Annotated in this window: 57 protein-coding genes and 1 pseudogene (1 of these 58 cut by a window edge); 23 read left to right on the forward strand and 35 right to left on the reverse strand. The window is 68.0% G+C overall.

Annotated features, from left to right (window positions below):
* A partial coding sequence (locus QZ951_RS13365) for a DUF1800 family protein (RefSeq protein WP_293001512.1) occupies positions 1 to 881 on the reverse strand: 881 nt, incomplete at its 3' end.
* On the opposite strand from QZ951_RS13365, the gene QZ951_RS13370 reads away from it, so the two are divergent.
* Positions 778 to 1,404, forward strand: coding sequence for a hypothetical protein (locus QZ951_RS13370; RefSeq protein WP_293001518.1), 627 nt, complete (start codon positions 778 to 780; stop codon positions 1,402 to 1,404). The genes QZ951_RS13365 and QZ951_RS13370 overlap by 104 nt on opposite strands.
* A 721-nt stretch (positions 1,405 to 2,125) precedes the next feature.
* On the opposite strand, the gene QZ951_RS13375 is transcribed toward QZ951_RS13370, so the two are convergent.
* A complete protein-coding gene (locus tag QZ951_RS13375; RefSeq protein WP_293001265.1) occupies positions 2,126 to 2,443 on the reverse strand; it encodes a hypothetical protein in 318 nt (105 codons plus the stop codon).
* A 122-nt stretch (positions 2,444 to 2,565) separates the two neighbouring features.
* Here QZ951_RS13375 and QZ951_RS13380 point away from each other — a divergent pair, with 122 nt between their 5' ends.
* Entirely contained in the window at positions 2,566 to 3,051 is a 486-nt protein-coding gene (locus tag QZ951_RS13380) for a tRNA (cytidine(34)-2'-O)-methyltransferase (RefSeq protein ID WP_293001267.1), read from the forward strand.
* Positions 3,052 to 3,112: 61 nt separating this feature from the next.
* Here the strand turns inward: QZ951_RS13380 and QZ951_RS13385 are convergent.
* From QZ951_RS13385 to QZ951_RS13400, 4 genes and pseudogenes are all read right to left on the reverse strand, one after another.
* Positions 3,113 to 3,532: pseudogene (locus QZ951_RS13385) on the reverse strand (methyltransferase domain-containing protein); the annotation flags it as partial.
* 30 nt (positions 3,533 to 3,562) lie between these two features.
* Positions 3,563 to 3,718, reverse strand: a complete 156-nt coding sequence (locus tag QZ951_RS13390) for a hypothetical protein (protein WP_293001269.1) — start codon at positions 3,716 to 3,718, stop codon at positions 3,563 to 3,565.
* Between the two features lie 43 nt (positions 3,719 to 3,761).
* Entirely contained in the window at positions 3,762 to 4,889 is a 1,128-nt protein-coding gene (locus QZ951_RS13395; RefSeq protein WP_293001271.1) for a glycoside hydrolase family 99-like domain-containing protein, read from the reverse strand.
* A gap of 90 nt (positions 4,890 to 4,979) precedes the next feature.
* The gene (locus QZ951_RS13400) at positions 4,980 to 6,113 is read right to left on the reverse strand and encodes a glycosyltransferase family 9 protein (RefSeq protein ID WP_293001273.1); all 1,134 of its coding nucleotides are present in this window, start codon (positions 6,111 to 6,113) and stop codon (positions 4,980 to 4,982) included.
* A 52-nt stretch (positions 6,114 to 6,165) separates the two neighbouring features.
* On the opposite strand from QZ951_RS13400, the gene QZ951_RS13405 reads away from it, so the two are divergent.
* Entirely contained in the window at positions 6,166 to 7,101 is a 936-nt protein-coding gene (locus tag QZ951_RS13405; RefSeq protein ID WP_293001275.1) for a glycosyltransferase family 2 protein, read from the forward strand.
* Entirely contained in the window at positions 7,098 to 8,162 is a 1,065-nt protein-coding gene (locus QZ951_RS13410) for a glycosyltransferase family 4 protein (protein ID WP_293001277.1), read from the forward strand. The genes QZ951_RS13405 and QZ951_RS13410 overlap by 4 nt, the downstream gene beginning before the upstream one ends.
* On the opposite strand, the gene QZ951_RS13415 is transcribed toward QZ951_RS13410, so the two are convergent.
* Complete coding sequence (locus tag QZ951_RS13415; RefSeq protein ID WP_293001279.1) at positions 8,131 to 9,156, reverse strand: glycosyltransferase family 9 protein; 1,026 nt, start codon at positions 9,154 to 9,156, stop codon at positions 8,131 to 8,133. The two genes, QZ951_RS13410 and QZ951_RS13415, sit on opposite strands and share 32 nt — an antisense overlap.
* A 196-nt stretch (positions 9,157 to 9,352) precedes the next feature.
* Between QZ951_RS13415 and QZ951_RS13420 the strand changes: the two genes are divergently transcribed.
* Positions 9,353 to 10,438 carry a glycosyltransferase family 9 protein gene (locus QZ951_RS13420; RefSeq protein ID WP_293001281.1) on the forward strand — a complete coding sequence of 362 codons (1,086 nt, stop codon included), beginning with the start codon at positions 9,353 to 9,355 and terminating at the stop codon, positions 10,436 to 10,438.
* Between the two features lie 7 nt (positions 10,439 to 10,445).
* On the opposite strand, the gene QZ951_RS13425 is transcribed toward QZ951_RS13420, so the two are convergent.
* From QZ951_RS13425 to QZ951_RS13445, 5 genes are all read right to left on the reverse strand, one after another.
* Entirely contained in the window at positions 10,446 to 10,955 is a 510-nt protein-coding gene (locus QZ951_RS13425) for a DUF3291 domain-containing protein (protein ID WP_293001283.1), read from the reverse strand.
* Positions 10,956 to 11,016: 61 nt separating this feature from the next.
* Positions 11,017 to 12,024, reverse strand: coding sequence for an NAD(P)H-dependent glycerol-3-phosphate dehydrogenase (locus tag QZ951_RS13430; protein ID WP_293001286.1), 1,008 nt, complete (start codon positions 12,022 to 12,024; stop codon positions 11,017 to 11,019).
* A gap of 295 nt (positions 12,025 to 12,319) precedes the next feature.
* Positions 12,320 to 12,826 (reverse strand): protein-export chaperone SecB, encoded by a 507-nt coding sequence (secB, locus tag QZ951_RS13435; RefSeq protein WP_293001288.1) that lies wholly within the window; start codon positions 12,824 to 12,826, stop codon positions 12,320 to 12,322.
* 50 nt (positions 12,827 to 12,876) lie between these two features.
* Complete coding sequence (gene grxC, locus QZ951_RS13440) at positions 12,877 to 13,134, reverse strand: glutaredoxin 3 (RefSeq protein WP_293001290.1); 258 nt, start codon at positions 13,132 to 13,134, stop codon at positions 12,877 to 12,879.
* A gap of 32 nt (positions 13,135 to 13,166) precedes the next feature.
* Positions 13,167 to 13,595: a rhodanese-like domain-containing protein gene (locus QZ951_RS13445; RefSeq protein WP_293001292.1), complete on the reverse strand. Its 429-nt coding sequence runs from the start codon at positions 13,593 to 13,595 to the stop codon at positions 13,167 to 13,169.
* 117 nt (positions 13,596 to 13,712) lie between these two features.
* Here QZ951_RS13445 and QZ951_RS13450 point away from each other — a divergent pair, with 117 nt between their 5' ends.
* The gene (locus QZ951_RS13450) at positions 13,713 to 14,885 is read left to right on the forward strand and encodes a peptidoglycan DD-metalloendopeptidase family protein (protein ID WP_293001294.1); all 1,173 of its coding nucleotides are present in this window, start codon (positions 13,713 to 13,715) and stop codon (positions 14,883 to 14,885) included.
* Between the two features lie 173 nt (positions 14,886 to 15,058).
* Entirely contained in the window at positions 15,059 to 16,417 is a 1,359-nt protein-coding gene (locus QZ951_RS13455; protein ID WP_293001296.1) for a S41 family peptidase, read from the forward strand.
* A 151-nt stretch (positions 16,418 to 16,568) separates the two neighbouring features.
* Here the strand turns inward: QZ951_RS13455 and QZ951_RS13460 are convergent, their stop codons facing one another.
* The 12 genes from QZ951_RS13460 to QZ951_RS13515 all read right to left on the reverse strand — a co-directional run bounded on the left by QZ951_RS13460 (position 16,569) and on the right by QZ951_RS13515 (position 28,049).
* Positions 16,569 to 17,063, reverse strand: a complete 495-nt coding sequence (locus tag QZ951_RS13460) for a DUF4112 domain-containing protein (RefSeq protein ID WP_293001298.1) — start codon at positions 17,061 to 17,063, stop codon at positions 16,569 to 16,571.
* Positions 17,064 to 17,075: 12 nt separating this feature from the next.
* Positions 17,076 to 18,695 carry a ubiquinone biosynthesis regulatory protein kinase UbiB gene (gene ubiB, locus QZ951_RS13465; protein ID WP_293001300.1) on the reverse strand — a complete coding sequence of 540 codons (1,620 nt, stop codon included), beginning with the start codon at positions 18,693 to 18,695 and terminating at the stop codon, positions 17,076 to 17,078.
* Positions 18,692 to 19,306, reverse strand: coding sequence for a hypothetical protein (locus QZ951_RS13470; RefSeq protein ID WP_293001302.1), 615 nt, complete (start codon positions 19,304 to 19,306; stop codon positions 18,692 to 18,694). Before QZ951_RS13470 ends, ubiB begins: the two co-directional genes overlap by 4 nt.
* A gap of 1 nt (position 19,307) precedes the next feature.
* The gene (ubiE, locus tag QZ951_RS13475; RefSeq protein WP_293001304.1) at positions 19,308 to 20,126 is read right to left on the reverse strand and encodes a bifunctional demethylmenaquinone methyltransferase/2-methoxy-6-polyprenyl-1,4-benzoquinol methylase UbiE; all 819 of its coding nucleotides are present in this window, start codon (positions 20,124 to 20,126) and stop codon (positions 19,308 to 19,310) included.
* A gap of 56 nt (positions 20,127 to 20,182) precedes the next feature.
* Complete coding sequence (locus QZ951_RS13480) at positions 20,183 to 20,587, reverse strand: DUF971 domain-containing protein (protein ID WP_293001306.1); 405 nt, start codon at positions 20,585 to 20,587, stop codon at positions 20,183 to 20,185.
* 15 nt (positions 20,588 to 20,602) lie between these two features.
* Entirely contained in the window at positions 20,603 to 21,985 is a 1,383-nt protein-coding gene (gene hslU / locus QZ951_RS13485) for an ATP-dependent protease ATPase subunit HslU (RefSeq protein WP_293001308.1), read from the reverse strand.
* 7 nt (positions 21,986 to 21,992) lie between these two features.
* Positions 21,993 to 22,577, reverse strand: a complete 585-nt coding sequence (gene hslV, locus QZ951_RS13490) for an ATP-dependent protease subunit HslV (RefSeq protein ID WP_293001310.1) — start codon at positions 22,575 to 22,577, stop codon at positions 21,993 to 21,995.
* 155 nt (positions 22,578 to 22,732) lie between these two features.
* On the reverse strand, positions 22,733 to 24,238 hold the full coding sequence (gene ntrC / locus QZ951_RS13495) for a nitrogen regulation protein NR(I) (RefSeq protein ID WP_293001312.1): 1,506 nt from the start codon (positions 24,236 to 24,238) through the stop codon (positions 22,733 to 22,735).
* A 61-nt stretch (positions 24,239 to 24,299) separates the two neighbouring features.
* On the reverse strand, positions 24,300 to 25,394 hold the full coding sequence (gene glnL / locus QZ951_RS13500) for a nitrogen regulation protein NR(II) (protein ID WP_293001314.1): 1,095 nt from the start codon (positions 25,392 to 25,394) through the stop codon (positions 24,300 to 24,302).
* Between the two features lie 67 nt (positions 25,395 to 25,461).
* The gene (locus tag QZ951_RS13505; RefSeq protein ID WP_293001316.1) at positions 25,462 to 26,007 is read right to left on the reverse strand and encodes a DUF4124 domain-containing protein; all 546 of its coding nucleotides are present in this window, start codon (positions 26,005 to 26,007) and stop codon (positions 25,462 to 25,464) included.
* A gap of 198 nt (positions 26,008 to 26,205) precedes the next feature.
* Complete coding sequence (gene glnA, locus QZ951_RS13510) at positions 26,206 to 27,615, reverse strand: glutamate--ammonia ligase (protein ID WP_293001318.1); 1,410 nt, start codon at positions 27,613 to 27,615, stop codon at positions 26,206 to 26,208.
* A 113-nt stretch (positions 27,616 to 27,728) separates the two neighbouring features.
* The gene (locus QZ951_RS13515; protein WP_293001320.1) at positions 27,729 to 28,049 is read right to left on the reverse strand and encodes a hypothetical protein; all 321 of its coding nucleotides are present in this window, start codon (positions 28,047 to 28,049) and stop codon (positions 27,729 to 27,731) included.
* 299 nt (positions 28,050 to 28,348) lie between these two features.
* Here QZ951_RS13515 and glyQ point away from each other — a divergent pair, with 299 nt between their 5' ends.
* The 4 genes from glyQ (at position 28,349) to gmhB (ending at position 32,755) form a co-directional block, all read left to right on the forward strand.
* The gene (gene glyQ / locus QZ951_RS13520; RefSeq protein WP_293001322.1) at positions 28,349 to 29,260 is read left to right on the forward strand and encodes a glycine--tRNA ligase subunit alpha; all 912 of its coding nucleotides are present in this window, start codon (positions 28,349 to 28,351) and stop codon (positions 29,258 to 29,260) included.
* 58 nt (positions 29,261 to 29,318) lie between these two features.
* The gene (locus tag QZ951_RS13525; protein WP_293001324.1) at positions 29,319 to 29,966 is read left to right on the forward strand and encodes a glutathione S-transferase family protein; all 648 of its coding nucleotides are present in this window, start codon (positions 29,319 to 29,321) and stop codon (positions 29,964 to 29,966) included.
* Entirely contained in the window at positions 29,966 to 32,056 is a 2,091-nt protein-coding gene (glyS, locus tag QZ951_RS13530; protein WP_293001326.1) for a glycine--tRNA ligase subunit beta, read from the forward strand. The genes QZ951_RS13525 and glyS overlap by 1 nt, the downstream gene beginning before the upstream one ends.
* Positions 32,057 to 32,209: 153 nt before the next feature.
* Entirely contained in the window at positions 32,210 to 32,755 is a 546-nt protein-coding gene (gene gmhB / locus QZ951_RS13535) for a D-glycero-beta-D-manno-heptose 1,7-bisphosphate 7-phosphatase (protein WP_293001328.1), read from the forward strand.
* Positions 32,756 to 32,761: 6 nt separating this feature from the next.
* Here gmhB and QZ951_RS13540 read toward each other — a convergent pair whose 3' ends face one another.
* The 7 genes from QZ951_RS13540 to QZ951_RS13570 all read right to left on the reverse strand — a co-directional run bounded on the left by QZ951_RS13540 (position 32,762) and on the right by QZ951_RS13570 (position 40,328).
* Positions 32,762 to 33,688, reverse strand: coding sequence for a hypothetical protein (locus QZ951_RS13540; RefSeq protein WP_293001330.1), 927 nt, complete (start codon positions 33,686 to 33,688; stop codon positions 32,762 to 32,764).
* Positions 33,689 to 33,726: 38 nt separating this feature from the next.
* Positions 33,727 to 34,311, reverse strand: coding sequence for a hypothetical protein (locus QZ951_RS13545; protein WP_293001332.1), 585 nt, complete (start codon positions 34,309 to 34,311; stop codon positions 33,727 to 33,729).
* Positions 34,308 to 35,342, reverse strand: a complete 1,035-nt coding sequence (locus tag QZ951_RS13550) for a vWA domain-containing protein (RefSeq protein ID WP_293001334.1) — start codon at positions 35,340 to 35,342, stop codon at positions 34,308 to 34,310. The genes QZ951_RS13545 and QZ951_RS13550 overlap by 4 nt, the downstream gene beginning before the upstream one ends.
* Positions 35,339 to 36,607, reverse strand: coding sequence for a hypothetical protein (locus QZ951_RS13555; protein ID WP_293001336.1), 1,269 nt, complete (start codon positions 36,605 to 36,607; stop codon positions 35,339 to 35,341). Before QZ951_RS13555 ends, QZ951_RS13550 begins: the two co-directional genes overlap by 4 nt.
* On the reverse strand, positions 36,604 to 37,491 hold the full coding sequence (locus QZ951_RS13560; protein WP_293001338.1) for a hypothetical protein: 888 nt from the start codon (positions 37,489 to 37,491) through the stop codon (positions 36,604 to 36,606). The genes QZ951_RS13555 and QZ951_RS13560 overlap by 4 nt, the downstream gene beginning before the upstream one ends.
* Before the next feature lies 1 nt (position 37,492).
* The gene (locus tag QZ951_RS13565) at positions 37,493 to 38,512 is read right to left on the reverse strand and encodes a MoxR family ATPase (RefSeq protein WP_293001340.1); all 1,020 of its coding nucleotides are present in this window, start codon (positions 38,510 to 38,512) and stop codon (positions 37,493 to 37,495) included.
* Between the two features lie 346 nt (positions 38,513 to 38,858).
* A complete protein-coding gene (locus QZ951_RS13570) occupies positions 38,859 to 40,328 on the reverse strand; it encodes a deoxyribodipyrimidine photo-lyase (protein ID WP_293001342.1) in 1,470 nt (489 codons plus the stop codon).
* Between the two features lie 116 nt (positions 40,329 to 40,444).
* Between QZ951_RS13570 and QZ951_RS13575 the strand changes: the two genes are divergently transcribed.
* From QZ951_RS13575 to QZ951_RS13605, 7 genes are all read left to right on the forward strand, one after another.
* Complete coding sequence (locus tag QZ951_RS13575; RefSeq protein ID WP_293001344.1) at positions 40,445 to 41,395, forward strand: ABC transporter ATP-binding protein; 951 nt, start codon at positions 40,445 to 40,447, stop codon at positions 41,393 to 41,395.
* Entirely contained in the window at positions 41,392 to 41,559 is a 168-nt protein-coding gene (locus tag QZ951_RS13580) for a hypothetical protein (RefSeq protein ID WP_293001346.1), read from the forward strand. The genes QZ951_RS13575 and QZ951_RS13580 overlap by 4 nt, the downstream gene beginning before the upstream one ends.
* Positions 41,556 to 42,326, forward strand: a complete 771-nt coding sequence (locus tag QZ951_RS13585) for an ABC transporter permease (RefSeq protein WP_293001349.1) — start codon at positions 41,556 to 41,558, stop codon at positions 42,324 to 42,326. The genes QZ951_RS13580 and QZ951_RS13585 overlap by 4 nt, the downstream gene beginning before the upstream one ends.
* A gap of 19 nt (positions 42,327 to 42,345) precedes the next feature.
* Positions 42,346 to 42,564, forward strand: a complete 219-nt coding sequence (locus tag QZ951_RS13590; protein WP_366943923.1) for a BolA/IbaG family iron-sulfur metabolism protein — start codon at positions 42,346 to 42,348, stop codon at positions 42,562 to 42,564.
* 44 nt (positions 42,565 to 42,608) lie between these two features.
* Complete coding sequence (gene murA, locus QZ951_RS13595) at positions 42,609 to 43,868, forward strand: UDP-N-acetylglucosamine 1-carboxyvinyltransferase (protein ID WP_293001353.1); 1,260 nt, start codon at positions 42,609 to 42,611, stop codon at positions 43,866 to 43,868.
* Between the two features lie 144 nt (positions 43,869 to 44,012).
* Complete coding sequence (locus QZ951_RS13600) at positions 44,013 to 45,608, forward strand: NYN domain-containing protein (RefSeq protein ID WP_293001355.1); 1,596 nt, start codon at positions 44,013 to 44,015, stop codon at positions 45,606 to 45,608.
* Positions 45,609 to 45,873: 265 nt separating this feature from the next.
* Complete coding sequence (locus tag QZ951_RS13605; RefSeq protein ID WP_293001357.1) at positions 45,874 to 46,716, forward strand: lysozyme; 843 nt, start codon at positions 45,874 to 45,876, stop codon at positions 46,714 to 46,716.
* A gap of 60 nt (positions 46,717 to 46,776) precedes the next feature.
* Here the strand turns inward: QZ951_RS13605 and eutC are convergent, their stop codons facing one another.
* From eutC to QZ951_RS13620, 3 genes are read right to left on the reverse strand one after another with little or no spacing between them, the layout of a single operon-like run.
* A complete protein-coding gene (gene eutC / locus QZ951_RS13610) occupies positions 46,777 to 47,568 on the reverse strand; it encodes an ethanolamine ammonia-lyase subunit EutC (RefSeq protein WP_293001359.1) in 792 nt (263 codons plus the stop codon).
* Entirely contained in the window at positions 47,565 to 48,959 is a 1,395-nt protein-coding gene (locus QZ951_RS13615; protein WP_293001361.1) for an ethanolamine ammonia-lyase subunit EutB, read from the reverse strand. Before QZ951_RS13615 ends, eutC begins: the two co-directional genes overlap by 4 nt.
* A 4-nt stretch (positions 48,960 to 48,963) precedes the next feature.
* Positions 48,964 to 49,638, reverse strand: a complete 675-nt coding sequence (locus tag QZ951_RS13620) for a glutathione S-transferase family protein (RefSeq protein ID WP_293001363.1) — start codon at positions 49,636 to 49,638, stop codon at positions 48,964 to 48,966.
* Between the two features lie 361 nt (positions 49,639 to 49,999).
* Between QZ951_RS13620 and hisG the strand changes: the two genes are divergently transcribed.
* The 5 genes from hisG (at position 50,000) to QZ951_RS13645 (ending at position 54,258) form a co-directional block, all read left to right on the forward strand.
* Complete coding sequence (gene hisG / locus QZ951_RS13625) at positions 50,000 to 50,647, forward strand: ATP phosphoribosyltransferase (protein ID WP_293001365.1); 648 nt, start codon at positions 50,000 to 50,002, stop codon at positions 50,645 to 50,647.
* A complete protein-coding gene (gene hisD / locus QZ951_RS13630; RefSeq protein WP_366943907.1) occupies positions 50,640 to 51,941 on the forward strand; it encodes a histidinol dehydrogenase in 1,302 nt (433 codons plus the stop codon). Before hisG ends, hisD begins: the two co-directional genes overlap by 8 nt.
* A gap of 322 nt (positions 51,942 to 52,263) precedes the next feature.
* Entirely contained in the window at positions 52,264 to 52,866 is a 603-nt protein-coding gene (locus QZ951_RS13635; RefSeq protein ID WP_293001367.1) for a hypothetical protein, read from the forward strand.
* Positions 52,867 to 53,056: 190 nt separating this feature from the next.
* The gene (locus tag QZ951_RS13640; RefSeq protein ID WP_293001369.1) at positions 53,057 to 53,383 is read left to right on the forward strand and encodes a ComEA family DNA-binding protein; all 327 of its coding nucleotides are present in this window, start codon (positions 53,057 to 53,059) and stop codon (positions 53,381 to 53,383) included.
* Between the two features lie 101 nt (positions 53,384 to 53,484).
* Positions 53,485 to 54,258 carry a cyclic nucleotide-binding domain-containing protein gene (locus tag QZ951_RS13645; protein ID WP_293001371.1) on the forward strand — a complete coding sequence of 258 codons (774 nt, stop codon included), beginning with the start codon at positions 53,485 to 53,487 and terminating at the stop codon, positions 54,256 to 54,258.
* A 42-nt stretch (positions 54,259 to 54,300) separates the two neighbouring features.
* Here the strand turns inward: QZ951_RS13645 and rlmH are convergent, their stop codons facing one another.
* Positions 54,301 to 54,711 carry the 3' portion of a 23S rRNA (pseudouridine(1915)-N(3))-methyltransferase RlmH gene (rlmH, locus tag QZ951_RS13650; RefSeq protein WP_293001373.1) on the reverse strand. Its footprint extends 57 nt past the window's final position, so the window shows 411 of its 468 coding nt (coding positions 58-468); the start codon falls outside the window, past its right edge — the gene reads right to left on this strand; the stop codon is at positions 54,301 to 54,303.

The raw sequence follows: 54,711 nt of genomic DNA on the forward strand, positions 1-54,711 counted from the left end.
AACACCGTCGCCACCCGCTGCACGTACGCCGGGCTCGGATTCGCCGTCACCAGCTTGCGGATCAGCTGCTGCGACACGAACGGGCCCACGTTCGGGTGGTTGAACAGCACGTCCAGCGCCTGACGCAGCTCCGGCAACGCCTGCTGCCCCGCTGCAATCGTCGTGTTCCCGATGATCGTCTTCGCGTTCGTGTCGTGATACTGCTGGTACGGCGCCATCGGCGTGATGCGGTCCGGATCGAGCACCGTGAACGAGAACGAATCGGTGCCGCCGCCGCCCGGGCCGAAGCCGGTGAAGACGCGCGCCAGGTTCTCCACATCGGCCTGGTTGTAGGTCGGGATCGTCGCGCCCTGCGGCGTCAGCTGCGGCGTGCCATCGAGGTTCAGCCGAACCAGACCGACGGTGAACAGCTGCATGATCTCGCGGGCATAGTTCTCGTCGGATCGGATGCCGTTCGCCGGATCCGGCCGCTGGTTGCGGATCATCGACAGGTACAGCCCCATCTGCGGGGTCAGCGTCACCTGTTCCAGCAGGGTGCGGTAACTGCCGAAGGCGTTGCGGGCGAGGATGTCGTAATAGTTCGCGAGACCCTTGACGTCGAAATTCAGCGCGCCGAAGTTTTCCGAGACCACGAACAGTTCCGACAGCGCGAACGCCACGCGCTGGCGAAGCTGGTCAGGACCGGTGATCGACGACCGGAACCAGGCATCCATGCGGTCGGCCTGAACCAGCGCCGCCCCCCCTGCCTCCCGCTGCTGCAGGTAGGGCAGTTGCAGCGTGATCGGAGCGTTGCGCTGCTGCGTCAGCCAGGGGTCGAAGCTGGTGGCGGTCGCCAGACTGTTGATCTCCGAGAGCTTCGGTCCGAACGTCGCCTGCGTCAGGAAGCGCGCCGCTTCCGCGGTGCCGATCGGTCCCGCTCCGCCTCCGGTGGTTCCGCCGGTGGTTCCGCCCGTGGTCCCGCCGCCGGTCGTGCCCCCGGTGGTCGATCCCCCGGTCGTCGTGCCGCCCGTGGTCGTGCCACCCGTCGTCGTGCCGCCGGTGGTGGAGCCGCCGGTGGTGGAACCGCCGGTCGTGCTGCCGCCCGTCGTCGACCCGCCGGTGGTCGTGCCGCCGCTCGTCGAGCCGCCCGTCGATCCGCCCGTGGTCGAGCTTCCCGTCGTCGTGCCGCCGCCGGTGGATCCGCCCGACGTCGTGCCGCCCGTCGTGCCGCCCGTCGTGCCGCCACCGGTGGTCGATCCGGTCGTGCCGCCGCCGGTCGTGGTGCCGGTGGTGGAACCGCTGCCGCCGCCGATGTTCGATGTCGGGCCGCCCCCGCCGCCACACGCGGCAAGTACCGTGACCGACAACGCGACGATCCATGTCGTCCTGAGATTCATGTACTTGGCCTCTGATGGTTGCTGGTGACGTAAGGCCAATTAGTACCGGCCGTGAGTCGCTCTCGACTTGACGAGCAGTTCAACGAGCGTTCTGGACCGACAAAGCGCCAAGCAACAGTTTTGCCAATGATTGTTAACAACCATTGACAGCAGCGCCGCAGAGGTGGCCGAAAAAACCGCATTTGCTACATTTAACTTTTCAAATTCAGGGGTTTGCAGATCGCTTGGCGCCTGAATCAGGCTCGCGCTCCTTTCGTCGGCCGGCTTCCTGGCCGCTGGGGAAACGGGGTCCGGTAGGACCCCTCCACGTCGATCCGTGACGCCTCGTGCGGGATTGTTCAACGATAACAACAACATCTGACCGACAGCTTACACAGGACCGAGCCCGCAAATCGACCTAAATTTGACCTCGCCGGCCGCGACGCGACAAACGGCAGGCTTTTCGCGCGCGGCGCTCTTCCGTCGGCGCGCGAGACGACATGGCCCGTCCGCCTCGTCAGGAAATTTTGAACTTTCGTTATGAATCGCCGGGGATGCGGGATTCGCTTGGCGTTTGCGAATATTTTCGCGCAGCGCGTCTCGGCGGCGTCCAACGGCGGTCGAGGCGCACCGAATGGGTGCATTCAACCCTGGTATTTCCGCTCCGGATCTGGGCCGGCATCGCAATTGATGGCTGCGGCTGACCACGAGCCGCCGCGCGCCCACAAAAAAAGGCACCCGAAGGTGCCTTCCTGCCCGCCCCAACCCGATCAGTTGACGTCTTCGCCCAGCGGCCGGGTGAAGGTGTACGCCGCCGGTTCCACGACCAGCTTGCGTGCCGGATCGGCAACATTGCCGGCCAGCAGCTCGAACGGCAGGGCGGCGACGAACACGACGGTGCCGAGCACGGTCGCGACCAGGCCCAGCGGCCGCGCGACCACCAGATCGACCGCCATCGCAGCACCGGATGGCGCACCATTGCTGCCGTTCTCGTAGCCCGGCGAGGCCGTTTCGGCGACCGCAGTGGCCGAGGCCAGCGACAATGCGACGCCGGCGAGCAGCGACAGCGTGCGGGATTGAATCGACATGGCACCCTCGAAATGATTGAAAACGCGACGTTTTGCAGACTAGGCGGGGGCTACTGCCCTGTCAACCGAGCCGCGCTCGCGGACACTGGCGCCGCGCATCGCCCCGGGCGAGGGCGTCATCGATGATCCAGGTGGCGCTGTATCAGCCGGAGATTCCGCCGAACACCGGCAACGCCATTCGCCTGTGCGCGAACACCGGCGCCGCCTTGCATCTGGTCAGGCCGCTGGGCTTCGCACTCGATGACGCCAAGCTCCGCCGCGCCGGGCTCGACTATCACGAGTACACGCGTCTGACCGTGCATGACGATCTCGCCGCCCTGCGCGCGGCGACCGGCAACGCCCGCTGGTTCGCGTTCACCACCCGCGCCACGCGGCGCTTCGATGCCGTGGCCTACCAGCCGGGCGACGTGCTGCTGTTCGGCCCGGAAACCCGCGGCTTGCCCGCCGACGTGCTTGACACGCTGCCGCCGGAGCAGCGGCTGTATCTGCCGCAGCAGCCCGCCGCGCGCAGCCTGAATCTGTCGAACGCGGTGGCCGTGGCGGTCTACGAGGCATGGCGGCAACTGGGCTACGCCGGTGCCCGCGAGCAGGGGCCGGTCGCTTCCTGAGGCAGTGCCGAATTCGGGTCCGAATTCAGAGCCGTGCGACACAGGCGAACTGCAGATAGCGCTAGTCCTCGCGACGCCCGAACGACAGCGCGTTCAGCACGCGGAAATGGCGGTTGAACGTCGGGTTGATGCCTTCGATGCGCGCGAGCCGGTAGCCGGTCTCGGCGAACAGTCGCTCGATGCTCTTCTTGGTGAAGAAGCGCAGGTGGGTGCGATCGAAGATGCCGTCGTCCAGCGCCGGAAAATCGCGATCGCGCAGGATCGTCCGCACCGCCGGGTAATAGCGGATGTTCGGGATCGATGCGACCACCGTCGCAGCCGGTGCGAGCTTCGCTTTCAGTCGACGCAGGAAGGTCCACGGATCGACCAGATGTTCGAGCACGTCGTTGCAGGTGACGAGATCGAAGTAGTTGTCCGGCACCGTCAGGATCAGCTCGGTGGCGTCGCCGACCAGCACCTTGTCCAGCACCCGCGCGGCCCTGGCCGCGGTCTCGACGTTGTATTCGAGGCCTCAGACCTCGGCCCTGAACTGCTGCTTCATCGCGTGACCGAAGGCACCGCCGGCACAGCCGCCCTCCAGCACGCGGGACGCCGCTTTCGGCAGGAACGGCATCATGTCCGAGCGCGGATTGCGGTCGTACCACTTCAGGTCGGCAAGGTCGTTCATCGGCGACAGGACTCCGGTGGCGACCGTGGCCGGAACGGCACGGTCAGGGCTGCAACGCCCGCTGCGTGGCCTCGAGAAAGCCATGGCCGAACTTGCGGCACGGCTCCAGATGCGCGCCTTCCGCCCATTCGTTCCAGGCGTTGATGAAGACCAGGCGCTCGCCCGGCGGCTGCTCGCGGCGCGCCTGTTCGACGATCCGGCGCAGCCAGTCCTCGTAGGCGGCCGGCGTGTTGTTGATGAAGATCTTGGCGCGACCCTGCGGCCGGCGCGAGCTGTTGTCCCAGCCCGGCACCACGCCGCGATAGCGTCGATACGCGACCGACGGCCGCTTCATCGCCGCATCGACGAGCGCCGAGTACTCGAACACCGAGTTCTCGGCCTTGCCGCGCGCCAGCAGCCCGAGCCGCGACATCAGCCGGCGCACGGTGTGGCTGCGCAGCGGGCTGCCCTGCCACCAGGCATCGATCTTCAGATCGCCGCCCGGTGGAAATTCGATCGCGGCATCGCAGCCGTAATCGGCCGGCACCAGATCGTCCCTGAAGCTCTGCACGCAGGCGAGGTACAGGCCATCGAGCCCGTTGGCCTTCGCCACCTCGCGCCAGCGCTGCGTCGCGGCGCGGGCATCCGGCAGATGCTCGATGCGGTAGACGAGGAACAGCGGCCGGTTGTCGATGCGGATGTAGCGCGGATCGTGAAACGCCGGCAGCAGTTCCTCGAGCATGCGCTGCGGGTCTTCCGGCGCGTACTTCTGCTCCATCAGCAGATCGTGATGCTTGCCGTCCCAATTGCGGCCCCAGCTTTCATTGGCCCAGGCGAGGCAGAACGGGAAGTCCGGCTTGCCGCTGGCCAGCACTTCGTTGAACGGCCGTTCGAGGATGCGGCGGCCGGAAAACCAGTAGTGGTAGTAGCAGAAGCCGTGAATGCCGTAGCGCCGCGCGAGTGCGGCCTGTTCCTCGCGCACCTCCGGCAGCCGCAGATCGTAGAAGCCGAGGTCGGTCGGCAGCTGCGGCTGGTAATGGCCGGGAAACTGCGACCGCGCCTTGGTGACGTTGGTCCACTCGGTGAAACCCTTGCCCCACCAGGCATCGTTCTCCGGCACCGGATGGAACTGCGGCAGATAGAACGCGATGGCGCGCACGGCGTCGGCAGCATCGGACGGCAAGGACGACATGGGTGCAGGCGACTCCGGTACGAACCGCAGGCTCAGGCGGCAGGCATCAGAGTGTCACGCGGCACCGAGCAGCGGCAACGCGCCGTCGGGTCATCCGTGCGCGTGCACCGCCGCCAGCACCCGCGCCGGCGGCAGCGCATCGAGGCAGTCCGAGCCGCTGTCCAGCCGCCGCTCGCAGCCTTCCTGCAAGCACGGAATGCAGTCCGGGTAGCGCCCCGCCGTGCCCTGCAGCAGCGTGACATTGCCGAGCGACTGCCGTGCCGCCGTGCGCTGCCACGGGCTGGCGGCATCGCTGGCACAACCCTGCGGCCACGGCCCCCAGACCACCGGATCGGATGGCCCGAACAGTGCCACGGTCGGCGTGCCGCAGGCGGCGGCGAGATGCGTCACCGAGGTATCCGGTCCGATGAACACCTGTGCGGCTTCGAGCAGCGGCGTCAGTTCGGCCAGGCTCAGACGGCCGGCCAGATCGATCACGTCCGCATCGGCCGCAAACGGCGACAGCAGCTCCGCGACGAAGGCGCGTTCCGCCGCCGCCGGACCGCCGGTGACGCAGACACGCAGGTCGCGCGCGCGCAAGCCGGCGATCAGCGCGCGCCAGCCGGCCTGCGTCCAGCCCTTGTAGCGGAACATCGCCATCGGATGCACCACGGCATAGCGACGCGCGTCCCAGCCACTGCCGAGCGCGGCATCGAGGCGATCCAGCAGCGCCGGACGCGGCGGCACCAGCACCGGCACCCGCGGTATGCCGAGCGCATCGGCCAGCGCCAGATAGCGCACCACCGCATGCTGCGCGGCCTCGGGCGTCGCGGTGCGGCCGATCAGCAGCCGCTTCCACGTACGGCCGGGCTCGTTCGACGGCGGCAGCAGGCCGGCCGTACGACGCCCGCACCAGCGCGCGACGCCATGTGCGCGGTCGCTGGTCTGGGTCGCGATCGCGAGGTCGTAGGCACGAAACAGCGGCAGCAGCGTGCGCCGCCATTCCGGGCCGCGTGCCGGCAAGGCCATGACCCGGGCCAGATCGGGATTGCCAGCGAGCACGGCGGCGGTCTCGGCAAACACCAGCGCCTCGATCTGGGCCTGCGGCCACGCAGTCTTCAGGCTGCGGATCAAGGCCGTTGCCAGCAGCACGTCGCCGATGCGGCGCAGGCAGACCACGAGCACGCGCCGCGGCGGGGCGACGGCAGGGCGGGCGGCGGGACGGACAGCAGCAGGCAGGGACATCGCGAAGGGGCACGTTATGATCGCGACCAGAATAACGTCCTCCCGAGCAGCGATGGCCAGCCCCGCTTCGAACGTCCCGTCGAAGGTCTCGTCGACTGACCCGACGTCGTGCGCGCCGCGCTTCGAGACGCTGACCGTGATCCTGGTCAGCTACAACAGCCGCGACATCCTCAGGCAGACGGCGCCGCCGCTGCGCGACCTCGCGCACGTCGTCATCGTCGACAACGCCAGTGACGATGACACCGTGGCGGTGGCGCAAGCGCTGCTGCCGAATTCGACGGTCCATGCCTCGCCGGTCAATCTCGGCTTCGGCCGCGCCAACAATGTCGCGCTCGAACAGGCAACCACGCCGTTCGCGCTGCTGCTGAATCCCGATTGCCGCTTCGACCCGGCCATGGTCCAGCGCCTGCTCGATGCCGCCGCGCGCTACCCGAACGCCGCGATCCTGGCCCCATGCCTGCACGATGCCCGCGGCAAGGCGCAGGTCGCGTACGACGGGCCGTTCTGGCAGCGCGGCGGGCCGCCGTACCTCGAGCCAAGCGGTGACCTGTGCGCCGATTTCCTGCCCGGTGCGGCCCTGCTGCTGCGGCTGGAACGGTTCCGCGACGTCGGCTACTTCGATCCGGCGATCTTCATGTACTACGAGGACGACGACCTGTGCCTGCGCCTGCGCCGCGCGGGCCACGCACTGGTGCTGGTGCAAGACGCCACCCTCGAGCACCTCGTCGGCCAGTCGTCGCGCCGCACCCTGCGCCTGCTGCACCGCAAGTACTTCCACGAGATGGCGTCGCGCCTGTATGTCTGGAGCAAGTACCGTGGCCGGGCGCCGGCGCTGAAACTGGCGGCGAAGCTCGCGCTGACCAACCTGCTCAAGCTGCCGCTGTTCGCGCTGACCTTCAACGGCCACATGACCGTGCGCTCGCTCGGCCGCGTGCAGGCGGCACTCAAGGCATTCGTACAGATCAAGCCGCGGGGCGATGCGGCATGAAGGTCGCCATCGTCCACTACCAGTTCAAGCGCGGTGGCGGCATGGAGTCCTACCTCGCCGATCTGGTTCGCGGCTTTCGCGCGGCGGGCGATGCGGTGGATGTCTGGGCGCGCGAGGTCGATGCCGATTTCGCGCGCGAACTCGGCGCCAGCGCTTTCCGCCTGCTGCCGATCCCGCTGCCGCGCGCATTCCGCAACCGCGTGTTCGCGTCGCGCATCGAGAAACTCGAACTGACCGATCGCTATGATCTGGTGATTGCCCTGTCGCGCACGCGCGGCCACCACGTGGCGATCAACGGCGGCACGCATCCGGGTTTTGCCGAAGCGACGAACCGGCCGGACAGCGCCCATGACCGGCGCGAGACCCGGCTGGAACGCAGCATGCTCGGCTGCGCGCAGGCGGTCGTCGCCCATTCCGGCACCCTCGCCGCGCAGATCCGCCGTTTCTATCCGGACGCGGCGGCGCGCGTGAACGTGCTGTATCCGCCGATCGACACCACCCGCTTCCATCCGCTGGATGAAGCTGCCCGCAGCCGCGCGCGGCAGGCGCTCGGACTGGCGCGCGACGACCTCGCGTTCGTGTTTCCATCGATGGATCACGCGCGCAAGGGGCTTTCGCCGCTGCTGGAAGCATTTCGCGAACTGGACGACCCCCGCGCCCGCCTGCTGGTGGCCGGACGCAGCGCCCGCGCCGCGTTGCCGCCGCGGGTCACCGTGCTCGGCTACGTGCAGGACATGCCGGCGCTGTATGCCGCGGCAGACTGGACGGTGCTGCCGTCGCGCTACGAGCCGTTCGGCCTGGTCATCGCCGAATCGCTGGCCTGCGGCACGCCGGCGATCATCAGCCGCGAGGCTGGCGTGGCCGAGCTGATGGCGCCCGACGACGGCCTGCTGCTTGATGCGATCACGCCGGACGCGATCCTCGCCGCGCTGCGCCAGGCCTGCGCCGCGCCGCGCCAGCCCGTGGCGGATTTCGCCGAGCGTCACGGGCTGACGCTGGCTGCGCACATCGATGGCTTGAAGCGCTGCGTCAGTGCGGTGCGGCGAGCAGTTTCAGGCTGAGCGCCGCCACTTCCGCGACATCGATGTTGGCCATGCCGGATTCCGGCGGCGTGGCGTAGACCGGCTTCAGATGCTCGCAGAACGCCGACAGGCTGCGGAAGCCGAACAGCCCGATCGTCGGGATGCCGATCGCCGCCGCGAGATTCATTCCCGAACTGTCATTGCCGACATACAGGCTCGATTCCGCAAGCAGCGCGAGGCTCAGCCGCAGGTCCGGGCCGATCGCCGGCAGGTTGACGACGACCGTGTCCGCCGGCATCTGCGACAGGAATTCGGTGGCCACCGCGGCCACGTCGCGATGGCCGAACAGGATGAAGCCGATGTCCGGGTGATGGCTCTGAATCGCTCGCGCCACGGTCGCGAACCGCGTGCCGCCCCACTGCCGCACGGCGACCGACGAACTCATGCCGAGCGTCACCCAGCGCGGGCGCCCGGCGGTCAAGGCGCGGGCGTCGGCGACGAAGGCCGGGCTCGGTTCGAGATTCGGCCAGACCGGCGCGTAGTCGAAGCCGTGGCGTTCCAGCACCGTCTGCATCCAGTACAGGCTGCGCGGATGCGGCGTGCGGTCCGGCACGAAGGCGTGATGCGAAAACATCGGCAGCCGGATGAACGCGCGCCGCGGCAGATAGGCGTAGCGGTTCGGGATGCCGGCGCGCCACGCGGCCAGCGCGAAGAAGGTCTCGAAATTGACGTGGTAGACGTGCTGCAGCGCGAGGCTTTCGAGCAGTTCCCGCGTCAGTGCGGTGCGCCGCGGCCGGTCCGGTCCCAGTGTCGAGCGAATGCTGATGACCCGCGCCAGGCACGGCTGTTCGGCAAACATCGCGTTAACATCGTCGGCGAGATAATTGATCAGCACCAGCGGCCCGTGGCGCAGTGCCAGCCGCTTGATCAGGCCCATGTGCACCGCGTTGTCGCCGATGGCGCCGCTGATGAAGACGGCCGCCGTGGCCGCGGACACGGGCGCCGCCGTCGAGGCGGCTGCCGTCGTCGTCATCGAAATGCGAAGCGAAGCCTCGGCCGCCTGGCCGCTGCCTCACCCGCGTCGCGCAAATCCAGATTCGTGATCAGCATGTCGAGATGAACGTACCGGTTTCGGATACAGCCACGGCTGCACAGCGTCCCGCCGCCGGAAGGCTGCGCTGCGCGCCGATCGTACGCTGCCCTACCATCAGCGTCGACGGCGCGTGCCGATGAGCCGGCCGACGCTGCCACAGGCTGCCGATCGACACGCGGCCCGTTCCGGATCGTCGGACCTTGCCCGCCGCCTGCAGAGCGCGCGCAAGCTGCTGGTGATCGACTCCGGCGGGCTCGGCGATCACATCCACAGCCTGCCGGCGCTGTGGCTGCTGCGGCAGAACAATGCCGACGCCGCGCTGCACGTCTTGGGCGGTCACGGCCTGTTCGGCGCGATGACGCCGTGGATCGATCATGTCTGGCCGTACGCCCGGCGCGGGCTGCAGGCGGACCTGCGCTGGATCGCGCGTCTGCGCGCCGAGCGCTACGACGCCGCCCTCGTGCTGACCAGCAGCAATCACGCGGCGGCGATCGGCGGCCTGTGCGGCGCGCCGCTGCGGCTTGCGCGCCGGGCCGATGCCAACAAGCGCTGGTGGTGGCAGCCGTGGCTGCACACGCGGATCGTCGAGCAGCCGTTCCACCGGATGCCGATGTATCGGCAGCGCTGGCAGATGCTGAAGGACCTCGGCCTGCAGGGCAGCGCACCGGAATTCCGGGTCGAGATCGCTGCCACCGCGCGCCGCGCGGCCGGCATCGATGCCGACGACGACGGACGCTATCTGCACCTCAGCGCCAACGCCACCGACGACCGCCGCGACCTGCCCATCGCCCAGCAGGCCGGGCTGTGGAACGCGCTGCATGCCCGCTTTCCGACGTATCGCATCGCGGTGTCGGCCGACGCCACGGCGCGTGGCCGCAGCAAGCTGCAGGCGCTGCTGCAGCAGATCGAGTTCGTGCCGTGGCGGGTGTTCGACGGCACGCTCGACATCGCCGGCTTCGCCTCGGTGGTGCAAGGTGCGGCGGCCCATGTCGGGCCGGATTCCGGCGGGCTGCACATCGCCCGCGTCGCCGGCACGCGGTCGGTGTCGTGGTTCCGGCAGAACCATCATCTGCCGAACTGGTTTCCGGATGATCCCGAGCGCCATCAGGCGTTCATCGCGCCGGAATCGCGCGATGACGGCCTTCACGGGCTGGACAACGAGACGCTGATCGAGGCCGTCGCACGGGCACTGGCGTCACGCGCATCGGCAAGCGAGGCGTGAGCGGCGTCTAGCCAGCCGGGCACTCGTCGACGAAGCGCTCGGCGGTTTGCCCAGCGGCGTGCCCGGCCCCGGCATCGGGCGGCGGGAACGCTGCGCGGAAGGTGAAGGCGCGCGGCGTCGGGCCATGGGCCCGCAGATGGTCGAGCGCGGCCTTCGCATCCTCGACCGTCGGCGCCACGCCCGCCGGCACCCACCACAACACCATGTAGGCCTGCGGCATCTTCTCGAACCACTGGCGGCGCTGCTGCATGATCGCCAGATGCTCCGGGCCGAAAACGAAGTCGCGCAGCGCCTGCACATCGCGCCAGACCGACAGGTTCACCAGCATCTCGTCGCCGAACGGCCGCAGCGCGGTGGCATTGCCGTCATCGGTCTTGAGCCGCCAGCGATAGCCTGCGCTGGCCTCGGCCAGGGCGTTGATCCGGTCGAGATTGGCGACGAAATCCGCCATCAGCGCCGAGTCGATCGGCCCCTTCATCAGCGCGATATTGAGCTGGGCCAGTTCGTACTGCGCCATCGAAAGTCTCCGCGAATGCCTTTGCGACCAGCGTGCCGCAGTTCGCGCGTCGGCCGCTACCTCAGCCGGCTTCCGCGCGCAGCGGCCGCTCGGCCAGCCGCTTGACCGCCTCGACCGCCGTCACCTGCCCGGCGATCACCGCACCGGCCATCTCGTGCAGCGGCATGTCCACACCCAGCCGATGCGCCAGCCGCAGCACTTCCGGTGCCGCGCGCACACCTTCGACCACGCCTTCGAGCGAGGCCTTGGCCTGCTCCGGCGTCTTGCCCTCGCCGAGCTGGATGCCGTAACGGCGATTGCGCGACTGGTTGTCGGTGCAGGTCAGCACCAGATCGCCGAGGCCGGCCATGCCCATCAGCGTTTCCGGCTGCGCGCCGAGCGCCGTGGCCAGCCGCGTGATCTCGTTCAGACCGCGCGTGATCATCGCTGCGCGGGTGTTGGCGCCCAGGCCCAGACCATCGGCGATGCCGACGGCGATCGCCAGCACGTTCTTGGCCGCACCGCCGATCTCGACCCCGATCAGGTCTTCCGAGGTGTAGGCGCGGAAGCCATCGCCATGCAGCCGCGCCGCCATCCGCTCGGCGAACGCCGGATCGTTCGCGGCCACCGTCACCGCCGTCGGCAGGCCGATGCCGAGTTCCTTGGCGAACGTCGGCCCGGAAATCACCGCGATGCTGCGCGACTCGCCGAGCAACTCGGCAATCACCTCGTGCGCCAGCCGCCCGCTGCCCGGCTCCAGCCCCTTCGAGGCACAGGCAATGCCCTGCTCCGGCCGCAGCAGCGGCAGCAGCCGCTCGCAGGTCTCGCGCAGGGTCGGGCTCGGCGTCGAAATCAGGATGTCGCCGGATTCCGCGACCACCCGCGCCAGATCGCTCGTCGCCGTTAGCTGCGCCGGCAGCGCGCAACCCTTCAGGTAGCGCGTGTTCTCCCGGCTTTCCTCCATCGTCGCCATCACTGTGGCATCGCGTCCCCACAGGAACGCCGGCGCGCCACGGCGGGACAGCTGGATGGCCAGCGCCGTCCCAAACGCGCCGGCACCCAGAACACCGATCGGACGCCCGTCAGACATGCCGTTCCCCTGCGCTGGCCCGAACGCCACTCGCCTTGGCGGCTGGCTGCGCCGGCCGCAGGGCTCGGACGTTCCTCGCCGTCCCAAACGCGCCGGCACCCAGAACACCGATCGGACGCCCGTCAGACATGCCGTTCCCCTGCGCTGGCCCGAACGCCACTCGCCTTGGCGGCTGGCTGCGCCGGCCGCAGGGCTCGGACGTTCCTCGCCGCCCCAAACGCGCCGGCACCCAGAACACCGATCGGACGCCCGTCAGACATTCGGATTTCCGGCCGACGACCGACCGAAGAACGATTTACTGAACCGTGGCCGGCGCTGCCGCCGCCTGCGCCTGCGCCTGCGCGAGGTGCTGGGCGTACAGGGCGTCGAAGTTGATCGGCTGCAGCATGACCGGCGGGTAGCCGGTGCGGCCGACGATGTTGGCGATGGCTTCGCGGGCGAACGGCAGGATCACGCCCGGGCAGTACGCGGCGAGCACGTGCTGCACTTCCGCGTTGTCCGGGAAGTTGGCGAGCTGGAAGATGCCGGCCTGATGCACTTCGCACAGGAACGCGACTTCTTCCTTGATCTTCGCGGTGACCGTGACCTGCAGGGTGACCTGGAACACGCCGACGTCGAGCATGTCGATGCCGGTGCCGACCTGCACGTCGATCTGCGGCGCGCCTTCGACGATGAGGATGCGCGGGGCGTTCGGCATTTCCAGCGACGCGTCCTTCAGGAACAGGCGCTGCAGGTAGACCTGACGCTCCGGGGCGTTCTCGATGGTCGGGACGTTCGGCGTAACGGGATTCGGGGTGCTCATGATCGGTTCGTGGTCTTGGGTCGATGCTGCGGGGTGTTGAAGCTGCGCGCTCAGGCGTCGCGCAGCAAGGGATCCAGCTTGCCGGCGCGGTCGAGCGCGGCGAGGTCGTCGAAGCCGCCGACGTGCGTGTCGCCGACGAAGATCTGCGGTACGGTGCGGCGGCCGGAGCGCTCCATCATCTCGGCGCGCAGGTTGTCGTCGCGGTCGACCATGACTTCATCAAAGGCCACGCCCTTGCCGGTCAGCAGGCGCTTGGCGAGCATGCAGTACGGGCAGATGCGGGTCGAATAGACGAGTACCGGTTTCATCGGGTTTCCTCGCAAAGCGTGACGCGCCGAGATTACTTGGCGGTGACGGGAAGGTTGGCGCCGAGCCAGCCGTTGAGGCCGCCGCGCAGGGCGTAGACCTCGGTATGGCCCAGCTTGCGCAGGCGAATCGCGGCTTCGACGGCCGTCGGGCCGATCGCGCAGTAGACGATGACCGGACGCGACTTGTCCTTGCCGATCTCGCTGGCACGGTCGGTCAGTTTCGGCAGCGGCAGGTTGACGGCGTTGAGCAGGTGGCCCTTCTTGAAGTCGGCGGCCGGGCGCACGTCCAGCACCAGCGCATCGCGATCGTTGATCAGGCGAACGGCTTCCGACGGGGCCAGCCGCTTGCCGCCCTGCACGGAACCGTGGACTTCGTTGGCAATCAACGCGACCGTGACGACGATCAGCGCAGCGAACAGGACGAGATGGGCCTGGACAAAGGTCAGCAGTTGGTCGGTCAAGGGGAGGTCAGCGTTGAACAAGGCGATAATGCTCGTGGATTATCGCATTCGTCGCCACCCCCGGAAAGAAACCGCGCTTTGAAGGCTCAGAACCGCACGAATCGACTCGCCGCTGCCGTGCTGGCCGCTTGCGTCTGCCTGACGGTTTCCGTGGCGGCATCGTGGCTGCCGGTGCACGCGGCAAGCACCGCCGACAAGCTGAAAGCCGGTACCGAGGACCTCGGCCGGGTGCGGGCGAAGATCGAGGCGGCGAATCAGAGGATCGACCGCGCCCGCGAAGCGCAGAACGCGCAGCGGGCTGCGGTGGAAGCGGCCGAGCGCAGGATCGCCGAATCGCAGAAGGCGCTGCGCCGGATCGAGGCGGACGCCGACGCGCAGGACGCGAAGGTCAAGGCGGCGATGGCCAGCCGCGCCGCGGCCGAAGCCCGTCTGGTCAAGAGCCGCGAGCAGCTGGCGACCCAGGTGCGCTCGGCCTACGTCGCCGGTCAGGGCGGGCAGACGGCGCTGCTCTTGAGTCAGGACGAGCCGGACCGGATCGGTCGCCTGCTGACCTACTTCGATTACCTGAACCGCGCCAGCGCCCGGCAACTCGATGAAATCAACGCTGAAATCGCAGCCGTGGCGGCCGAGCAGCAGAAGGTCGAGGCGGAACTGGCGGCGCTGAAGCAACTCGAAGCGAGCCAGAAGCGCGCGCTGGCGGCACTGGAGGCCGACCGCCTGAGCCGGCGCAAGGCCGTGGCCGAACTCGATGCGAAGATCGCCAGCGACGCCGAACAGGTGAAGACGCTGAAGTCGAGCGAGCAGGAAATCCAGGCGCTGCTCAAGCAGTTGAAGGAGGCGCTGGCCGAGGTGCCGGCCGTGCGCCCGCCGACGCGCGGCAATGCGCCGTCGAAGCCGTTCGCGAAATCGCGCGGCACCCTCGCCTGGCCGCTGCGCGGCAACATTCTGGCGAACTATGGCGACGCGAAGAACGATAGCCGTCTGCAATGGAAAGGCCTGTGGATCGCCGGGGCCGAAGGCACGCCGGTGCGGGCCGCGGCACCGGGGCGCGTGGCCTATGTCGGCTGGTTGTCGAGCTTCGGGCTGATCGTCGTCGTCGAGCACGACAAGGGCTTCTTCACCCTGTATGGCCACAACGCCAGCGTCGCGAAGGCGGCAGGCGACGAAGTCGATACCGGCGATGTGCTGGCCAGCGTCGGCAATACCGGCGGCTACGAGCGCAGCGGCCTGTATTTCGAGGTGCGGCGTGGCACCGATCCGCTCGACCCGCGCGAGTGGCTGGTGCCCTGACCGTCTTCCGCAGCCGCCCGCCGCTACCGCGCAACGACACCTCCGGTCGCACCGGCGCGGGCCCTGCATGAACGTTGCCGCCATGCTGCGGTCTGCACAATGCGCTGTGCTACATTCAAATCAGCCTTCGATGCCGTCCGGCAACGCTCTCCCACTCATCTAAAAGCACGTCCATGTCCTCATCGACTCGCGTTTCCCTGGCCCTGCTGGCCGGCGTCGTTTTCGGGGTCAGCGCCACGCTGACGCACAGTGTCTTCGCCGAAAAGCAGCCACCGGTCGAAACCCTGCCGCTGAAGGACCTGCAGACCTTCGTCGAAATCCTCAATCGCGTGAAAAGCGATTATGTCGAGCCGGTGAAGGATGAAACCCTGCTCGAAAATGCCGTGCGCGGCATGCTGTCCGGCCTCGACCCGCATTCCTCGTATCTCGACAAGGCCGAGTACAAGGATCTGAATGCCTCGACCACCGGCAAGTTCGGCGGTCTGGGCATCGAAGTGCAGCTGAAGGACGGCCTGGTCAAGGTGGTGTCGCCGATCGACGACACGCCGGCCTCGAAGGCGGGTGTGAAGGCCGGCGACCTGATCGTGAAGATCGACGAAACGCCGGTGAAGGGCCTGACCCTGCAGGATGCCGTCAACAAGATGCGCGGCGATCCGGGCACCAAGATCGTGCTGACCCTGGTTCGCGAAAACGCGCCGGCACCGCTGGTGCTGGAACTGAAGCGTGATTTCATCAAGGTGGCCTCGGTCCGCGGCCGCTCGATCGAGCCGGGCTTCGGCTACATCCGCATCTCGCAGTTCACGTCGACCACGAGCAAGGGCCTGTCGGACGAGCTGGCGAAGCTGAAGAAGGAAGGCCCGATCAAGGGCCTCGTGCTGGACCTCCGCAACAACCCGGGCGGCCTGCTGACGGCGGCCGTCGATGTTTCGGACGAATTCCTGAACAAGGGCGGCATCGTCAGCATCAAGGGCCGTGACGCCGATTCGACCCGTGCCTTCGATGCCTCGGTCGGCGATGCGCTCGACGGCAAGCCGCTGGTCGTGCTGGTCAACGGCGGCTCGGCCTCGGCGGCGGAAATCGTCGCCGGCGCGCTGCAGGATCAGCATCGCGCGGTGCTGGTCGGCAGCAAAACCTTCGGCAAGGGTTCGGTGCAGACCATCCTGCCGCTGAACAACGACTCCGCGATCAAGATCACCACGGCGCGCTACTACACCCCGAGCGGCCGCTCGATCCAGGCCGAAGGCATCGTGCCGGACGTGACGATCCAGCCGGTCAAGGTGTCGAAGCTCGATCCGTCGGAAATCGGCGAAGGCGTGCACGAGGCCGACCTCAAGGGCCGTCTCGACAATCCGAACGCCAAGCCGGCCGACGACAAGGCGAAGGACGCCAAGCCGGCGGACGACAAGGACAAGGACGCGAAGAAGGACGGCGCACAGGAGCCGATCAACATCGCCGACCTCGCGGTCAACGACTACGAGCTGTACGAAGCGCTGAACCTGCTGAAGGGCCTGACGATCGCGCAGGCACGATAAGCGGCTTGTTGATTGCGCCGATGCCGCGCTGATCGTTCAGCGCAGCACCGAAACGCCGGCCTCGCGCCGGCGTTTTTGTTGGTGCCAGCCGTCGTTGCCGATGCGCTTCAGCCCGGCAAGCGCATGGTGTCGCTTCAGCCGGACAACCCGCTCACGCCCCGAGCCAGCGCCACAAGCCGTAACCGAGCGCCACGATCGCCACCGCGCCAAGCACCCGCACCAGCAGCGGTGCACGCTTGCGCGCCGGGTATTGCGGCAGCATCGGCGCGTACTCCTTGCGCAGCAGTTCGAAGTTGCGGCGATGCGACTTGAACACCGCATCGAAGACATCGCCGATGCCGGGAATCAGGCCGCCGGCGAAATCGACCGCGATGTTGCGGCCCATCTTCGCCAGCACCGGCTTCGGCACGCCGACCTTCACCGCACGGCCGAACGTCAGCACCGACACGCCAAGGGCCAGCACGTCACCGGCGACCGGAATCAGGCCGGCGATGGCATCAAGGCCGAAGCGGAAGCGCGTGCCGGGGATCGTCAGACAGTCGTCGAGCCACCACGCGGCCTTGTCGCAGAATGCGACCAGCTCGCGCACCTGCTCGGGCGACGGCGCGCCGCCGCGGCGATCAGGCGAGGGATTGGGGGCGTCCATGCCGGGCTCCGGTCAGCGAAAGGCCTTGAACCAGCCCCAGCAGCCGACCAGCACGAACACCGACGACAGCGCGACCACCGCGGTCGACGGGGCGGCGCCGTTCAGCGAGGCCAGCCCGTACAGCAGCGCGCCGACGACCCAGGCCGTGCCGCCGATCGCGGCATGCAGGCTCTTGCGCGTGGCACTGCGCAGTTCCCCGCGCAGCGCTTCCACGCCGCCGGAGTCCATCGAATTGCTGGGCAGCGCGCCGCCCTTGGCGAGGAACTTCATCGCGTTCTGCGCCAGCTCCGGCAGCGCCTCGGCGATCTGCGGGCCCTGCTTGCGCAGCCGCGCGAACGTGGCCGACGGATTGATCCGGTTCCACATCCACTGCTCCATGATCGGCTTGGCGGTCTTCCAGAGATCCAGATCGGGATACAGCTGACGGCCAAGCCCTTCGGTGGTCAGCAGCGTCTTCTGCAGCAAGACCAGTTGCGGCTGCACCTGATAGTTGAAGCGCCGGGCGATCTCGAACAGGCGCAGCAGGAACACGCCGAACGAGATGTCCTTGATCGGTTTGCCGAAAATCGGCTCCGACACCGTCCGGATTGCGCTTTCGAAGTCTTCGGCCCGGACATCGGCCGGAATCCAGCCGGATTCCAGATGCAGCTCGGCGATGCGCCGGTAGTCGCGGTTGAAGAAGGCGAGGAAGTTTTCGGCCAGGTAGCGCAGATCGGCCGGCGTCAGCTGCCCGACGATGCCGAAATCCACCGCCAGATAGCTCGGCTTCTTGACGTCGGACACGTCGACGAAGATGTTGCCGGGGTGCATGTCGGCATGAAAGAAATTGTCGCGGAACACCTGCTTGAAGAAGATCTCCACGCCGCGCTCGGCAAGCACCTGGAAGTTCACGCCCATCTCGCGCAGGCGATCGATCTCGCGCAAGCTCACACCGTGGATGCGCTCCATCACCAGCACGTCGGCGCGCGTGTAATCCCAGAACACGATCGGGTGATAGATCAGCTCCGAGCCGAGCCAGTTGCGGCGCAGCAGCGAGCAGTTGGCCCCTTCGCGCATCAGGTCCAGCTCGTCGAAGATCACCCGCTCGTATTCGGCAACCACTTCGCGCGGGCGCAGCCGCTTGCCGAGCGGATGCCAGCGCTCGGCGAATTCGGCCAGCGCGCGCAGCAACGCCACGTCCTTCTCGACCCGCTCGTGCACGCCCGGCCGCAACACCTTGATCACGACCTCGAAGCCGGGGTCGCCATCGTCCTGCGGCTTCAGCCGCGCCGTGTGCACCTGCGCCACCGAGGCCGCGGCCAGCGGCTTTTCATCGAACTCGATGAACATCTCCTCGATGCTGCGACCGAGGGATTTCTCAATGATCGCGCGCGCTTCGGCGCCGCCGAACGGCTCGACCTTGTCCTGCAACTGCGCCAGCTCGGCGGCGACGTCATGCGGCAGGATGTCCGGCCGGGTCGACAGCGCCTGCCCGAACTTGATGAACACCGGCCCCAGTTCCTGCAGCGCCAGCCGCAGCCGCTCGCCGCGCGAACGCGGGTCGTTGGCCGGTTTGCCGCCCCAGAATTCCGACAGGCCATAGCGCCGCGTGACCTGCCAGATCGCCCACAGCCGTGGCGTGGCGCGGATCATGGCCGCTCCAGCCGCGCAAGCCGCGCAAGCCGCGCTTCGAGCCGGTCCACGCCTTCCCGCAATCGATCGACGCCGTCCATCCATTCCTCGATGTCGGCCGCACGGGCCAGGTCTTCGGTTTCTTCGGTCAGATATTCAGCGGTGTCGCGGCTCAAGCGATCGGCCGCCGAGCGGCCAAAGCCGAACAGGCCCTTGAGCCCGCCGACGATGCGATGCGCCGCGCCATCGCCCACCACCTTGGCGATCAGCTCCTCCGGATCGAAGCCGACGCGTGTCAGCAAGCCGCTGAACCGGTTGAGCAGTTCGGTATCGCCGACGATCTCGATGCCGCTCGGCAGCCCTTCGCGCCGCGCCAGCGTGTTCAGTCCCAGCCGTGCCAGTCGCAGGCTCGGCGCCGACACCCGCACGTCCGGCGCGCTGTACGCGACATTGCCGACGCGGACGCCGGTCGCGATCGGTTCGATCACGAACAGCCAGCCGAGATCGGCCGCTTCCAGCGCGATCGACTTGCCTTCGAGGGCCGCGCAATCGGCAATCACGCCGCGTTCGAGGCGCAGATAGCGATTCAGCGCGACCTCGACGGCCGCGCAGACCAGTGCGGGAGCGGCCATGTCAGTCCAGCCGATAGCCGCGATGCACGGCGACGATGCCGCCGGTCAGGTTGTAGACCTGCACGCGGGCGAGGCCGGCGTCTTCCATCATGCCCTTCAGCGTGGCCTGATCCGGATGCATGCGGATCGACTCGGCGAGGTAGCGGTAGCTGTCGGCATCGTTCGCGACGAGCTTGCCCATCAGCGGCAGCAGCTTGAACGAGTACTGGTCGTAGACCTTGTTCAGCAGCGCGGTCTGCGGCTTGGAGAATTCGAGCACCAGCAGCCGCCCGCCCGGCTTCAGCACGCGCCGCATCGAGGCCAGGGCCTTGTCCTTGTCGGTGACGTTGCGCAGGCCGAAGGCGATGGTGATGCAGTCGAACGTCCCGTCCTCGAACGGCAGGCATTCGGCGTTGGCCTGCACGAATGGCACGTCGACCACGCCCTTGTCGGCGAGGCTGATGCGCCCCTGCCCGAGCATTTCGGCGTTGATGTCGGCCAGCGTGACCAGCCCGCGCGGGCCCGCCAGCTTGCGGAATTCGCGTGCCAGATCGCCGGTGCCGCCGGCCAGATCGAGCACCTTCTCGCCGGCGCGGACACCCGCCAGATCGATCACGAAACGCTTCCACAACCGATGGATCCCGAACGACATCAGGTCGTTCATCACGTCGTACTTCTGCGCCACCGACGAGAACACTTCGCGCACGCGCTTCTGCTTCTCGCCGACCGGCACCTGCTCGAACCCGAAGTGCGTGGTGCCGCCGGAACCCGGGCCTCGGCCCGCGCCGCTCGCATTGGCGCGCGAGTTGCCGCGCGGATTGTCAGAGTCGTGCTGGGCCATGGGCGCCGGAGGAAGTCAGGGAACCGGCATTATCGCAGCTTGCCGGCGTCCGGCGTTCACGGCACCGGCTTGAACTTGCCGACACCGAGCGCCGACAGCTTCACCACGGCGCTGTCACGCGACATGCCGTGCTCGGCCAGGCGCTGCTCGTAGCGCGGCCACCATTCGCCGTGGTGATCGGCCAGCTCGCGCAGCACCGGCCACGAGTACAGGCCGCTGTCGTGACCATCGTCGAAACGCAGCCGCAGCGCGTAGCGGCCGACCGGGTCGATGCCGGTGACATTCACGTCGCGCTTGCCGCCGACCAGCATCGGCTCGCCGCCGCCATGGCCGCGCACCTCGGCGCTCGGGCTGAACACCCGCAGGTATTCGAGCGGCAGCGAATCGGTGCGGTCCGCCCACACCACTTCCAGCAGGCGGGACTTGCGGTGCAGCTTGATGTCGGTGGGGACGGCGGTCATGGTCTTGACGCGGGCTTACAGGATGAACCGGCTCAGGTCCTCGTTGCCGGCGAGCTTTTCGAGCTTGGCGTCGACATACGCGGCGTCGACGGTCAAGGTCGTGCCGGCCTGATCCGGCGCGGTGAACGCAGCTTCCTCCATCAGCCGTTCGAGCACCGTGTGCAGGCGGCGCGCGCCGATGTTCTCGGTGCGCTCGTTGACCTGCCACGCGAACTCGGCGAGGCGCTTGAGGCCTTCCGGCGTGAATTCCAGTGCCACGCCTTCGGTGGCAAGCAGGGCCTTGTACTGGTCGGTCAGCGAATGGGTCGGCTCGGACAGGATTCGGACGAAATCGTCGGTCTTCAGCGCTTCGAGTTCCACGCGGATCGGCAGGCGGCCCTGCAGTTCCGGAATCATGTCGCTCGGCTTGGACATGTGGAACGCGCCGCTGGCGATGAACAGGATGTGGTCGGTCTTGATCGAGCCGTGCTTGGTCGACACCGTGCAGCCTTCGACCAGCGGCAGCAGGTCGCGCTGCACGCCTTCGCGCGAGACATCGGCGCCGCCGTACTCGCCGCGCTTGCAGACCTTGTCGATCTCGTCGATGAAGATGATGCCGTTGTCCTCGGCGTTCTTCAGCGCCTCGATCTTGATCGCTTCCTCGTCGATCAGCTTCGCCGCTTCCTCGTCGATCAGCAGCCGCATCGCTTCCTTGATCTTGAGCTTGCGCGTCTTCTGCTGGCCCGCGCCCATGCTCTTGAACATGTTCTGCAGCTGGCTGGTCATTTCCTCCATGCCCGGCGGGCCCATGACCTGCATCGACGGCGGCGTGGCTGCGAGCTTCAGCTCGATTTCGGTGTCGTCGAGCTTGCCTTCGCGCAGCTTCTTGCGGAACACCTGACGCGCCGCGCCGTTCTCGGTTTCGCGATGCGTGCTGGCCTCGCCGAAATTGCTCGGCGGCGGCAGCAGCGCGTCGAGCACGCGCTCTTCGGCGGCGTCCTCGGCCTTGGTGCGCATCTTCGCGATGGCCTGCTCGCGGGTCAGCTTGACGGCGACATCGGCCAGTTCGCGGATGATCGAATCGACATCGCGGCCGACGTAGCCGACCTCGGTGAACTTGGTGGCCTCGACCTTCACGAACGGCGCGTTTGCGAGCTTGGCCAGCCGGCGCGCGATCTCGGTCTTGCCGACGCCGGTCGGGCCGATCATCAGGATGTTCTTCGGCGTGATCTCGCCGCGAATCGCTTCCGGCGTCTGCTGGCGGCGCCAGCGGTTGCGTAGCGCGATCGCGACCGCCTTCTTGGCGGCGGTCTGGCCGACGATGTGGCGATCGAGTTCGGTGACGATCTCGCGCGGGGTCATCGCGGCGGCGCCGCTCAGAGTCGACTTCAGGGCTTCTGGAGACAGGGCATCGTTCATCGCGGCATCACTCGGGCAGGCGCGGCACATCGATCGTCAGCGCCGGCGGGTGCTTGTCGATGGTCTCGATCGTGAGGTTGTGGTTCGTGTAAATGCAGATATCGGCGGCGATATGCAGCGAACGTTCGGCAATTTCGCGCGCCGACAGCTCGGTGCTGGCCACCAGCGCGCGCGCCGCGGCGGTCGCGAACGCGCCGCCGGAGCCGATCGCCATCACGCCGTGGGCTTCCGGCTCCATGACGTCGCCATTGCCGGAAATCATCAGCGTGGTGTCGGCATCGGCGACCAGCAGCAGTGCTTCGAGCCGGCGCAGGTAGCGGTCCGAGCGCCAGTCCTTGGCCATCTCCACCGCGGCGCGGGTCAGGTGGCCGGAGTGCTTTTCGAGCTTGCCTTCGAAGCGCTCGAACAGGGTGAAGGCGTCGGCCGTGCCGCCAGCGAACCCGGCGATGACCTTGTCCTGAAACAGGCGCCGCACCTTGCGCGCGTTGCCCTTGACCATCGTGTTGCCCATCGACACCTGACCGTCGCCGCAGACGCAGACCTGCGTGCCGCGGCGCACGGCGAGGATGGTGGTGCCATCGAACTGTTGCACGTTGCTTCTCCATCAGGCCCGGCCAATGCCGGGCGTCTCTTGATGGGAAGTGATTGGGGACCGGCGGTGGCGGATTCAAGCGGGCCGCCGGTCCCGCGATGGTCCGCGGATGGACGGCCGCAGGTCCGGAATCATCCGGATCTGCGACACCGGCCTCAGTCGTCGATGCCGAGTTCCTTGATCTTGCGGGTCAGCGTATTGCGGCCCCAGCCCAGACGGCGCGCCGCTTCCTGCCGCTGGCCCTTGCAGGCGCCGAGCGCGACTTCGATCAGCGTGCGTTCGAACAGCGGCGCGGCATGGCCGAGGAGGTCTTCGTCGCCGCTGGCAAAGCGGGACTCGGCCCAGTGGCGCAGCGCTTCGTGCCATTCGACCGGAATCGGCATCGCCGCGCCTGGCGCCGCGAGCGGCGCCGGGACGACGCCATCCGAAGCGACCTCAGCGGCGGGCGCCTCGGCGACGCTGGTGGACTTGCCGCGCAGCTCCGGCGGCAGGTCTTCCAGGTGCACGTCCTGACCCGGCGCCATCACGGTCAGCCAGCGGCAGGTGTTCTCGAGCTGACGGACGTTGCCGTGCCACTCGTAGCGCTTCAGCACGTCGAGCACTTCCGGCAGCAGCTGTTTCGGTTCGGTCTTCAGCTCGCGGGCGGCGGCATCGAGGAAATGCCGCAGCAGCAGCGGCACGTCCTCGCTGCGCTCGCGCAGCGGCGGAATGCGGATGCGGATGACGTTCAGGCGGTGGTAAAGGTCTTCGCGGAAGCGGCCTTCGGCGACGGCGCGATCCAGGTCCTGATGGGTTGCCGCGATGATGCGGACATCGACGCTGATCGGCGCCACGCCGCCGACGCGATAGAACTGGCCGTCCTGCAGCACGCGCAGCAGGCGGGTCTGCAGATCGGCCGGCATGTCGCCGATTTCATCGAGGAACAGCGAGCCGCCGTCGGCCTGCTCGAAGCGGCCCTTGCGCTGCATCGCGGCACCGGTGAACGAACCGCGCTCGTGGCCGAAGAATTCGGATTCGAGCAGGTCTTTCGGGATGGCCGCGGTGTTGATCGCGAGGAACGGCTTCGACGCGCGCGGCGAGTTCACGTGCAGCGCGCGGGCGATCAGTTCCTTGCCGGTGCCGGATTCGCCGGTGATCAGCACGGTGATCTGCGACTGGCTCAGGCGGCCAATCGCGCGAAACACGTCCTGCATCGCCGGCGCCTCGCCGATGATCGCGGCACGCGGCTCCAGCGGCTTCAGTTCCGGCGTGCTGGTCACGCGCTTCTGCGCGGCCCGGCGAACCAGAGACGCGACGCTGTCGACATCGAACGGTTTGGGCAGGTACTCGAACGCGCCGCCCTTGAACGAGGCGACGGCGGCGTCGAGATCGGAATGCGCGGTGACGATGATGACCGGCAGATCCGGCTTCGACGCGCGCACCCGTTCCATCAGCTCCAGACCGTCGAGGCCGGGCATGCGGATATCGGAAATCATCACATCCGGCATCGTCGCCGGCGTGGCTTCCTGCAGCGCGTCGAGCAGTTCGGCAGCGCCGGGAAAGCTTTCCACGCTCATGCCTTCGCGGGTCAGCGATTTCTCGAGAACCCAGCGGATCGATTCGTCATCGTCGACGATCCAGACGCGGATCGCCGCTCCATCGTGCAGCTTCATCACATTCATGTGGCCCATGCTTCGGGTGGTGCCCTGTGGGCTCGACCCCGTACCGCCACTATGCGGCCCCTCACGCGGGCTGATCCAGCGGCAGGAAGATCGAGAAAACGGTGGTGCCGGGGCGTGACTGACACTCGATCAATCCGCCGTGGCCATGGATCAGATACTGAGCAATCGGCAGGCCAAGTCCCGTGCCTTCCGCGCGCGTGGTCACCATCGGATAGAAGATTTTCTCGATCAACTGCGGCGAGATGCCCGCGCCGTTGTCCTCGATGTCGATCTGGATCGCGAGGCGATGACGGACGCCGCCGATGGTGAATTGGCGCCGCATGCGCGTGCGCAAAGTGATCATCGGCCGTTCCGGTTTCGGCGCCATCGACAGCGCCTGCAGCGCGTTGCGGGCGATGTTCAGCGCGGCCTGAATCAGCTGCTCGCGGTCGGCGCGGATTTCCGGAATCGACGGGTCGTAGTCGCGCTGCACGCTGAACGTGCCGCGACCTTCGGCCTCGATCAGCTGGCGCACGTGCTCCAGCACTTCGTGGACGTTGACCATCTCCTTCTGCGGCAGCCGGTTCGGGCCGAGCAGGCGGTTGACGAGGTTCTGCAGCCGGTCCGCCTCGCGAATGATCACGCGCGTGTATTCGAGGTGCTCGGAATCCGGGAACTCGCGCTCCAGCAATTGCGCTGCGCCGCGGATGCCGCCGAGCGGGTTCTTGATCTCGTGCGCGAGCCCGCGGATCAGCTCGCGGCTGGCGCGATGCTGCGCCAGCAGCTGCTCGTCACGCGAGATGCGCAGATGACGATCGAGCGGCAGCAGTTCCAGCACCAGGGCCGGGCCGCCGAACTGCGCCGGCGTCACGGTCAGATCGACCGTCAGCAGTTCGTGGTTCGATTCCTCGCCGGGGCGGCGCAGTTTCAGTTCACGCTCGATGAAGCCAGTGCCGGTGTCGATCGCGCGGCGCAGGCGCGGCGCCTGCTCCAGCAGATGCGGGATCGCGGCGGTCAGTGCCTGACCTTGGGCATGCCTGCGGCTGACACTGAACAGTGTCTCCGTCGCCGAGTTCAGGTAGGTGACGCGCAGAGCCTGGTCCAGCGTGATGATGGCGGTGGTCAGGCCATCGAGAATGCCGGCCGGCTGAACGCGGTTCAGCACGGGTAATTTCATTCTGATGTGTCAGCAAAATGTGAGCCACGGTGGTCGTGGCGAGCGGCCGCGCGGATTCGCGACGCGGTCAGCGCCGGACGATCGGCTGCTTCAGGTGGATGGTAACCGGCGGCGTGCGGCTGATCTCGCGGCCATCGGCACCGACCAGTGCGGCGCTGATCGTGTGCTCGCCGCGTTCCAGACCTTCGATCAGCCAGCCGGTCGACGGCGTGCCGGCCTTGTTCTGGGCCTGACCGTCGACGTAGTAGATCAGCCCTTCGCCGGGACCCAGGCTGGCTTCGACCGCCACGCTGATCTTGCTGTCGACCTCGCGAAAGGTTTCATCCGGCGCCGGTGACGCGATGCGGATGGCCTGCGGCTTCTGGCGCGTCGCGCGTTCGGCTTCGGCGGCGGCCTTGCCGGATCCGGCCCCCTCCGCCGCCGATGGCGTGACCGCGGCCGGGTTGTAGGTCTGCAACTGCGGCAGTTCGACTGGCTTCGCGTCCTTGGTCGGCGGCTTGTCGGTGAAATGGACGACGTTCTTGTCGTCGACCCAGCGATAGATCTCTGCCCGTGCCGGCAGCAGGGCCGACAGCAGCGTCAGTGACAGGACCACGGCAAGGGAGGCGCGCATGGCCGGACGATAGCGCCGCGGACCGAACGCGGCAAACGCGCGCCGGTCGCGTGCCGACCAACGGAGTCTTCAGCCCGCTCCAACGAAAATGCCCCCGTTTCCGGGGGCATTTCCGTGATCACCTCGACCGGGGGAAACCACGGAATCCCTCGGGATTCCGTGGCAGACCAGCCGGGAACTGCTCGTGCCGAGCGTGGCTCAGAGCGAGTAGTACATCTCGAACTCGATCGGATGCGTCGTCATGCGGAAACGCGTCACTTCCTGCATCTTCAGCTCGATGTAGGCATCGATCAGATCGTTGGTGAACACGCCGCCCTTGGTCAGGAACTCGCGGTCGGCGTCGAGGGCATCGAGCGCCATGTCGAGGCTGTGGCAGACGCGCGGGATCAGCTTGTCCTCTTCCGGCGGCAGGTGGTAGAGGTCCTTGTCGGACGCTTCACCCGGATGGATCTTGTTCTGGATGCCATCGAGGCCGGCCATCATCATCGCGGTGAACGCGAGGTACGGGTTGGCCGAGGAGTCCGGGAAGCGGACTTCGATGCGGCGGCCCTTCGGATTCGGCACGTACGGAATGCGGATCGAGGCCGAGCGGTTGCGCGCCGAGTAGGCGAGCATCACCGGCGCTTCAAAGCCCGGCACCAGGCGCTTGTAGCTGTTGGTGCCCGGGTTGGTGAACGCGTTCAGCGCCTTGGCGTGCTTCAAGATGCCGCCGATGTAGTACAGCGCGGTTTCCGACAGGCCGCCGTAGCCGTCGCCGGCAAACAGGTTCTTGCCGTTCAGCGACAGCGACTGGTGCACGTGCATGCCCGAGCCGTTGTCGCCGACGATCGGCTTCGGCATGAAGGTCGCGGTCTTGCCGAACTGGTCGGCGACGTTCTGCACGACGTACTTCAGCTTCAGCACTTCGTCGGCCTTCTTCACCAGCGTGCCGAACTTGACGCCGATTTCGCACTGGCCGGCGGTGGCCACTTCATGGTGATGCACTTCCACTTCCATGCCGACCGCTTCCAGCGTCTCGCACATCGCGGCGCGGATGTCCTGCAGCTGGTCGACCGGCGGCACCGGGAAATAGCCGCCCTTGATCGCCGGACGATGGCCGGTGTTGCCGTCCTCGTAGTCCTTGCCCGAGTTCCAGGCGGCGTTCTTGGCGTCGATGTAGACGTACGAGCCCCACGGGCCGGAGTCCGAACGGATCGAGTCGAAGATGAAGAATTCGTTTTCCGGGCCGAAGTAGGCGGTGTCGGCGATGCCGGTCGACTGCAGGTAGGCCATGCCGCGCTTGGCGACCGAACGCGGATCGCGCTCGTAGCCCTGCATCGTCGCCGGCTCGATCACGTCGCAGCTCAGCACCAGCGTCACTTCCTCGAAGAACGGGTCGATGAACGCCGTGCTCGGGTCCGGCAGCAGGATCATGTCGGACTCGTTGATGCCCTTCCAGCCGGCAATCGACGAACCGTCGAACATCTTGCCGTCGATGAACAGCTGTTCGTCGATGGTGTGAGCCGGCACGCTGACGTGCTGTTCCTTGCCCTTGGTGTCGCAGAAGCGGAAGTCCACATACTTCACGCTCTTCTCGCTGATGATCTTGAGTACGTCTTTACCCGACATGGGGGTCTCCTGGGGTGAATTTCGCGGTAACGCGGCCAAAGGCTTAGCAGCAAATATGCCATCCATGCGCCAAAACGGAGCAGGGCGGCGTAGCTTAGTCGATCCTTTTGGTCTTACGAACCCTTGCAGCCTTTCAGAAACGTGGCCTTCTGCTCGCCCTGGAAGCCCTCGCGCTCGGCAATCGAATCGCAGACCTTGCTGCGCTGATCGGCGCTGACTGTCGACTTCGCCGGCGCCGCATTCGGCCCGAGGCAGGTCTTCAGGAACGCTTCCTGACGATCGCCCGGCAGGGCCTTGGCCTGCTCGAAGCACTGTTCCGGGGTTTCGCCGGCGGCTTGCGCCGGCATCGACAGCACCGCTGCGCCCAGCACCGTCAGGACCCGCGCCGATGCCGGAATCGCGGCCTGCAGGCCGGCCATCAACTGCTTGCTCATGTTCAGTTCCTCGCTCGCACGGGCGGCCGATACGCGCCGGTCGCCGTTGTTTTCAATGGATTTCCGGTCGAGACGAGCGCGTAGTTCCGAACGCCGCCCGGCCGCTGCAAAAGTCGCCGGGGAGCCTAGCACGCAGTCGGGGACCGGCAGCGGCATTGGCTATACTCGCGTGCTGTCGCCGATTTGAACGTCCGCGCACCGATTTTTCGTGCCGCAGACGGCAAAAAGCCGGCATTTCGACCCGAAACGACGTCCAACGGCGTTCAACCCCGCTCAAAGTCGCCCACACGACCGCCTCCATGACCTTCCAGGATTTGATCTTCACCTTGCAGACCTTCTGGGCCCGGCAAGGCTGCGTCATCGTCCAGCCGCTGGACATGGAGGTCGGCGCCGGCACGTTCCATCCGGCGACCTTCCTGCGCGCGATCGGCCCGGAGCCGTGGAACGCCGCGTACGTGCAGCCGAGCCGCCGTCCGACCGACGGCCGCTACGGCGAGAACCCGAACCGTCTGCAGCACTACTACCAGTTCCAGGTGCTGATGAAGCCGAGCCCGGCGAACATTCAGGATCTCTACCTGCAATCGCTGCAAGTGCTCGGATTCGACCTGCTGACCAACGATATCCGCTTCGTCGAAGACAACTGGGAAAGCCCGACCCTGGGTGCCTGGGGCCTCGGCTGGGAAGTCTGGCTGAACGGCATGGAAGTCACGCAATTCACGTATTTTCAACAGGTTGGCGGGCTCGAATGCAAGCCGGTCGCCGGCGAGATCACCTACGGTCTCGAACGTCTGGCGATGTACATCCAGAAAGTGGAATCGGTCTATGACCTGGTGTGGTCGAAGCACGTCGATGCCGCGGGCCGCGAGCACGTCGTCACCTATGGCGATGTCTACCACCAGAACGAAGTCGAACAGAGCGCCTACAACTTCGAGCACGCCGATACCGACGCCCTGTTCCGTCGCTTCGATGTCGCCGAAATCGAATGCAAGTCGCTGATCGAAAAGGGCTTGCCGCTGCCGGCGTATGAGCGCGTGCTCGCCGCCAGCCACAGCTTCAACCTGCTCGATGCGCGCTCGGCGATCAGCGTCACCGAACGCCAGGGCTACATTCTGAGAGTACGCACCCTCGCCCGCCTGTGTGCCGAAACCTACTACGCCGCCCGCGAAAAGCTGGGATTTCCGATGGTGACAGCGGTTTCGCGCGCTGCCTGACCCGAAAACCCAATCTGTGGCGGCCGGATGCTGCCGTTCGACCCGAGTAGCCTGAACCATGGCCCTGATCATCGGAATGTTCGATTCGCCGTTCGTGCGCCGCGTGGCGGTGTCCGCGCGCCTGCTGGGGGTCGAGTTCGAGCACCGGAACTGGTCGGTCGGCCGCGATTTCGACCGCATCCGCGAATACAACCCGCTCGGCCGGGTGCCGACCGTCGTGCTCGATGACGGCGAAGTGCTGACCGAATCGGCCGCGATTCTCGATTACCTCGACCAGCAGGCCGGCCCGGAGCGGGCTCTGCTGCCGCCGAGTGGCCCGGCGCGGCGACAGGCGCTGCAGCTGATGGCGCTGGCGACCGGCGCCGCCGAAAAAGGCGTGCTGCAGGTCTACGAGCAGGTGTTCCGGCCGGAAGAGAAGCGCCACCAGCCGTGGCTCGATCGCCTGAACACGCAGATGCGCGAGTCGCTGCGGGCGCTCGATCAGGCCTGTGCGCAGCGCGGCAACGCCGAGGCGTTGGTCGGCAGTCGGTTCGGCCAGGCCGACATCACCGTCGCCATCATCCACACCTTCCTCTGCGATACCCAGGGCCTGACGCCGGAGGAGTACCCGGCGCTGCACGCCCGCACCGCGCGCTGCGAGGCGCGGCCTGAATTCGCCGCCTTCCGCGTTCCGTTTTTCGTCCCCGGTTCCTCGAACAAGTCCTGATGGCCACTCCCGTGTCTCTGCTGATAGAAATGGGCTGCGAAGACCTGCCCGCGCGCTATGTCGTGCCGCTGGCGGACGCCCTGTCCGCCGGCATCGTCAACGGCCTCGGCCGACGCGGCGTGGCGCTCGGTGCCGCGCGCACGCTGGCCACGCCGCGCCGCATCGCCGTGCTGGTCGATGCGGTTGCCGTGCAGCAGCCGGATCAGGCGATCGAACTGGTCGGCCCGGCCATTGCCGCTGCACGGAAGGACGGCCAGCCCACGCCGGCCGCGCTCGGCTTCGCCAAGAAGTGCGGCGTCGACTTCAGCCAGATCGGCGAGAAGAACGGCAAGCTGCATTTCGCCAAACTCGAAAAAGGCAAGCCAACCGCTGCGTTGCTGGCCGAGATCTTCGAGGAAACGCTGAAATCGATGGACGAACTGGTGCCGAAGCGCATGCGCTGGGGCTCCGGTGAAGAAACCTTCGTGCGCCCGGTGCAGTGGCTGACCGCGCTGCTCGGCACCGACGTCGTGCCGCTGCGCCGTTTCGGACTGGAATCCGGCCGCGTCACCTATGGCCACCGCTTCCACGCGCCGGCGGCGATCACGCTGGCCGATCCGTCGGCCTATGTCGAAAGTCTGAAGAACGCCAAGGTCTGGGCCGAGGTTGCGACGAGAAAAGCCGAAATCGAACGCCAGATCAAGGCCGAGGCCGCAAAACTGGGCGGAAACGCCAGAATCGATGCCGGCCTGCTCGATGAAGTCACCGCGCTGGTCGAGTGGCCGGTGGTGATTTCCGGCCGCATCGAGGACCGCTTCCTCGAACTGCCGCCGGAAGTCATCGTGGCGACGGTCGAGACCAACCAGCGCTATTTCACCGTGTTCGACGCGTCCGGCAAGCTGCTGCCGGCATTCATCACGATCGCCAACATCGAGTCGAAGGACGTGGCGCAGGTCATCCAGGGCAACGAGCGCGTGGTCCGCCCGCGACTTTCCGATGCGCTGTTCTTCTGGCAGCAGGATTTGAAGCTGCCGTTTTCGGAGGCCGCGCCGTATCGCGAGAAGTTGGCCTCGGCCACGTTCCAGAAAGACCTCGGAACGGTCGCCGACAAGGTCGACCGGATTCGTCTGCTGGCCGTCAGGATCGCGGATCGACTGGCGGAAGCCGGCGCCATCACGACCGAGCAGGCGGCCGGCGCCGCTGCCGCCGCCGCGGTCTGCAAGTTCGACCTCGTGACGAAGATGGTCTACGAGTTCCCAGAACTGCAAGGGGTTATGGGCGGGTATTACGCCGTCAAGGCAGGTGATCCCGCTGCCGTGGGGGTCGCTATCCGCGAACACTACCTGCCGACTCAGGCGGGCACGGCTATTCCTTCGACGATCGAGGGCCAAATCGTCGCGCTTGCCGACAAGCTCGATACGCTTACTGGCATTTTCGCTATCGGCCAGAAGCCGACCGCCAGCAAGGACCCGTATGCGCTGCGACGTGCCGCGCTCGGGATTCTTCGCATCCTGATCGAGGGCAAGCTGCCGCTCGACGTGCAGCAGCTTCTGCAGCAGGCGTTGCAGCAACAGCCTGCCGGCAAGCGCGACGAATCCACCCTGAAGGACCTGCTGACCTTCGTGCAGGAACGCCATCGCGCGTGGCGCGTCGGCAGCGACATCGACGGCCGTCCGGTGACGGTCGAGATGTTCGAGGCCGTTGCCGCGCTTGGCATCACGCAACCGCTTGATTTTGAAGCCCGCCTGCGCGCCATCCACAGCTTCTGGGCGCTGCCGGAAGCGGCCAGCCTTGCCGCCGCCCACAAGCGCGTGCGCAATGTCCTGAAGCAGGCCGGCGACGGTGCTTCGGACATCGATGCCGCCAAGTTCGAAAACGACGCGGAATCAGCGCTTTACGCCGCGCTGAACGCCGTCAGCGCGGCGCCGGCGGCCGATTACGCCGAGCGTCTGAAACAGCTCGCCACGCTCAAGGCGCCGGTCGATGCCTTCTTCACCGGGGTGATGGTGATGGCCGATGACGCGGCGGTGCGCGCGAACCGGCTGGCGCTGCTGCGGCAGCTCGACCGGGTCTGCCGCGAAGTCGCCGACATCTCGTGCCTGCCGGGCTGAGCACTCGCGGCGTTGGCGATGCGTTGAATCGCATCGCCAGCGAGTGCGAACGCCCGACCGTTCCGGTCGGGCCGGGCGGCTGCCGGTCGGCGGCGCACATCGATTCCGACGGCACTCCGCGCGCGGCGCAGACCCCAACTTGAGCAACGCGACATGAAACTGGTGATTCTCGATCGGGACGGCGTCATCAACGAAGACTCGCCGGACTTCATCAAGTCGGTCGCGGAATGGCAGCCGGTGCCCGGCAGTCTGGAGGCGATCGCGATGCTGTGTCAGGCCGGATACCGCGTGTTCGTGGCGTCGAACCAGTCCGGCATCGGCCGCGGGCTGCTCGATTTCGATGCGCTGTTCGCGATTCACGACCGGATGCAGCGGGCGCTGGCCGAACTCGGCGGCCGGATCGACGGCATCTTCTTCGCCCCGGAACACCCGGACCGCGCCAGCGAGATGCGCAAACCGGCGCCCGGCATGCTGAAGGACCTCGCGAAGCGCCTGAACCAGAGTCTGGACGGCGTTCCGTTCGTCGGCGATTCCGGTTCAGACCTCGAAGCCGCCCGCGCAGCCGGTGCACGCCCTGTTTTGGTGCTTTCCGGCAACGGTGAACGCACCAAAACAAAGCAGAATCTGGCCGATGTCGAAGTCTTCGACAACCTGATGGCGTTTGCACGCACCCATATCGAGCGCGGCGCGGCGGCCTGATCGCGATCAGCGCGCGGCGCTGGCCCGTCGGCGGCGCAGCCCGTCGGGCCGGAAGCGCCAGGCCAGCAGCAGCAGCGCCAGCCCGCCCGGAATCCAGCGCAGATCGGTTTCCACCTTGGCCGGATGGGCCAGCGCGCGGTCGTGGAACGCGGCGTCGAGCGAGGCCGGGCTGACCAGCCGGGTGTAGCCGAAGCCGACGGTCTTCGCGAGCAGCTTCAGGTGATCCTCACGCAGCTCGGACAGGTGCTCGTGGCTGGTGCCGTCGATCGCGCCGCCGTACTGCAGCACCTCGGTGGCGCGCCAGAAGCCGATGCGCTTGCCGTCCGGATCGGTCTTCGGAATCGGCCGCGGCTCCAGCGTGCCGACCCCGACCACCCAGCCGCGCACCTCGCCGAGCTGGCCGTCGTAGCCGCGCACGCGCTGCGGCGGCAGCGGCGGCGCCTCGTGGCCATCGGTCATGAAGACCACCGACGGCGTCGGCTTCAGGTCCCGCACGTTCAGCAGCGTCCAGAACAGACCTTCCTGGATTTCGCTGGAGCGCTCGAACGCCATGCGGCCGTCGATGTTGTCGAGCGCGGCGAGCAGCGCGCTGTAGTTGCGGCAGACCTCGACCGGTGCCAGCAGCATCACGATCTTGCGGCCGGCGAACACGCCCCAGCCGATGCGGGTGTCGCAGCGCGGATTCTTCAACGCCTCGGCGACCGCGTGCTTGGCGAAGGCCAGACGGCTCACGGGCGCGCCATCCAATTGATAATCCTCGACATTCATGCTCTGCGACACGTCGAAGATGACGACGTGATCGTACGCGTCGCGGGTGACCGGCAGCTTCGGCACCGCCAGCGCGAAGGCCAGCAGCACCAGCGCCGGCAGCAGCAGCCAGCCGCCGCCGGACAGCGCGTTGGCCGCATAGGCGCGCCATGCGGTGCCGTTCACGCGGCGCGGCTCACGGGGACGGGCTCATGCGAGCGAGCTCACGGCAGTTCCGGCTTGTCGCCGTTCGGGCGCTCGACCGCCGGCGGCGGCGTGACTTCGACATTGCCGTCGTCGGCTTCCGGTTCCAGCCACAGCGCGCGTTCGAGGTTGTAGCGCGCTTCCCAGTGCTGCGGGTCTTCGTCGAGCACGCGGCGATAGGCCTGCTTGCCGAGTTCGACCAGGGTGCGCGCCTTGGCCACCTGCTCGTCGCCGATCCGCTTGGCCTGCCGCATGTGCAGGTTGCCGAGGTCGTAGCGGGCGATCAGGCGGATATCGGCGCGATCGGACAGGGCCAGCGGCTCGTAGGCACGCAGCGCCCGGTCGTAGTCCTCACCCTGCGCGAGCGCGATGGCGAACGCGAGCGCCGCTTCCGGCGTATCCAGCCGCGGCGCGGCGACCGGCGGCTGATCGGGCGCGGCCCCGCCGTCGGCAGCCGCGACGGCCTGTCGCGCGACCGCGGTGGCTTCGGCGATCACGGCGTTGGCGCGCGCCGCCGTCTGCAGCTTGAGGCCATAGGCGACCGACGCACCGGCGAAGCCGAGCGCGATGACGCCGAACGCGAGATGGACCGGGGAACGTTTCAAGCGGCGAAACTCCTGACAGTCAGCGCGCGATGGCCGAGCAGCACGGTGCAGGCGACGATCGCGAGCCAGTAGAAGACATGGGTGAAATCGCGCCGCGGCACCCGTTCGAGATATTCCAGCGGCAGGTTCTGCTGGCGCTCGATTTCGGCCACGGCCTGATTGACGCCGTCCGGGCTTTCGGCCTCGAACACCTTGTAGGTCGTCGGCAGCGTCTTGAAGAAGCGGTGCATCGCGACATCCTTGATCAGGCCGACCGCTTCCGGCTCTTTCTCCGAATCCAGCCGCGGCCAGTTGACCGAGCGCAGGTAGATCCAGTCCAGCGCGATCCGGTTGCGGGCCATGCCGTCGCGGATGATCGCGCGCGTCGTGTCGTCGATTTCGGCGGCGCCGTCGGACACCAGCAGGATCACGCGGCTGCCGGAATACGCGCGCCCATCGAACTGGCTGATCGCAGCCACCAGCCCGCGGCCGAGATCGGTGCCGGGCAGGCCGTTCGAGATGCCGGCGGCGGCGATGCCGGCCTGGATCACTTCCGGCGACTGCGAAAACGGCGTCACCCGGAACGGTGCCGCGCCGAACATCAGCAGCGAATAGCGATCCGCCGGCCGCCGCTCGACCAGCCGCGACAAGGCTTCCCGCGCGATGTTGCGCTTGCGCAGCGGGCTGTCGCGGCGGCGCTTCGGGTGCTGGCCCTTGGCCACCATCTCGTCATCCATGCTCAAGCTGGAGTCGAACAGCACGACGATTTCCGCGCCGCGGCCGATCCGCGGCACATCCCATTCCGGCCGACCCGGTTCGGCCAGCGCCAGGACGATCGACGCGATCGCCAGCACCGCCGCCGCGCGCCCCACCCGTTCGACCCAGCGGCCGACGCGATCCTGCGGCAGCCATGGCAGCGACGAGAAGGTCAGTTCCTCGGCGCGATGGCGCAACAGCGGCAGCAGGGCCAGCGGCAACAGCAGCAGGGCCCAGGGTTGAGCGAAGTCGAGGGCCAGATCGAGGGCCGGGGCGCTGCCGCCGAACAGGCTCATCGTTCGTGCTGGCGCTCGATGCGGCGCAGTTCCGCCGCCAGTTCGGGAATCGACACGCCGGCCGGTGCCGCCTCGTGGCCGCCGAAGAAACGCTCGGCCGATGCCGCGTAGAAGCGTTCGATCCGGTCACGCGCCGCTTCCAGTTGCGGCGCGGCGCGGAACAGCAACGACAGGCTCGCCGGCTGGATCACGCGGCCGGCGGTGGCATCGAAGGCCTGATGCAGCGCCTTCCATGCCGCTTCCGACTGGCCATCGACGCTGCGCAAGACCTTCGCGGCCCGGGCGAACGGCAGCCGTTCGGAGGCCTGCCACTCGCGCCAGCGCCACCAGCCGAGCCACAGCGCCACGGTCAGCGCGAGACCGGCGAGGCTCGCCATCAGCGCGCGGCGGATCGCGTCGGTGGCGATCGTCGGCGCCGGGCGATCCGGCTGCAGCGGGATCAGCCCGCCCTGGTTGCGGACCAGGCTCGCGGTGATCGCGCCGACGGTGATCGGCCAGTCGGCGACGTCGATGAACACGTCCGGCGTCGTCGTGCGCAGGTGCAGCTTCGGCAGCGTGATGACGTCGACATCCTTCGAGGCATTGACGATCTGGTAATCGAGCACCAGCCAGCGAGTGCCGTCCGGGCGTCGTTCGACGCGGGCGCCGCGCCGCGAAATCCAGCTGCCGAAGCGATCCTTGCGCGGAATCTCGACCAGATCGACCGACTGGCCATCGACGCTGAGCTGGACTTTCTGCACCAGCAGATCGCCGACCAGATAGCCGTACGGCCGCGGGTTTTCGACCGGCGTCTGGATGACTTCGGTGACGACGGCGACCGCATCGCTGCTGGCCACGTGGCCTTCGGCTGTCGGCAGCGCAGTGGCGGCGGCCGACGGCACGGCGACGTCGACGTCGACGTCGACGTCGACGGGCGCGCTCGCGGGCTCGGCGGCAGGTTCGGCGGCGGTTTCCGAGAGGGCTTGCGGTGCGGCTTCCGGCGCCGGCACCGCCGGCTCGGCCGCCGACCGTCGCGCGGGATCGGCCGAGGCGTCGACCTTGACCTGCACCGCTTCGCGCGCGGCCTGCTCCTCGGCCGCCTTGCGCGCCGCTTCGGCCTCGGCCTCGGCGCGCTTGGCCGGGCGCGGATCGAACAGCGCCTGACCCTTGACCGGCGGCTGGTAGTTCTCGTTCGGCGGCCGCTGCGCCGTGGCCGTCAGCGACGCGACGACGGCCGCAAGCGCCGCGAGGCCCGCGGCCGCGCGAAAGCCGGTCGCGGCGCTCATGCGTTGGCCTCGAAGAAGTATTCGGACATCGCGTCGGCATCGAACGTGCCGTGAACCCAGAACGGCCGCAGGCCGCGATTCGAGAAGAACGCCTTGAGCGTGGCGCGGCGGGTTTCGACCGCCTCGCGCCACTCGCTGCGCAGCTTCGGGCGCAGCCAGATCGCGCTGCGTGCGGCGGATTCGGCATCGCGCAGCGACACCAGACCGTTGGTCACCGGCGGCTCGGTTTCCGCCGGATCCCAGATGATCACCGGCACGACATAGGCGCGGGACAGCGCATCGAGCGTCTCGTCGAGCCGGGCCAGCGGCCAGTGGAAGTCCGACGCGAGGAACACCAGGCCCTGCTTGCCGGCCAGCCGCTGCAGCGTGTCGCGCAGGCCGTCGACCGGGTCGCCGCGATGGCGCTCGCCGGCATCGGCCTGCGCCGCCAGCGCCGGATCGGCGAGCTGCGCCGCCATGACATGGCCGACGCCGCGGCTCAACGACGCCGGCACGTACAGGTCTTCGCGTTCGCTGGTGTCGAACGCGACCATGCCGGCAGCATCACCGACTCTGAAGGCGCTGGCGCCGATGGCGCGGGCCAGATCGCTCAGCACTTCGAGCTTGCTGCGCCGGGCGCCGAACACCATCGAGGCCGAGACATCGGCCACCAGCCACACCGGCACGCCGACGCGCTGGCGCATGACGCGCACCAGCCAGTCGCCACGCACGTCGCGCAGGGACGCGCGCACGTCGAGCCGGCGCGGATCCGGCCGGCTGAACAGCGTGGCGTGGGTGATGAACTCCTGACCGTTGCCCTGGCTCGTGCCCGGATGCGAGCCCGGCCGCTGGCCGCCGGCGCGCATCGGCAGGCGATAGAAGAAGTCGGTTGCGGCGGCCACCATGTCAGGGCGCCGGCACGCGCTCGAGCAGCCGGGCGATCAGGGCATCGGCCAGTTCCGCGCGGCGCAGCTCGTACACCGGCGTGAAGAACACGCGATGAACCATGGTCGACGGGAACACCGCCTGGATGTCGTCCGGCGTCAGGTAGTCGCGCCCGGCCAGCCAGGCGACGACACGCGCGGCGCGCACCAGTGCCGACACGCCGCGCGGGCTGGCGCCGGCGAGGATCAGGCGATTCATGTCGACACCGTCGATCTGGATGCCCGCGGCAGCCGGGTTGCGCGTGGCTTCCCACAGCGCCAGCACGTAGCGTTCGAGCGCGTCGGTGGCGCGCACGGAAGACTGGATCGCCGCACCGATCTCGTTCAGACGCTCCCACGGCAGCAGGCCGGCCGGCACGGTGTCGATCAGGCGATCGGAATCATGGAAGCTCGGGTTGAACGCGAGCTGGCGACGGATCTCGGTGTCCGATGGCGTGGCCATGCGCAGTTCGAACATGAAGCGGTCGCGCGCGGCGGACGCCAGCTCGAAGGTTTCCTCGCGCTCGATCTTGTTGCGATCGGCGAACACGGTCATGTGCGGGAACCGGTATTCGCGGTTGAACGCGGACACCGTGCGCTCCGCCATCGCACGCAGCAGCAGCGACTGCACCTGCGGCCGCGCGCGGTTGATCTCGTTGAAGAAGAACGTCACCAGCCGCTCGCCATGGCGCAGCAGCGGGCCGGGATCGATCCGCGGCTTGCCGTGCTCGTCGACATAGGTGTGGTAGATCAGGTCGCCCGGCAACAGGTCGACCGTGCCTTCGACGCGCTCGAAATCGCCGCCGATGGCTCGCGAGAACGCCCGGAGCACCGTGGTCTTGCCGACGCCGACATCGCCTTCGAGCAGCACATGGCCGCGGGCGAACAGCGCGATGTTGATCAGCCGCACCGTGCCGGGCTGGCCGATCACGGCGCGGTTCACTTCGGATTCGATCTTCAGCGCCTGGGAGCGCCAGTCCTGCAGCTGGGAGTCGGTGGTCATCGCAACGGTTCGGGCTCACGTCCTGACCGGGCAGCGCGCGCTGCACGGCGTGTTCGGGTCATCACGCCGGACGGCCGCCGCCGCGCAGCATCGTCGGTCGGGATCGGCTCGGACCGACCCCACCACCGGATGCCGCACGCGCTTGCTCCGCCAGCTCGCCTGTCGGGGTCTTCCGGTCGGACTCGGCCCCGCTGGGGCCCAGTCGACCGTGGCCACGATCTTTCTTGCTGACGCGAACTTAGCGCAGTTCCGCGCTCCGGTGCGACGCGGGGTTCGGTTGTGTCGACAGGCGTCGACTGTGTCCTCGCTGACCCGCTGCCGAGATGCGCGACTTTGACCCGTCCGATCAGCCTTCGCTGGCGCCGTCGCCGCTGCCCTTGATCCGGCCGTACGCGGCCAGCGCGCGGTCGCGCGATTCGCTCAACGACACCACCGGCTTCGGATAGTCCTGCCCCGGCGAGAACTTCGCCGCCAGCCACACCGCCGGCTTCGCTTCCCACGGCGCGTGCAGGCTGGCATCCGGAAGCTTCGCGATTTCCGGCACCCAGCGCCGCAGGTAGACGCCGTCGCCATCGAACTTCGCCGACTGCAGCACCGGGTTGAAGATGCGGAAGTACGGCGCGGCATCGGCGCCGCAGCCGGCGCTCCACTGCCAGCCGAGCGTGTTCGCGGCGAGGCTGGCATCGACCAGCGTGTCCCAGAACCAGGCGGCGCCTTCCTGCCACGGAATCAGCAGGTTCTTGGTCAGGAAGCTGGCGACGATCATGCGCACGCGGTTGTGCATCCAGCCGGTGGTCCACAGCTGACGCATGCCGGCATCGACGATCGGCACGCCGGTGCGGCCGCGCTGCCAGGCGCGCAGGCTGTCGGCGTAGTCGGCCTTCGGCAGCCACGGGAACGCCGCGAACTTCGGATACAGCGGCGTGTCCGGCGTGGTCGGATAGTGGAACAGCAGGTGGTGCGCGAACTCGCGCCAGCCCAGCTCGCGGACGAAATGTTCGACATTGCCGACCAGCCCCGGCGCATGGCGCTCGGCCAGCAGCCGCTGCGTGCGATGCACCAGTTGCACAGGGCCGATCTCGCCGAAATGCAGGTGCGGCGACAGGCTCGACGTCGACGCCTTCGCCGGCAGGTCGCGCTGATCGTGATAGCGCGCGGCGCCGTCGGCGCAGAACGCTTCCGCCTGCGCCCAGGCGCCGGCCTCGCCCGGGGTCCAGTGGCTGTAGAACGCGTCATCCCAACGGATCGACGGCAACAGCTTCAGTGCGTCGATCGCCAGTGATTGAAGCGGCTTGGCCGGCGGCTTCAAGGCTTCCGGCGCCGGCAAAGCTGCACGCGCCGCGCGGGCACCGGCGTTGCGCCAGAACGGCGTGAACACGCGATACGGCTCGCCGCCGCCGGTCTTGACCTCCCACGGCTCGACCAGCAGGGCCGAGTTGTAGCTCTCGGCCACCAGCCCGGCCTTGCGCAGCACGGTCTTGATCCGCTTGTCGCGGGCGATGATCGCCGGCTCGTACAACCGGTTCCAGTAGACGGCGACGGCACCGGATTCGCGCACCAGCGCCTGCAGCTCGGCCAGCGAATCCCCGGCGCGGATCACCAGCGGCGAGCCGAGTGCGGCCAGCGACGCCGACAGCGCGGTCAGCGAGTGGTGCTGCCACCAGCGGCTGGCCGCACCGGGCTGCCACGGCGCTTCCTCGTCCGGCGCATGCACGTAGACCGGAATGACGGTGTCGTGCGCGGCCAGTGCGGCAGCGAGCGCGGGATTGTCGGCCACGCGGAAGTCGCGGCGGTACCACAGCAGGGCGGTGGACATGGGAATGAGCGGGTTCGAATGGGGTGCGCCATCGTAGCCCGGCGCGGCCATCCGCCGGGATCATCCGGTGCCGCGGCGGCGGGCACGGCGGGTGCGCGGCGTATAATCGCGTCCCCATGAACACCCCTCCTCTCGGCGCCGGCCCGCCTGCGCTCGAAATCCGCGATGTCCGCAAGACTTACGGCACCGTCCGTGCCCTGAACGGCCTCAGCTTCCAGATCCAGCAAGGCGAATTCTTCGGTCTGCTCGGCCCGAACGGCGCCGGCAAGTCGACGCTGATCAGCATCATTTCCGGCCTGATCCGCGCCGACGAAGGCCGGGTCGCCGTGCTCGGCCACGATACCGTCAGCGACTGGCGCGCTGCCCGCCGCAAGCTCGGCGTGGTGCCGCAGGAACTGGTGTTCGATCCGTTCTTCAAGGTCGTCGACCTACTGCGCATCCAGGCCGGCTACTACGGCTGCGGCAAGGAAGTCTGGCCGTGGATCGACGAGATGCTGGAGCGCCTCGAACTGGGCAACAAGCGCACGGCGATGATGCGCACGCTGTCCGGCGGCATGAAGCGCCGCGTGCTGATCGCCCAGGCGCTGGTCCACAAGCCGCCGGTCGTGATCCTCGACGAGCCGACCGCCGGCGTCGACGTCGAACTACGCCGCACCTTGTGGCGCTTCATGCGCGACCTGCACGCGAAAGGCACGACCGTGGTGCTGACCACGCACTATCTGGAAGAAGCGCAGGAAATGTGCGACCGCATCGCCATCGTCGACAAGGGCGTGCTGCGCGTGGTTGAAACCACCGAAGGCCTGCTGAACCGCCACCCATTCCGCTTCCTGACCCTGAAGCTGGCCGATGGCGCGACGATGCCGCCGAACCTCGCGGAACTGGTCACCAGCGAGAAGGCCGGCGCAATCGAGCTCAAGCTGGATCGCGAGCGCCACCCGATCGCCAGCGTCTTCGCCGGCCTGAAGGCAGCCGGCATCGAGATCGCCGATGTCTCCACGCGCGAGCCGGACCTCGAGGACATCTTCGTCGAACTGACCGCCAAGCCGGCCGCGGGAGCGCTGTCATGAGCCCGAACCAGCTGGGGTTCTACACGCTGCTGAAGAAAGAGGTGATGCGGTTCTGGGTGAGGCGGGGTTTGTTCGATGGCCTCATGCCATCGAACCCGCCGAACGCCCATCCGCTTGCGGATGGGCCGGCCCGAACAGAACCGCAGGCGGAGGCCAGCCGATGAGTCCCAATCAACTCGGCTTTTACACCCTCCTCAAGAAGGAAGTGATGCGGTTCTGGTCGGTGCTGGCCCAGACCGTCACGGCACCGGTGCTGACCGCGCTGCTGTACCTGCTCGTGTTCGCGCAGGCGCTGCAGGGCCGCGTGGTGTCGGGCTACGACGGCATCACCTACACGCAGTTCCTGCTGCCGGGTCTGGTGATGATGACGGTGCTGCAGAACGCGTTCGCCAACACCTCGTCGTCGCTGGCGCAGTCGAAGGTCAATGGCAACCTCGTGTTCCTGCTGATGGCGCCGATCGGGCCGTTCGAGATGTTCCTCGCCTATGTCGGTGCCGCGCTGGTGCGCGCACTGCTCGTGGCGCTGGCGATGCTTGCGGTGGCCGGGCCGATGGTTGGCCTGCCGCTGGCGAATCCGTTCGCGCTGCTGGCGATGTTCGTGCTGGCCGGCGGTGCGCTCGCGGTGCTCGGCATCATCGCCGGCATCGTCTCGACCAAGTTCGATCACCTGGCCGCGTTCTCGAACTTCATCATCACGCCGCTCTCGTTCCTGTCGGGCGTGTTCTATTCGGTGCATTCGCTGCCGGAACCCTGGTTCACGGCCTCGCACCTGAACCCGTTCTTCTACATGATCGACGGCTTCCGCTACGGCTTCTTCGGCCACGGCGACGTCTCGTACTGGCTCAGCCTCAGCTGGACCGCCGGTTTCTTCGTGCTGGTGTCGGCCATCTGCCTGTGGATGCTGGTCACCGGCTACAAGCTCAGAAAGTAATTCAGGAATCACCCCGATGATGACCAAGGAAAAGATCAAGGCCCTGCTCGATGCCGGCCTGCCCGGCGCCACGATCGAGGTCCGCGGCGACGACGGGCAGCATTTCGAGGCCGATGTCAGCTGGAGCGGCTTCGCTGGTCTGAGCATGGTCAAGCAGCATCAGGCCGTCTACGCCGCGCTCGGCGACAAGATGGGCCGCGAGATTCATGCGCTGGCGCTGAAGACGCGCATCGGCTGAACCGGAACGTGCGCGCCCGCGCAGTTCGTCCTCACGAGAGTTGAATGGACAAATTCCTGATTGAAGGCAACGGCCCGCTGACCGGCGAAGTCGCTGCCAGCGGCGCCAAGAACGCCGCGCTGCCGATCCTCTGCGCGAGCCTGCTGACCGACGACGAGCTGCGCCTGTCGAACGTGCCGGACCTGCACGACGTGGTGACGACCAAGAAGCTGCTCGCGCAGATGGGGGTTGCAGTCGCAAGCCCCGGCCCGGGCCTGTTCGCGGCGACCGCGCGCGGCATCACCACCTGTGTCGCGCCGTACGAGCTGGTGAAGACCATGCGCGCGTCGATCCTCGTGCTCGGCCCGCTGCTGGCCAAGCGCGGCCACGCCGAAGTGTCGCTGCCCGGCGGCTGCGCCATCGGCGCGCGTCCGGTCGATCTGCACCTGATGGGCCTGAAGGCGATGGGTGCCGAGATCACGCTCGAAGACGGCTTCATCAAGGCCCGCGCCACGCGGCTCAAGGGCGCGCGCATCTACTTCGACACGGTCACCGTCACCGGCACCGAGAACCTGCTGATGGCCGCGGTGCTGGCCGATGGCGAAACGGTGCTGGAGAACGCCGCGCGGGAGCCGGAGATCGTCGATCTCGCGAACTGCCTGACGGCGATGGGCGCGAAGATCAGCGGCGCCGGTACCGGCACCATCGTCGTGCAGGGCGTGCGTGATCTGCATGGTGCCGATCACCGCGTGATTCCGGATCGCATCGAAGGCGGCACCTTTCTCGTGGCCGCGGCGATCACCCGCGGCCGCGTCCGGCTGACGAAGACCGATCCGAACGCGCTCGACGCAGTGATCGTGAAACTCCAGCAGGCGGGCGCGAAAGTGGCGACCGGCGCGGACTGGATCGACGTCGACATGCGCCATCAGCGTCCGCATTCGGTGAACCTGCACACGATGGCGCACCCGGGTTTCCCGACCGACATGCAGGCGCAGTTCATGGCGCTGGACTGCTACGCCGATGGCGTCGGCACGATCCGCGAAACGATCTTCGAGAACCGCTTCATGCACGCGCAGGAGCTGCTGCGCCTGGGCGCGGACATCCGCATCGAAGGCAATACCGCCATCGTCACCGGCCGCGAGAAGCTCAAGGGTGCGCCGGTGATGGCCACCGATCTGCGCGCGTCCGCCGCGCTGGTGCTCGCCGCGATCGCCGCCGAAGGCACAACGAAGATCGACCGCGTGTACCACATCGACCGCGGCTACGAGCACATCGAGGAAAAGCTCGGCGCGCTCGGCGCCCGGATCGCACGGGTCAAGGACTGATCGCGCCGCCCGGTCGCCGATCGGCCGGGCCGCATCCCGCATTCGGCAGGCTCGGTCGCATCGCAGGTTCGACGCGACTACCCTGCCGTCATCCGTTGTTTCGGCACCGCCTCGGTGCCCTGAAGTCATGCCCCGGAACCGGCCATGGAAACCTCCCCCCAAGCCCAGCTCGCCGTCCTGATCGACGCCGACAACGCCAACGCCAAGCGCATCGACGGCCTGCTGGCGGAAGTCGCCAAGTACGGCCGCGCCACGACCAAGCGCGCCTATGGCGACTGGACCACGCAGAACCTCGGCAGCTGGAAGCAGACCCTGGCGCGACACGCGATCCAGCCGATGCAGCAGTTCAGCAACACCAAGGGCAAGAACTCGACCGACAGCGCGCTGATCATCGACGCGATGGATCTGCTGTACACCGAGCGCTTCGACGGTTTCTGCATCGTTTCCAGCGACAGCGACTTCACCCGTCTGGCCTCGCGCATCCGCGAATCCGGCCTGACCGTCTACGGCTTCGGCGAGCGCAAGACGCCGCAACCGTTCGTGCGCGCCTGCGACCGCTTCATCTATGTCGAAGTGCTGCGTGACGGCGAGCCGGACACGGTCGACGAGCCGACGCCGCGCGCCGCCGATCGCAATCGTCAGCCGACGCCGAAGCCCGCGGCGCCAAGCCCGGCCGCGTCCAATCCGTCGGCCGCACCGGCACCGAAGCCGGCACAGAAACCGGCCGAGGCCAGCGCCGACGAGCGCCCGGCGCGCGGCGCGCCGATCGACGATCCGGCGCTGCTCGGCCCGCTGTGCGCGGCCGTGGCCGATGCCGGCGACGAGGATGGCTGGGCCGGTCTCGGCGCGGTCGGCAGCCTGCTCGGCAAGCGCATGCCGGAGTTCGATCCGCGCAACTACGGCCGCAAGAAGCTCAGCGATCTGGTTGCCGCGATCGCGCTGTTCGAGGTCGAGGAGCGCGGCGAACCGGGTCGCTCGCGGGCACTGTACGTGCGCGAGAAGCGCGTGCGCGACGGCGAGCGCAAGGCCGAGCCGCGCCATGATGTGAAGCCGGACGCGCGGCCGGCAGCAAAGCATGAGCCGCGTCCCGAGGCTCGCCCGGCCGTCGCGCCGACAGCGACGGCGGCCAGCGCCGACGCCAGCGAGGCGCGACCGGCCGCGCCCGCACCGGTCGCATCGCCCGTGGTGGCCAGCACATCGACACCGGCGGCAGCGCCCGCACCGGCCGCGCGGCCGACGCCGATTCCGCCGTCGCGTCATGACCCGCGTCCGCCGCAGATGCCGCGCGCCGCGCCGACCGCAGCCCAGCAGCAGGCACCGGACTGGGCGCCACGACGCGATGTCCGCCTGCCGGCCTGGGCCGAGCCCAAGCTGCCTGCCGCATCGGCCCCGTCGCCGGCCGCCGCAGCACCCGCGCAAACGGCATCGGCTCCGGTCCCGGCGCCCATGCCAACGCCGGCGGCGCCCGCCGGTCTTCCGCCAGCACCGGCGGTCGCGCCGCCAGCGCCGGCCCCGGTGCCTGCCGCAACCGCTGCGGAAAAGCCCGCCGCGCGCCCGCCGCGCAAGGCCGCGGCGAAGAAGGCGGCACCGGTGGCAGCGGATGCACAACCGGTGTCGACGCCCGAAGCATCGGCAGCCGTCAGGCCCAAGGCCCGCCCGCGCAAGCCGAGCGACGCCGGTGCCGCCGCGCCCGCAGCGGGCAAGGCGGTGAAGTCGACCGCCGCGAAACCGAAAGCCTGATCGGCAGCGCGCGCCGGCCATCGACGGTCGGCGCGCACGCGGCCCGCGGGCGACGCCGCCGCATCTGCAGCGGTGCCTTTCACACAGCGCTGATCATTGTCAACGAAACATGAATGCGTCGCGCGTACGATCGACGGCACGCGAGGCACAAAACCCGCCCGCGCATCCGTAGACCGGGCGCGAGTCACTGTCCTTCCAGCCGCGCCGGTCCCCACGCGAACCCGCAGTGCGCGGGCTTGCTCATGCAGCACAGGGAGTGGCAGCGATGACGCAACGAAAAGGGCGAATCTCGAAGACAAGGGCGCTGGCGATGGCCGCGACGGCGGCGGCATTGGCCGTGCTGCCGGCACAGGCCGATCTGGCTCGGCTGCTCGACTACCTGCAGGTCGGCGATCATGCGATGGGCTCGCAGATCCGGAAGCACGAAGGCATCGGCAAGTACGAGGAGTCGGACCTGCTGGTGCTGAATGCGACCTCGTCGGTACCGGGCATGGATGTCAGCCGCTATCAGGGTAACGTCAACTGGCAGGCGGCGTACAACAACGGTGCGCGCTTCGCGTACATCAAGGCGACCGAGCGCAACAACTACGTCAACCCGTACTTCGCGCAGCAGTACAACGGCTCGTACAACGTCGGCATGATTCGCGGCGCGTATCACTTCGCCATTCCGAGCGCGACCTCGGGCACGGTGCAGGCGAACTACTTCGTCGATCACGGCGGCGGCTGGTCGGCCGATGGCAAGACGCTGCCGGGTGCGCTGGACATCGAATACAACCCATACAGCGGCGGCACCTGCTACGGCCTGAGCCAGCAGGCAATGGTCAACTGGATCAACGCGTTCTCGACCCGCTACTACCAGCGCACCGGCCGCTATCCGACGATCTACACCAGCACCAGCTGGTGGTCGCAGTGCACCGGCAATCTCGGCAACTTCTCCAGCACCAACCCGCTGTGGGTCGCCCGCTATTCGTCGAGCGTCGGCACCTTGCCGTATCCGTGGGGCATCTACACGTTCTGGCAGTTCTCGGATTCCGGCACCTTCCCCGGCGATCAGAACCGCTTCAACGGCGCCTATTCGCGGCTGCAGGTGCTGGCCCGCGGCGGCTGATCCCCAGGCTCGATTTCTGGGCTTGGCGCGCGGTTCCCGGCCGGAACCGCGCGCCATTCTTCATCGGCTGCCGGGCATCGCGGGAACCGTCGCGGCTGGATCGATCCGCAGCGTCACGCCGCTGATCCGATTGGCGAACGCGGCCGCGAGCAGCGCGGCCAGCTGCCGTGCCGCCTCGGCCGCCGGGAGGCCTTCGGGCCGGATGTTCGACAGGCAGTTGCGCTCGGCATCGGTGCGGCCGACCTTCGGCGCGAACGTGACATAGGCCCCGAGACTGTCGGCCGACGACAGGCCCGGCCGCTCGCCGATCAGGCAGACCACCAGCCGTGCCGACAGCGTCTCGGCGATCTCGTCGGCCAGCGCCACGCGCGCCTGAGTTGCGATCACCAGCGGGCCGATGCGCAGGCCCGCGAGCATCGGCAACAGTGCCGCGAGCAAGGCGGCGGCATGACGCTGCGGCGCCAGCGCCGACAGGCCGTCACCGATGACGAACAGCACGTCCGGCGCGCTCGCGCGAGCCGCGGCTTCGGCGGCCAGCGCAGCGCGCGACACGGCATCGAGCCGGCGTCCCCAGTCCGGCCGCGCCAGATAGGCGCTGCGGCTGGCCGCGGCACTGGCGACGGTGAGCAGCGGCAGACCGAGCGAGGCCAGATCGCTCGCGAGCTGTGCGACATCGAGCGCGGCATGCACGGCATCGCGTGCCTGGGCATGCGCCACGCCGAACGCCAGCACCTCGCGCGTCGGCAGGCTGGCACCGCTGCGGCCGAGCGCGATGCGCGCAACGGTGTGGGACTGCAGCTCGGCCCACGGATCGCGTGGAATGCCGTTGCGCGCGCGGTCGAGATCGCTCATCGCGGGGCGTCGTCGATCGCCGACAGCAGCGGCAGCGCCAGCGATTCGCGCGCATCGCGCAGCCGGCCTCGATCATCGATCAGCCGCATCCGCTGCAGCCACTGCTCGAACTCCGGCGCGTGGCGCAGGCCGAGCGTTTCGCGCAGGTACAGGCCATCGTGAAAGCTCGTGCTCTGGTAGCCGAGCATGATGTCGTCGGCACCCGGCACGCCCATCACGTAGTTGACGCCGGCCGCGCCCAGCAGGGTCAGCAGCGTGTCCATGTCGTCCTGATCGGCCTCGGCATGGTTGGTGTAGCAGACGTCCACGCCCATCGGCAGGCCGAGCAGCTTGCCGCAGAAGTGATCCTCCAGCCCGGCGCGGATGATCTGCTTGGCATCGAACAGATACTCCGGCCCGATGAAGCCGACCACGCTGTTGACCAACAGCGGCGCATGCGCGCGGCAGACGGCATAGGCGCGGGCTTCGCAGGTCTGCTGATCGAGACCGTGGTGGGCGTTGGCCGAGAGTGCCGCGCCCTGCCCGGTCTCGAAGTACATGACGTTGTCGCCCACCGTGCCGCGCTTCAGGCTCCGCGCGGCATCCTGCGCTTCGCGCAGCAGGGCCAGCGAGATGCCGAAGCTCGTGTTCAGCGCTTCGCTGCCGCCGACCGACTGGAACACCAGATCGACCGGCGCGCCATGCTCGATCGCGTCGATCTGCCGCGTGACGTGGGCCAGCACGCAGCTCTGCGTCGGAATGCCGTGGCGGCTGATCAGCGCGTCGAGCAGGTCCCACAGCGCGCGCAGCTTGCGCGGCTCGTCGCTCGCCGGGTTGATGCCGATGCAGGCGTCGCCGGCGCCGTACAGCAGACCGTCGAGCGTCGACGCGAGGATGCCGCGGGCATCGTCGGACGGATGGTTCGGCTGCAGCCGGATCGCCAGCCGGCCGGGCAGGCCGATGGTCGAGCGGAAGGCGGTCACCACGCGGCACTTGCGGGCCGCGAGAATCAGATCCTGATTGCGCATCAGCTTGGAAACCGCCGCGGCCATTTCCGGCGTGATGCCGGGTGCGGCGGCGGTCAGCGCCTCGGTCGTCGCGGCATCGGACAGCAGCCAGTCGCGAAAAGCCCCGACGGTCAGGCTGCGCAGCGGCGCGAACGCGGCGGCATCGTGCGAATCGACGATCAGGCGCGTGACCTCGTCGCGCTCGTAAGGAATCAGCGGCTCGTCGAGAAACGCGGTGAGCGGGACATCGGCCAGGGCGATGCGCGCCGCCATCCGCTCCTCGGCGCTGGCGGCGGCAACCCCGGCCAGCGCATCGCCCGACCGCATCGGCGATGCCTTGGCCAGCAATTCGGCGAGGCCCTCGAAGGCATGGCTGCGAACGCCGATGGCAACGCGATGGCGCATGGAATCAGAGCGCGCCGGGTGGCTCTGCCCGTCTGTCGGCATAGGGCTCGTCGGCCGCGATCCATTCCCGCTCGCTGGCCGCGGCGGCGTTCCATGCGACCATCGCCGGCAGCGCCTGCACCGCCTCGACATAGCGCTGGCACGGCGGCGGCAGCGGCACGGCGTAGGTGACGAAGCGCGAGGTGACCGGCGCGTAGAAGGCATCGGCGATCGAGAACGCGCCGAACAGGAACGGGCCGCCGCTGGCCAGCAGCGCTTCGTTCCACAGTTCGACGATGCGGGCGACATCGGCCATCGCCGCCGGCGTCTGGCCCTTGCCCGGCAGCCGGCTGCGGCAGTTCATCGGCATGGTCCGGCGCAGCGCGGTGAAGCCGCTGTGCATCTCGCTGACGATCGACCGCGCGCGGGCGCGCAGCGCCGGATGCTGCGGCCACAGCGCGCGCTCCGGGAAGCGCTCGGCGGTGTATTCGCAGATCGCCAGCGAATCCCAGATCGTCAGGTCGCCATCGATCAGCACCGGCACGCGGGCCGTCGGCGAGACCGCCAGCAGCCGCGCGCGCGTCTCCGGCTCGTCGAGCGGAATGCGGATTTCGTCGAACGGAATGTCGGCCACGCGCAGCGCCAGCCATGGCCGCAGCGACCACGACGAATAGTTCTTGTTGCCGATCACCAGTTTCATCACGAGAGGCTGTCCATGCTGGCGCTCAGCCCGCGCCGGGCTTGAGGATCTGCACGCGCGGTGCCAATCCGTTCGCGCCGTCACGATAGACCCTTTGTTCTGTACCTGCAAGGCGCGGGAGCCGCTGCGGCACGACGGCGGCCGATGCTGCCCGCGGGATCCCAGCGTCGGCAGAAGGCCAGATGGCACGCGAGCGCTCCGGAACGGCGTGCCGCGACGCGCGGAGGCTGGATCGATGCAGCAATCGTGTCGGCGCCATGGTCGGCTCGCCATGCGGCGCCATGCCGGACCGGGCCTGAGCGGCGGCTCGAAAAGGTAGAATTGCGCCCGCTCATCCCAGCCCACACCTGTCGCGTCGCTCATGACCGCCTTGACCTTGGCCCTGTCCAAGGGCCGCATCCTCGATGACTGCCTGCCGCTGCTGACTGCGGTGGGCATTGCTCCGGCGGTGGATGCCGGCCGCCTGCTGCGCATCCCGACGCAGGACCCGGGCGTGGAACTGCTCGAGATCCGCCCGACCGACGTGCCGACCTATGTCGAATACGGCGCGGCCGATCTCGGCATCGTCGGCAAGGACATCCTGCTCGAACACGGCGGCGGTGCGCTGTACGAGCCGCTGGACCTCGGCATCGCCATCTGCCGCCTCAGTGTCGCCACCAAGAACGATTCGCCGCTGGTCGCCAATCCGCGTCATGGCTTCGGCCGCCGTCTGCGCGTGGCGACCAAGTATCCGGAAGTCACGCGGCGCTACTACGCCTCGCTGGGCGAGCAGGTCGAAGTGATCAAGCTGTACGGCTCGATGGAGCTGGCACCGCTGGTGGGTCTGGCCGATGTCATCGTCGATCTCGTCGCCACCGGCGGCACCCTGCGCGCCAACGGGCTGGTCGAGATCGAAACCATTTTCACGTCGAGCGCGCGCCTCGTGGTCAACAAGGCGGCGATGAAGATGAAGCACGCCGCGATCCGTTCGCTGCTCGACCGTTTCAGCGGAGCCGTCGCGAATGTCTGACCTCACGATCAACCGGCTCGATTCGCGGACTGCCGACTTCGAAGCCCGCCTGGCCGAACTGCTGGACCGCGCGCCGGAGGCCGACCCGACCGTCACCGCCGTGGTCGCCGACATCATCGCGGCGATCCGCAGTCGCGGTGATGACGCGCTGGTCGAGTACACCAATCGCTTCGACCGCCGCAGCGTCGCCTCCGCAGCCGAACTGGAGATTCCGAAGGCCGCCCGCGAAGCCGCATGGCAATCGCTGGCACCGCAACTGCGTGCCGCGCTGGAGGCCGCCGCCGAACGCATCCGCGCTTACGCGCTGCATCAGCGACTCGACAGCTGGGAGTTCACCGATGCCCACGGCAATCGTCTGGGCCAGAAGGTGACGCCGATGGACCGCGCCGGCCTGTACGTGCCGGGCGGCAAAGCCGCGTATCCGTCCAGCGTGCTGATGAACGCGATTCCGGCGAAGGTGGCCGGCGTCGGCGAACTGGTGATGGTGGTGCCGGCCAGCGGTGGCGAGGTCAACCCGGTGGTGCTCGGTGCCGCGCATCTCGCCGGTGTCGACCGCGTGTTCACGATTGGTGGTGCGCAGGCCGTGGCCGCGCTTGCCTACGGCACGCGGACGATTCCGGCCGTCGACAAGATCGTCGGCCCCGGCAACTCGTACGTTGCCGCGGCGAAGCGGCTGGTGTTCGGCAAGGTCGGAATCGATTCGATCGCCGGCCCGAGCGAGATCGCCATCGTCAGCGACGGCAAGACCGATCCGCGCTGGATCGCGATGGACCTGTTCTCGCAGGCCGAGCACGACGAAGTGGCGCAGAGCATCCTGATCTCGCCGGACGCCGCGCACCTCGATGCGGTGCTCGCCGCGATGAACGCGCGCCTGGCCGAACTGCCGCGCGCCGACATCGTCCGGCAGTCGATCGCCGGCCGCGGCGCGCTGATCCTCGTGCGCGATCTCGACGAAGCCGCCGACGTCGCCAACCGCATCGCCGCCGAGCATCTGGAACTGTCGGTCGAAGACCCGCGTGCGCTGCTCGACAAGATCCGCCACGCCGGTGCCGTGTTCCTCGGCCGCCACGCGCCGGAAGCCTTCGGCGACTACTGCGCCGGCCCGAACCACGTGCTGCCGACCAGCCGCGCCGCGCGCTTCAGCAACCCGCTCGGCGTCTACGAATTCCAGAAGCGGTCGAGCCTGATCGAGGTCACGCCGGCCGGCGCCAAGGTGCTGGCTGGCATCGCCGGCACCATCGCCGACGCCGAAGGCCTGCAGGCGCATGCGGCCAGTGCGCGGGATCGCGGGTAGCGAGACCACCCACAGCGGTCCGAAGGGCCGCGGGCGACAACCGCCTCGTGACACCGTGCCTGAGCGCCGATCGCGACCGGTGACGCCGCAAAGGGCGCGTGGCACTCTCTGCGCGCATGCATCGCAGGGATCGCCGAATCATGATTGCTTCACGTCCTCTCCATCGGGTGCCCCCCGTGCCCCGCCGCGCTCGCTCTGATCGCCACGGCGACGTCGGCCACCGACTGGAAACGGGTTCGCCGAAGTCTCGGGTGACGGGTCGTGGCCTTCGCAACATGATCCCTGGCCGTCCGGATTCGGCCGTGATCGCGGCGCGGCGGCCATGAGTCTGCCGCCCGACCTGCCGCTGCCGCGCAGGAGTCGGCGGCGCGGGATCGATGGCATGCTCGCGTTCAGCGTCATCGTGATCTCGTTGAGCTCGATGTTCATTGCCCTGCGGCAGAGCCGCGTGATGGAGCAGCAGCTCGAGGCGAGCGTCTGGCCCTACGTCGAGTTCGACAACAGCAACTACGACGGCCAGCGCAAGGAACAGGCGATCTCCCTGTCGATTGGTAATGTCGGCGTGGGGCCCGCGCGGATCGTGGCGCTGGCGATGCGCTACGAGAACACCCCAGTCACCGGCTGGAAAAGCCTGTTCGATGCCTGCTGCAATCCGGAACAGCGGCCGGTCAGCAATATCCTGAGCAGCGGCGCGATCGGCCGCGTGCTGCCGGCCGGCGGCACCATTTCTCTGTTCCGGCTGACGCGCTCGCCGGACGACGAAGCCGTGTGGTCGAAGCTGAACACGGCCCGTTTCCGCATCACCGGCACCATCTGCTACTGCTCGGTATTCGACTCGTGCTGGACCCGCGATCTGCGAAGCGACGCCGCGGCGCCGGTCGCGAACTGCCAGACCATCGCCGCCCTGCCGCAGTACCGCGAGTGACCGGCACGGCTGCAGCGTGACGGCAGTCACACACGCTTTCGGATCGGCCGAACCCTGTGATTTAACGCACGGAATCTTGGGGTGGACATCGCGATAGTGTTGTTGCGGCGCAAGGATGCGACCCCGCGGCAAGAACGCTCGATGCGACGCAATCCCTCTTGCTTGATCTCACCTACATGGAGTTCGTGACATGAACATGCTCAAAGCCCTGCTGGCTGGCTTCGCCCTGACCTTTGCCTCCGCCACCTGGGCGGCCTCGGTCGACATCAACACCGCCGATGCCAAGGCGCTCGAATCGCTTGATGGTGTCGGCCCGTCGAAGGCGCAGGCCATCGTCAAGTTCCGCGCCAAGAACGGCGCGTTCAAGTCGGTCGACGATCTGGAAAAGGTGCCGGGCATCGGCGCGGCGACGATCGCGAAGAACCGCGATAATCTGACCGTCAGCGGCGGCAAGGCGTCGAAGGCCGACAAGGCTGCCGCGAAGAAGGATGGCAAGAAGGACGCTGCCAAGGATTGATCGAACCGACCCGCGGCAGGTTCGTGATCTCCGAGACCGACACGCGCCTGCCGCTGATCCGGCAGGCGCCCGATCCACCGCCCTGCCACGCTCCGACCACCATGACGGCATCGACTTCCGCTGCACCCGGTGATCCGGATGCCGACGGCGACCTCACCCGCGCTGGAACCGACACGCTGACGGTCGGCGACCTCAGCGATGCCGCGGCCTGCTGGATGACGCGGATGCTGCAGAACCCGCTGTTCCAGCGGCTGTCGCCCGCCCACTTGCAGGCGCTGTTCCGGCGCATGACCGGCATCGATTTCGCAGCCGGCGAGGTCGTGGTGCGTCAGGGCGAACCGGGCGACTACTGCTATTTCATCGTCGATGGCCGCTGCGAGATCGTCCATGAAGGACGCCGCGCGCCGCCGCTGCTGCTGGCGGAACTGTCGTCCGGCGACTGCTTCGGCGAAGACGCCCTGATCTCCGATCTGCCGCGCAGCGCCACCGTCACCATGCGCACCGCGGGCCGCCTGATGCGGCTGTCGCGTGCCGATTTCATCGACCTGATCAGCGGGCCGATGATGCTGCGACTGAACCACGCCGATGCCGCGGCCCGCATCGGTGATGACACCGCCGACTGGCTCGACGTGCGTCCGAAGCGCGAGTTCGACCTTGGCCATCTGCCCGGCAGCGTCAACCTGCCGCTGATACTGCTGCGCCTGAAATGCGCGGTGCTCGATCACCGTCGCTTGCAGATCTGCGTCTGCGATACCGGCCAGCGCAGCGCGGTGGCCGCCTTCGTGCTCAGTCAGCGCGGCTTCGATACCGCCGTGCTCGATGGCGGGCTGGATCGGCTTGATCCCGCGCTGCTCAAGCGCTCGTCCGGCTACTGAGCGACCGACGCCGCATTGCCGATCGGCCGCGCGCAGCCCGCGTCAGGCCCGGTGATACGGGTGATTGTTCAGCAGGCTCCAGGCCCGATACAGCTGCTCGGCCACGATCACGCGGACCAGCGCGTGCGGAAACGTGATCTTCGCCAGCGACCACTTGGCTTCCGCCTTCGCCAGCACGGCCGGCGCATGGCCGTCGGGTCCGCCGATCAGCAGCGCGATGTCACGGCCGTCCTGCATCCAGCCCTTGAGCGCCTTCGACCAGCCCGTGGTGTCCGGCTGCACGCCGTGCTCGTCGAACGCGATGATCCGGGACTCGCCGGCCGCCTTCAGCAGGCGCTCGCCTTCGGCCTCACGCAGACGCGGGATGTCGGCGTTCTTGCCGCGATGCTCGACCGGCAGCTCGACCAGTTCCAGCTTCAGTTCGCGCGGCAGGCGCGCGGCGTAGTCCTCGTA

It is taken from the genome of Nevskia sp., from assembly GCF_021732705.1.
Lineage (GTDB): Bacteria > Pseudomonadota > Gammaproteobacteria > Nevskiales > Nevskiaceae > Nevskia.

Coding starts and splice junctions, on each gene's coding strand:
- QZ951_RS13515 (WP_293001320.1), bottom strand. CDS start 28,049: ATGAGCAAGCAGTTGATGGCCGGCCTGCAGGCCGCGATTCCGGCATCG.
- eutC (WP_293001359.1), bottom strand. CDS start 47,568: ATGAGCGATCTCGACCGCGCGCGCAACGGCATTCCACGCGATCCGTGG.
- QZ951_RS13390 (WP_293001269.1), bottom strand. CDS start 3,718: ATGAACGACCTTGCCGACCTGAAGTGGTACGACCGCAATCCGCGCTCG.
- ntrC (WP_293001312.1), bottom strand. CDS start 24,238: ATGAATGTGATGAAGCTGCACGATGGAGCGGCGATCCGCGTCTGGATC.
- QZ951_RS13455 (WP_293001296.1), top strand. CDS start 15,059: ATGTCCTCATCGACTCGCGTTTCCCTGGCCCTGCTGGCCGGCGTCGTT.
- QZ951_RS13635 (WP_293001367.1), top strand. CDS start 52,264: ATGAGTCTGCCGCCCGACCTGCCGCTGCCGCGCAGGAGTCGGCGGCGC.
- QZ951_RS13430 (WP_293001286.1), bottom strand. CDS start 12,024: ATGTCTGACGGGCGTCCGATCGGTGTTCTGGGTGCCGGCGCGTTTGGG.
- QZ951_RS13505 (WP_293001316.1), bottom strand. CDS start 26,007: ATGCGCGCCTCCCTTGCCGTGGTCCTGTCACTGACGCTGCTGTCGGCC.
- QZ951_RS13375 (WP_293001265.1), bottom strand. CDS start 2,443: ATGTCGATTCAATCCCGCACGCTGTCGCTGCTCGCCGGCGTCGCATTG.
- hisG (WP_293001365.1), top strand. CDS start 50,000: ATGACCGCCTTGACCTTGGCCCTGTCCAAGGGCCGCATCCTCGATGAC.
- ubiB (WP_293001300.1), bottom strand. CDS start 18,695: ATGATCCGCGCCACGCCACGGCTGTGGGCGATCTGGCAGGTCACGCGG.
- grxC (WP_293001290.1), bottom strand. CDS start 13,134: ATGAAACCGGTACTCGTCTATTCGACCCGCATCTGCCCGTACTGCATG.
- QZ951_RS13460 (WP_293001298.1), bottom strand. CDS start 17,063: ATGGACGCCCCCAATCCCTCGCCTGATCGCCGCGGCGGCGCGCCGTCG.
- QZ951_RS13620 (WP_293001363.1), bottom strand. CDS start 49,638: ATGAAACTGGTGATCGGCAACAAGAACTATTCGTCGTGGTCGCTGCGG.
- QZ951_RS13590 (WP_366943923.1), top strand. CDS start 42,346: ATGACCAAGGAAAAGATCAAGGCCCTGCTCGATGCCGGCCTGCCCGGC.
- QZ951_RS13405 (WP_293001275.1), top strand. CDS start 6,166: ATGGCCAGCCCCGCTTCGAACGTCCCGTCGAAGGTCTCGTCGACTGAC.
- QZ951_RS13555 (WP_293001336.1), bottom strand. CDS start 36,607: ATGAGCGCCGCGACCGGCTTTCGCGCGGCCGCGGGCCTCGCGGCGCTT.
- hisD (WP_366943907.1), top strand. CDS start 50,640: ATGTCTGACCTCACGATCAACCGGCTCGATTCGCGGACTGCCGACTTC.
- QZ951_RS13640 (WP_293001369.1), top strand. CDS start 53,057: ATGAACATGCTCAAAGCCCTGCTGGCTGGCTTCGCCCTGACCTTTGCC.
- QZ951_RS13575 (WP_293001344.1), top strand. CDS start 40,445: ATGAACACCCCTCCTCTCGGCGCCGGCCCGCCTGCGCTCGAAATCCGC.
- QZ951_RS13565 (WP_293001340.1), bottom strand. CDS start 38,512: ATGACCACCGACTCCCAGCTGCAGGACTGGCGCTCCCAGGCGCTGAAG.
- QZ951_RS13400 (WP_293001273.1), bottom strand. CDS start 6,113: ATGTCCCTGCCTGCTGCTGTCCGTCCCGCCGCCCGCCCTGCCGTCGCC.
- glnA (WP_293001318.1), bottom strand. CDS start 27,615: ATGTCGGGTAAAGACGTACTCAAGATCATCAGCGAGAAGAGCGTGAAG.
- QZ951_RS13550 (WP_293001334.1), bottom strand. CDS start 35,342: ATGAGCCTGTTCGGCGGCAGCGCCCCGGCCCTCGATCTGGCCCTCGAC.
- QZ951_RS13600 (WP_293001355.1), top strand. CDS start 44,013: ATGGAAACCTCCCCCCAAGCCCAGCTCGCCGTCCTGATCGACGCCGAC.
- QZ951_RS13425 (WP_293001283.1), bottom strand. CDS start 10,955: ATGGCGCAGTACGAACTGGCCCAGCTCAATATCGCGCTGATGAAGGGG.
- glnL (WP_293001314.1), bottom strand. CDS start 25,394: ATGAAATTACCCGTGCTGAACCGCGTTCAGCCGGCCGGCATTCTCGAT.
- ubiE (WP_293001304.1), bottom strand. CDS start 20,126: ATGGCCCAGCACGACTCTGACAATCCGCGCGGCAACTCGCGCGCCAAT.
- gmhB (WP_293001328.1), top strand. CDS start 32,210: ATGAAACTGGTGATTCTCGATCGGGACGGCGTCATCAACGAAGACTCG.
- QZ951_RS13395 (WP_293001271.1), bottom strand. CDS start 4,889: ATGTCGTCCTTGCCGTCCGATGCTGCCGACGCCGTGCGCGCCATCGCG.
- QZ951_RS13585 (WP_293001349.1), top strand. CDS start 41,556: ATGAGTCCCAATCAACTCGGCTTTTACACCCTCCTCAAGAAGGAAGTG.
- QZ951_RS13380 (WP_293001267.1), top strand. CDS start 2,566: ATGATCCAGGTGGCGCTGTATCAGCCGGAGATTCCGCCGAACACCGGC.
- murA (WP_293001353.1), top strand. CDS start 42,609: ATGGACAAATTCCTGATTGAAGGCAACGGCCCGCTGACCGGCGAAGTC.
- QZ951_RS13605 (WP_293001357.1), top strand. CDS start 45,874: ATGACGCAACGAAAAGGGCGAATCTCGAAGACAAGGGCGCTGGCGATG.
- QZ951_RS13470 (WP_293001302.1), bottom strand. CDS start 19,306: ATGGCCGCTCCCGCACTGGTCTGCGCGGCCGTCGAGGTCGCGCTGAAT.
- secB (WP_293001288.1), bottom strand. CDS start 12,826: ATGAGCACCCCGAATCCCGTTACGCCGAACGTCCCGACCATCGAGAAC.
- QZ951_RS13615 (WP_293001361.1), bottom strand. CDS start 48,959: ATGCGCCATCGCGTTGCCATCGGCGTTCGCAGCCATGCCTTCGAGGGC.
- glyS (WP_293001326.1), top strand. CDS start 29,966: ATGGCCACTCCCGTGTCTCTGCTGATAGAAATGGGCTGCGAAGACCTG.
- QZ951_RS13420 (WP_293001281.1), top strand. CDS start 9,353: ATGAGCCGGCCGACGCTGCCACAGGCTGCCGATCGACACGCGGCCCGT.
- QZ951_RS13570 (WP_293001342.1), bottom strand. CDS start 40,328: ATGTCCACCGCCCTGCTGTGGTACCGCCGCGACTTCCGCGTGGCCGAC.
- glyQ (WP_293001322.1), top strand. CDS start 28,349: ATGACCTTCCAGGATTTGATCTTCACCTTGCAGACCTTCTGGGCCCGG.
- QZ951_RS13480 (WP_293001306.1), bottom strand. CDS start 20,587: ATGACCGCCGTCCCCACCGACATCAAGCTGCACCGCAAGTCCCGCCTG.
- hslU (WP_293001308.1), bottom strand. CDS start 21,985: ATGAACGATGCCCTGTCTCCAGAAGCCCTGAAGTCGACTCTGAGCGGC.
- QZ951_RS13560 (WP_293001338.1), bottom strand. CDS start 37,491: ATGGTGGCCGCCGCAACCGACTTCTTCTATCGCCTGCCGATGCGCGCC.
- QZ951_RS13415 (WP_293001279.1), bottom strand. CDS start 9,156: ATGACGACGACGGCAGCCGCCTCGACGGCGGCGCCCGTGTCCGCGGCC.
- QZ951_RS13410 (WP_293001277.1), top strand. CDS start 7,098: ATGAAGGTCGCCATCGTCCACTACCAGTTCAAGCGCGGTGGCGGCATG.
- QZ951_RS13525 (WP_293001324.1), top strand. CDS start 29,319: ATGGCCCTGATCATCGGAATGTTCGATTCGCCGTTCGTGCGCCGCGTG.
- QZ951_RS13580 (WP_293001346.1), top strand. CDS start 41,392: ATGAGCCCGAACCAGCTGGGGTTCTACACGCTGCTGAAGAAAGAGGTG.
- QZ951_RS13645 (WP_293001371.1), top strand. CDS start 53,485: ATGACGGCATCGACTTCCGCTGCACCCGGTGATCCGGATGCCGACGGC.